Source organism: Aquabacterium sp. A7-Y, assembly GCF_026153205.1.
Taxonomy (GTDB): Bacteria; Pseudomonadota; Gammaproteobacteria; order Burkholderiales; family Burkholderiaceae_C; genus Caldimonas.
In genome coordinates this window covers 1-57,550 of sequence record NZ_JAPFBW010000032.1, presented here as the reverse complement: position 1 = coordinate 57,550, position 57,550 = coordinate 1, and the positions used below count along the sequence as shown (strand labels likewise).

Here is a 57,550-nt window from a genome sequence, read left to right as displayed (position 1 = left end):
CCGAGTCGATCGATCCGACTTTCATCAGCGCCAACAAGGCAATATCAATAGGAGCAACGCTATGAGCATTCAACGTCAACGAATCCGGCTGGTGGCTGCCGCCGTCGGCCTGGCGCTGGCGGCAGGTTTCGCGGGCACCGCATCGGCGGCTGAAGCTGGCAAGCTGCTGATCTGGATCAACGGCGACAAGGGCTACAACGGACTGGCGAAGGTCGGCGAGGAGTTCACCAAGGCGACCGGCGTGCAGGTGGTCGTCGAGCATCCCGAGGACGCGCCCAACAAGTTCCAGCAGGCCGCCGCCGCCGGCAAGGGCCCGGACATCTGGATCTGGCCGCACGACCGGGTGGGCGAGTGGATCGCCGGCGGCCTGCTGCAGCCGGTCACCCCGGGCAAGAAGGTGCAGGGCGACATCGACCCGCTGGCCTGGAAGGCCTTCACGGTGGGCGGCCGCACCTGGGGCTACCCGCTGGCGCTGGAAGCCGTCTCGCTGATCTACAACAAGGACCTGGTGCCCAACCCGCCCAAGAGCTTCGACGAGGTCATCGCGCTGGACAAGAAGCTGGCCGCGCAAGGCAAGAAGGCCATCCTGTGGGACTACAACAACGCCTACTTCAGCTGGCCGCTGCTGGCCGCCAACGGCGCCTATCCCTTCAAGGCCAAGGCCGACGGCAGCTATGACGCGGCCGACACCGGCGTCAACAACGCGGGCGCCGTCAAAGGCGCCGAGCTGCTGGCCAGGATGGTCAAGGACGGCGTGATGCCCAAGGGCGCGAGCTACTCGGACATGGAAGCCGGCGTGAACCAGGGCAAGGTCGCGATGATGATCAGCGGCCCCTGGGCCTGGGACAACCTGAAGAAGTCCAAGATCAACTTCGGCGTCACCAGGATCCCGAGCGTCGCCGGCAAGCCCGCCGCGCCCTTCGTCGGGGTGCTGGGCGCGATGATCTCCAAGGCTTCGCCGAACCGCGACATTGCGGTGGAGTTCATCGAGAACCACATGCTGACGGTCAAGGGCCTCAAGACCATCGACGCGGACGTGGCGCTGGGCACGCCGGCGAGCAAGACCTTCTATGCCGAGCTCAAGAGCAACCCGCACATCCAGGCAACCATGGCCAGCGCGCAAGCGGGCGCGCCGATGCCCAACAACACCGAGATGGGCCGCTTCTGGGCGTCGATGAATTCGGCGCTGCAGAACATCACCGAAGGCCGCCAGTCGCCCAAGGAAGCCCTGGACGCGGCCGCCAAGCGCATCAGCGCGAAGTGATCGTTCGGTAGCAAGCAAACACGCAGCCCGGTGCTGGTGCCGGGCTGCGCCCTTGGCGAGGCGCAGGGCGGATCCCAGGCCAGCGTCGTGATCTTCATCGAGATGAATCCCTCTTCAGGCTTCAAGCAGTGGGCCGGGCCGGCCGTCGGCGCCGCCCTGGCCCTGGCGGCGCTCTATGTCGTCACCATCGTCTATGCCGCAGGCGAGTTCCTGCTGGCCGGCGCCATCCTGCTGGTGGTCGCCCTGGCCGCCTGGATCTACAGCTCGCAGCGCCTGTACGCCTACCGCTACCTCTTCCCCGGGATCGCCGCGGTCGCGATCTTCGTCGTGCTGCCCATCCTCTACACGGTGACGATCGGCTTCACGAACTACAGCACCAACAACCTGCTCAAGTTCGAGCGCGCCACCGCCTATTTCCTCGACGAGACCTACGAGGCCGAAGGCAAGACCTACACCTTCACCTTGCTGCAGCAGGGCAAGGGCTACCGCGCGCGCCTGACCGAGAACGACGGCGAACAGGTGTTCCTGAGCGAAGCCCTCGACCTGGAAGCGCCGGCCACACCCGGCAACGGCGCGAAGGCCGACTCCAAACACGTCGAGGCCGGCCCCGTCGCCGCCGACGCCACAGCCCCGGCGGGCGAGCCGGTCCAGCTCAAGGAGCTGATCCGCCTGCAGCCCGCCCTCAAGAAGCTCACCGTGGACCTGCCCGACGGCAGCCAGGTGCGCATGACCGGCCTGCGCCAGTTCGGCCCGGTGACCCAGCTCTACAAGCCCCAGCCCGACGGCTCGCTGGTGAACCAGCAGACCGGCGAGGTGATCCGCCCCAACCACGAGGTCGGCTTCTACCAGACCGACAGCGGCCAGAACCTGTCGCCCGGCTTCCAGGTCAACATCGGCCTGGCGCACTTCAGGCAGATCTTCACCGACCAGGCCTTCCGCCAGCCCTTCCTGCGCATCTTCGGCTGGACCGTCGCCTTCGCCGGCCTCACCGTCGTGTTCGCCACCGGGCTGGGCGTGCTGCTGGCGGTGCTGTTGAGCTGGGAGGCCTTGCGCTTCAAGGGCGTCTACCAGACCCTGCTGTTCCTGCCCTATGCGGTGCCGGGTTTCATCTCCATCCTGGTCTTCAAGGGGCTGTTCAACAACAACTTCGGCGAGATCAACCTGATCCTGGACGCCCTGTTCGGCATCAAGCCGGCCTGGTTCTCGGATCCCTTCCTCGCCAAGGTGATGATCCTGACCGTCAACACCTGGCTGGGCTACCCGTACATGATGGTCGTCACCATGGGCCTGATCAAGGCCATCCCGGCCGACCTCTACGAGGCCTCCGCGGTGGCCGGCGCCGGTCCCTTGACCAACTTCTTCCGCATCACGATGCCGCTGGTGCTCAAGCCGCTCACGCCGCTCCTGATCGCCGCCTTCGCCTTCAACTTCAACAACTTCGTGTTGATCAGCCTGCTGACCAACGGGCGCCCGGACTTCCTGGACACCCAGGTGCCGGCCGGCACCACCGACATCCTGGTGTCCTACACCTACCGCATCGCCTTCGAGGACTCGGGCCAGAACTTCGGCCTGGCCGCCGCGATCTCGACCGTGGTGTTCGCCATGGTGGCCCTGCTGTCCTGGGTCAACCTGCGCGCCACCCGCATCACCAAGGAAGAGGCGCGCTGAGCAGCGCGTCGGGGAGTCAACAAGATGGCCATCGTTCTCGACAAGTCGCACCGCTGGCGGGTGGTCGCCGCCCACGCCTTCATGATCACCCTGGTGTGCCTCGTGATCTTTCCCTTCCTGATGATCCTGTCGATCTCGCTGCGGCCCGGCAACTTCGCCGCCGGCAGCCTGATCCCCGACCAGATCAGCCTGGAGCACTGGAAGCTCGCGCTCGGCATCTCCTACGTCGGCGAGGACGGCAGGCTGGTGCAGCCGCCCTTCCCGGTGCTGCTGTGGCTGTGGAACTCGGTCAAGGTGGCGACGCTCTCGGCCATCCTGATGGTGCTGCTGTCGACCACCGCCGCCTACGCTTTCGCCCGCATGAAGTTCCGTGGCAAGCCGCAGGCGCTGTCGGCGCTGATGCTGATCCAGATGTTCCCGGCGGTGCTGGCGCTGGTCGCCATCTATGCGATCTTCGACCGCATCGGCAACGTCTTCCCGATATTCGGCATCGACAGCCATGCCTCGCTGCTGCTCGCCTATGCCGGCGGCATCGGGCTGCATGTCTGGACCATCAAGGGCTACTTCGACACCATCCCGGCCGAGATCGAGGAAGCCGCCAAGGTCGACGGTGCCTCGCCCTTCCAGGCTTTCCGGCTGGTGCTGCTGCCGATGGCGCTGCCCATCCTGATGGTGGTTTTCCTGCTCGCCTTCATCGGCGCCATCATCGAGTACCCGGTGGCCTCGGTGCTGCTCAGCGAGGAGCGCAACCTGACCCTGGCGGTCGGCTCGCGGCTGTTCCTCTACGAGCAGCGTTTCCTCTGGGGCGACTTCGCGGCAGCGGCCATCCTCTCCGGGCTGCCGATCACCGCCGTTTTCATCCTGGCCCAGAAATGGATGGTCTCCGGGCTGACGGCTGGGGGCATCAAGGGCTGAGCCCCTGCTGCCCGCCTGCTGCACACCCCTTCCGTGACCCCTCCCCCGGGTGCCCTGCGGCGCCCGGCCGCCGCCCGGACCCTCGTATGCCCCAGCTCCTGCCTCGCCTGATCCGACGCCTGGCCCTGTCCCTCGCCTGCGGCGCACTGCTCGCCGGCTGCGCGGCCACGCCAGGCGCGCCGGCGACCCCCGCGCCGCTGCCCTCGCCTGCCGCCGCGGCCGGCCCGGTGCCCGGCAGCTTCGCGGACAACCCCATCGTCTACTTCGTCGTCACCGACCGGTTTTTCAACGGCAATCCGTCCAACGACCACGCCTACGGGCGCCAGAAGGACGGCGAGCAGGAGATCGGCACCTTCCACGGCGGCGACCTCAAGGGCCTGACCCTCAAGCTGCGCGAAGGCTACTTCCGCCAGCTGGGTGTCAACGCCCTGTGGATCACCGCGCCCTACGAGCAGATCCGTGGCTGGGTGGTGGGCGGCGACAAGGCCTTCAAGCACTACGGCTACCACGGCTACTACGCCCTCGACTACAGCGTGCTCGACCGCAACATGGGCACGCCCGAGGAATTGCGCGAGATGGTGGACGAGGCGCACACGCAGGGCATCCGGGTGCTCTTCGACGTGGTGATGAACCACCCCGGCTACCTGGACCTGCAGACCGCCCGCGAGCTGGTTCCGAAGGTGGTCTGGCCGGGCTCGGAGAAGGCCACGCTGCGCGACTACCACAGCTACATCGACTACAACAGCGAGGCCTTCTCCGGCTGGTGGGGGGGCGACTGGGTGCGCGCCGGCCTGTCCGGCTACCAGGACGGCGGGCGCGACGATCTGACGATGCAGGTCGCATTCCTGCCCGACTTCCGGACCGAAAGCCCCGCGCCGGTCCGGCTGCCGGCCTTTTTGCGCCACAAGCCGGACACCCGGGCGGTGGACTTGCCCGGCACCTCGGTGCGAGGCTATCTGGTCCACTGGTTGACGCAGTGGGTGCGCGACTACGGCATCGACGGTTTCCGGGCCGACACGGTCAAGCACGTCGAGCCGCAGGCATGGGCCGAGCTGAAGCAGGCCGCCACCCGCGCGCTGGCCGACTGGAAACGCCAGCACCCGACACGCAAGATCGACGACGCGCCCTTCTGGATGGTGGGCGAAGACTGGGGCCACGGGCCGCGCCGCAGCGCGCTGCACGACGCCGGCTTCGATGCGCTGATCGACTTCGATTTCCAGCACCGCGGCGCCAGCTACGGCCGGCCGGAAGCGCTGTTCGCCGAGTACGCGCGGGTCTACGCCGGCCGGCCGGGCTTCAGCAACCTGGCCTATGTGTCCTCGCACGACACCGCGCTGTTGGACCGCCGCCGGCTCCTGGAAGCCGGCACCGCCCTGCTGCTCGCGCCGGGCGGCGTGCAGATCTACTACGGCGACGAAAGCGCCCGGCCGCCCGGCCCGGCGCCGCGCAGCGACCTGCAGCAGGCCACCCGCTCGGACATGAACTGGGCCAACCCGGACCGCGCGGTGCTCGATCACTGGCGCCGCCTGGGCAGCTTCCGGGCCCGCCACGTGGCGCTTGCCCGGGGCGCCCACCAGATGTTGCAAAGCGAGCCTTATGTGTTCAGTCGTATCGACGACGTGAGCGGCGACCGGGTGGTGGCGGCGTTGACGGTCCCCGGTCGGGCCGATCTGCCGGTCGGCAAGAGCTTCGCCGAGGGCGAGGTGCTGCACGACGCCTACAGCGGGCAAACCGTGACGGTGCAAGGCGGGCGGGTGAAACTCCAGGCGGGCCGGGTGGTCCTGCTGGAGCGTTCGCCGGCATCCCTGCCTCGCCGCTGAGCAGGAGGCGGCGCAGCATGGGGGCCCCCCGAAACTTCGCTACAGTGCGGATGGAGAGCGATTTCCATGCCTGCACTGCACCTATCTTCCAACGTGGTTTCCAACTCGCCGGACGGGCTGCCCAGCGTCCTGCCGGAGCGTGAAATGGCGAGCTACCACACGCCCTACCCCGAGCCGCGCCTGCTGGCGGACATCGGCGCCACCTATGCCCGCTTCTGCCTGGAGCAGGTGAGCGGCCGCTTCGACTACGTCACGGTGCTGCCTTGCGCGGACTATGCCGGCTTCATCGCCGTGATGCAGGCCTATCTCGACTCCCTGCCCGGCACCACCCGGCCGCGCCACGCGGCGGTGGCGATCGCCAACCCGATCGAAGGCGACTGGGTGCGCATGACCAACCGGGACTGGGCCTTCTCGATCGAGGAGGCGCAACGCGCGCTGGGGCTGGCGACGCTGCTGGTGGTCAACAACTTCACCGCGCTGGCGATGTCGCTGCCCAAGGTGGGTGCCGAGGGCCGCGAGCAGGTTGGCGGCGGCGAGCCGCAGGCCAACGGCGTGATCGGGCTGCTGGGACCGGGCACCGGCCTGGGCGTCTCGGGCCTGGTGCCCACCGGGGACCGCTGGACCACGCTGGCCACCGAGGGTGGCCACGTCAGCTTCTCGCCGGCCGACGAGCGCGAGCTGAAGGTGCTGAGCTACGCCTGGCGCAAGATGCCGCACGTCTCGGCGGAGCGGCTGGTCTCGGGCCCGGGGCTGGAGATCATCTACCAGGCCCTGACCGAGGGTGAAGCGGGCGTCACCGGCGAGCTCGGCACCGCCGACATCGTGCAGCGCGCGATCCAGAAGCTCTGCCCCTGGTGCATGCAGGCGGTGGACTGCTTCTGCAACATGCTGGGCACGATGGCATCCAACCTGGCCTTGACCCTGGGGGCCACCGGCGGCATCTACATCGGCGGCGGCATCGTGCCGCGGCTGGGCGGCACCTTCCTCGGCTCGGGCTTCCGCGAGCGTTTCGAAGCCAAGGGGCGTTTCTCGGGCTATGTCGCGCGCATTCCGACTTATGTGCTGACCGCCGAGAACTCGGTCTTCCACGGCGTCTCCTCGCTGCTGGCCGACCACGTGCCGGCCCACGAGGGCGGCAACCCGCTGATGGAGCGGGTGCGCCAGGCGCGCAACACCCTGTCGCCGGCGGAGCGGCGCGTGGCCGACTTCGTGCTGGAGAACCCGCGCACCGTGCTCAACGATGCCATTGCAGTGATCGCCCAGATGGCCGAGGTGAGCCAGCCCACCGTGATCCGCTTCTGCCGTTCGCTGGGTTTCCAGGGCCTGGCCGACTTCAAGCTCAAGCTGGCCTCGGGCCTGACCGGCCACATCCCGGTGCAGCGCACCCAGGTGCGTCGCCAGGACGCCACACCCGACCTGTGCGCCAAGGTGCTGGACAACACCATCTCGGCCATCGTGCAGTTCCGCGAGTCGCTCAACGTCGACGCGGTGGACCGCGCCATCGGGGTGCTGCGCGACGCCAAGCGCGTCGAGTTCTACGCGATGGGCAACTCGAGCGTGGTGGCGATCGACGCGCAGCACAAGCTGTTCCGCTTCCGCATCCCTTCGGTGGCACACACCGACGCGTCGATGCAGACCCTGTCGGCCGAGCTGCTGGGGCCGCAGGACGTGGCCGTGTTCATCTCCAGCTCGGGCCAGCCGCCGGAGCTGGTGCGCGCCGCCGGCATCGCGCAGGAGCGCGGCGCGGCGGTAATCTGCATCACCTCCAGCAAGTCACCGCTGGCGCGCAAGGCGAGCATCTGCATCCCGGTGGACCACGGCGAGGACAGCTCGACCTTCATCTCGATGATCTCGCGCATCCTGCACCTGCTGGTGGTGGACATGGTGTCGGTCGGGGTCGCGGTGCGGCGCGAGCCGGGCGCCAGCATGCCGCGACTGGGGACGGGGGGCGCGGCCGAGGCCGGCGGCCGGGCAGCGCCGGGCGTGCTGATCTCGCACGTGGAGTAGCCCGAAAAAAAACCGCCGGCAACGAGCACGTGCCGGCGGCCAGGCGCAGCCTCGCGGCTGCGCGGTTCATTGGCGCTATCAGCGCAGCTTGTCGTTCTTGCGCACTTCCTGCGCCAGCTTGGTCGCCATGTCGGCCGCGGCACGGCGGGCCGACAACGAGAAGTCGCTCTTGAACTCGTCGAACTCGGCGGCCCCCCCCCGGCGACCTTCACGCTGGTGATGGGCGCGCCGGCCGCGTCGGTCACGCTGCACGACACCTCGGCGGTGAACTTGGTCGGCGGCCAGGTGAACGGCGAGGGCGAGCTGGAGTTGGTGACGATTTCCGGCTTGAAGATGTAGGCGGCACCGCTGGCGCGAATGGCCTCCGCATCGGTGGCCGACGCCAGCACCGTCACGTCCTGGTAGACCGAGCGCAGTGCCGCACGAATGGCCTTCTCAAGGTCGCGATAGGGAAAGTACCTGACCTTGTCGCCGCCGCCGCCGGGCGTCGTGACCTCCTTGGCGCGGTCGGCATCGGTCATCACATAGGCCACCTTCTTCGCCACCAGGGACGAGTCCTTGCGCTCCGGCAGCTGGGTAGGTTCGAGGTTGATCGGGTGCGCGCAAGCGGTCAGCAGTGCGACGACACCGGCAGCGAGGCCGAGGCGGATGGAGTTGAACAGCATGGTGCAGCCTTACTTCTTGATGGCGTTGATGAATTCGGGGTCGGCGTAGACGGTGCCGAGCAGGGTGCGGACCAGATAGCCGTACTCGGACTGGCCCTTGGGAATCGCGACAGCGCCCGCGAACGACGACTCGAAGCGCGTCTCGGTGCGGTACACCTTCTTCAGCCGCGTCTGCCCGGCGCGTGTCACGCGCAACTCGACTTCCATCAGCCCGGTTCCGGTGCTGAAGTCAGCCACATTGATTTCGTTCTGGAGGATGGTGCCGTCGATGCGGGTCTGGGCCGCCGGGTCATAGACCGAGATCTCGCGCAGATCCTGGATCAGCGCCGCTTCCAGATACTGAGCGAAGCTGCCTTGGCCCGCCACGAGGTTGGCGCCGCGCAAGCTGAGCCGGTTCACCGGTGCGGCGGGATCGCGGGGCTGTAGTGGGCCGACGCTGAGCCGCTCGATCGGCGCCTGCTTCAGGGCGTCCAAGGCGCTGTAATTGGCGGAATACGGCGGAGCGATGTAGGTCGCGCAGCCGGACAGAACGGCCAGCGCGACACAGGGCGCCCACAAGCGCGGAAAAAACATGGAAGACCCTCGAAAACTGCGTTGTTGTCTGGCGGGCCGGTGGCGCCGCGCCCGGAGGCCGATGACCTCGCGCCCGCATTTGTAACACAATGCGTCGCACACCCAAGCACCCCTCTTTCGGGGGGTGTCCGGCAGGGGCGAGTTGGGGTAGCCCGAGGCGGCGCGCCGGGACGCTGCAGCACACCTCGGCGGCGCCTCGGCGTGGCTGCAGAGTCAGGCCTCACCCACCTCGTTGAGCGGGTCGGGACAAGCTCGCAAGAGGCCGGGGGCTGGCCCCGGAACACCGCGGCAGACGTTGTATCCGGGCCACCTGCCTGTCAGGCCTGCTTGATCAGTCCTGCCTCACGCAGTCGACGTAGTAGACGCCTTCGCCGTTCTCGTCGACCTGCTCCACCAGTCCGTGCACGTCGGTGTCGAAGCCGGGGAATTTGCGGTTGAACTCGCGCGCGAAACGCAGATAGTCGACGATCTTCTTGTTGAAACGCTCGCCCGGGATCAGCAGCGGGATGCCCGGCGGGTAAGGCGTCAGCAGCGAGGTGGTGATGCGGCCTTCCAGCAGGTCGATCTCGACCCGCTCGGTCTCGCGATGGGCGATGCGCGCGTAGGCGTCGCTCGGCTTCATCGCCGGGTGCAGGTCCGACAGGTACATCTCGGTGGTCAGCCGCGCGATGTCGCCCTTGGCGTACATCTCGTGGATGCTCTGGCAGAGGTCGCGCAGGCCGACGCGCTCGTAGCGCGGGTGGTGCGAGCAGAACTCCGGCAGGATGCGCCACATCGGCTGGTTCTTGTCGTAGTCGTCCTTGAACTGCTGCAGCGCGGTCAGCAAGGTGTTCCAGCGGCCCTTGGTGATGCCGATGGTGAACATGATGAAGAAGGAGTAGAGCCCGGTCTTCTCGACGATCACGCCGTGCTCGGCCAGGTACTTGGTGACGATGCTGGCCGGGATGCCGGTGGCCGCGAAGCTGCCGTTGAGGTCCAGGCCCGGCGTCACCACGGTGGACTTGATCGGGTCCAGCATGTTGAAGCCCTCGGCCAGGCGGCCGAAGCCGTGCCAGTCCTCGTCGCCCTTGATGATCCAGTCCTCACGCTCGCCGATGCCCGAGGCGGCCAGCTTGTCCGGCCCCCAGACCTTGAACCACCAGTCGGCGCCGAACTCCTGCTCCACCTTGCGCATCGCGCGGCGGAAGTCGAGCGCCTCGCGGATGCTCTCCTCCACCAGCGCGGTGCCGCCCGGAGGCTCCATCATCGCCGCCGCCACGTCGCAGGACGCGATGATCGCGTACTGCGGCGAGGTCGAGGTGTGCATCAGGTAGGCCTCGTTGAAGAGGTGGCGGTCCAGCTTGCGCTTGACCGAATCCTGCACCAGGATCTGCGAGGCCTGGCTCAGGCCGGCCAGCATCTTGTGGGTGGACTGGGTCGAGAACACCAGCGAATGCTGGGTGCGCGCGCGGTCCTTGCCCATCGCGTGCATGCCGCTGTAGAAGTCGTGGAAGGCCGCGTGCGGCAGCCAGGCTTCATCGAAATGCAGGGTGTCGATGTAGCCGTCTGTCATCGACTTGATGGTCTCGGTGTTGTAGAGCACGCCGTCATAGGTGCTCTGCGTCAAGGTCAGGATGCGCGGCTTGACCGACTTCGGGTCCACCCCCGCCAGCAGCGGGTTGGCGGCGATCTTGCGCTCGATCGATTCGCGGCTGAACTCGCTCTGCGGGATCGGGCCGATGATGCCGTAGTGGTTGCGCGTCGGCGTCAGGAACACCGGCACGGCGCCCGCCATGATGATCGCGTGCAGGTTGGACTTGTGGCAGTTGCGGTCCACCACCACCACGTCGCCCGGCGCCACCGTGTGGTGCCAGACCATCTTGTTGGAGGTCGAGGTGCCGTTGGTGACGAAAAAGCAGTGGTCGGCGTTGAAGATGCGCGCCGCATTGCGCTCCGACGCCGCCACCGGGCCGGTGTGGTCGAGCAGCTGGCCGAGCTCCTCCACCGCGTTGCAGACGTCGGCGCGCAGCATGTTCTCGCCGAAAAACTGGTGGAACATCTGGCCGATCGGGCTCTTCAGGAAAGCCACGCCGCCTGAGTGCCCCGGGCAGTGCCAGGAGTAGGAGCCGTCCTGCGCGTAGTCCACCAGCGCCTGGAAAAACGGCGGTGCCAGCGAGGAGAGGTAGCTGCGTGCCTCGCGGATGATGTGGCGGGCCACGAACTCCGGCGTGTCCTCGAACATGTGAATGAAGCCGTGCAGCTCTTTCAGCACGTCGTTGGGGATGTGCTGGGAGGTCCGGGTCTCGCCGTAGAGGTAGATCGGGATCTCGGCGTTCTTGAAGCGGATCTCGCCGACGAAAGCCCGCAGGTTCTTCAGTGCGACGTCGGTTTCCTCCAGCGAGCCGGCGCCGAACTCCTCGTCGTCGATGGACAGGATGAAGGCGCTGGCGCGGCTCTGCTGCTGGGCGAACTGCGACAGGTCGCCGTAGCTCGTCACGCCCAGCACCTCGAAGCCTTCCTTCTCGATCGCCCCGGCCAGGGCCCGTATGCCGAGGCCCGACGCGTTTTCCGAGCGGAAATCTTCGTCGATGATCACGATGGGGAAGCGAAAACGCATCATGGGGCGGCCTCCTGGCGGCGGGGGTCAAAAAACGAAGCGCGAAGTGTAGAGCTTCCATCGCCCCCGCGTGATGCCTGTTCGCAGCAAACAACATGCGCACCGCGGGAAACCACTATCCGCGCCGGCTCTGGCGCGGCGGGGCGCGTCGTACACTGCAGCGCAAACGAGGAGCGGAGAAATGGAACTGGGTGCTTCGACCTGGTGGTGGGTCGCCGCGGGAGTCGCCGTGGCGCTGGAACTCGCCACCGGCACGTTTTATCTGCTGATGCTGGCGCTGGGCCTCGCAGCCGGGGCCCTCGCGGCGCATGCCGGGTTCGCCGTCGCGCCCCAGTTGGTGGTGGCCGCGCTGGTCGGCGCCGGTGCGGTGGCCGCCTGCCGGTGGCTGCGCCCGGGGCCGGTCGCAGCCGCTGCGCCGCAAGCCAATCCCGACCTCAACATCGACATCGGGCAGCGCCTCGCCGTGCCGGCCTGGAACGGCCGCAGCGCGCGCGTGACTTACCGGGGCGCCGCCTGGTCGGTGCACTACACCGGCGCCGGCGATCCGCTGCCCGGCGAGTTCGTGATCCGTGCCATCGAGGCCAACGCGCTGGTGGTCGAGCGCGCCGACGATATTGCTCCAATCTGAACGGGACATCTGCCATGGAATACATCGCCGTCGTGCTGGTCGTCATCGCGGCCATCTTCGTGGTTCGCTCGCTGAAGGTGGTGCCCCAGCAGCACGCCTGGGTGGTCGAGCGGCTCGGCCGCTATCACGGCACGCTGACGCCGGGCCTGAACATCCTGGTGCCCTTCGTCGACCGGGTGGCCTACAAGCACTCGCTGAAGGAGATCCCGCTGGACGTTCCCAGCCAGGTCTGCATCACGCGAGACAACACCCAGCTGACGGTGGACGGCATCCTGTACTTCCAGGTGACCGACGCGATGCGCGCCAGCTACGGCTCGTCCAACTACATCGTCGCCATCACCCAGCTGGCGCAGACCACGCTGCGCTCCGTGATCGGCAAGATGGAGCTCGACAAGACCTTCGAGGAGCGCGACGCGATCAATGCGGCGGTCGTCAACGCTCTCGACGAGGCAGCGCTCAACTGGGGCGTGAAGGTGCTGCGCTACGAGATCAAGGACCTGACCCCGCCCACCGAGATCCTGCGTTCGATGCAGCAGCAGATCACCGCGGAGCGCGAGAAGCGGGCCCTGATCGCCGCCTCCGAGGGCCGCAAGCAGGAGCAGATCAACATCGCGACCGGCGAGCGCGAGGCCTTCATCGCCAAGTCCGAAGGCGAGAAGCAGGCCGCGATCAATCGGGCCCAGGGCGAGGCCGCGGCAATCACGGCGGTGGCTGCCGCCTCGGCCGAAGCCATCAGCCGCATCGCCGCCGCCATCCGGGAACCGGGCGGCGCGGAGGCCGTCAATCTGAAGGTCGCAGAAAAGGCGGTCGAGGCCTATGCCGAGCTGGCGCAGAAGACCAACACGATGATCGTGCCGGGCAACATGAGCGAGGTCTCGGCGCTGATCGGCACCGCGATGACCTTGCTGAAGAAGACGCCGCCGCCGACAGGGGTGCGCTGAGGGCGCCGCAGCCGCCGTGCGCCGCGCCTTCTTTTGCACGCCTGGCGCAAGAGCCCTTCAAAAACCGCGGAAACTCTTGCTACAATAGCCGGCTTCGCGGTACACCTCCTTGGGTGGCCGCAACCGGCGCCAGAGCCGGCCCAGGCAACTGGAAGGATTCTGGAGAGATGGATGAGTGGTTTAAGTCGCACGCCTGGAAAGCGTGTGTGGGTTAATAGCCCACCGCGGGTTCGAATCCCGCTCTCTCCGCCAGAATGCTAGTGTTGATGCGGGTTTCAGACGGGTTTCCCGTTGCACCCATCAAAACGAAAACGCTTGATCAACGGCCCCCCGAGGGCCGTTTCCCGTTGTGGCTCGGCTTCCTCACTACCCCCGACGCGGCGCAGTCGGCCACACCGTGCTGATGCGTCATATGCACCACAAGCGATAGCTTTCGAGTGCATGTCACGATTTGGCGTGACCAGGCGGCACCTGCTCTGCCGCAGGGTGCATCTCCGGCCGACGGGCGGTTGTGCAGCGTCCCCAATCGCCCGCGCAGGCTCGCGCGCAGCAGCAAGCCGGCCCATGCCGATCGCTGTCGGGCAGGCCAAGACGTCGCGTCGGGCTTTCATACGCCCCTCCGAAATTCGGGGGTCCGTTTCACGCCCTACTGTTGAAACAGCTTTTATGTTCAGGGCGCAGCATGGATAGTCTGCGACACCAAGGTCGTTAGGAAAGCTCGGCTATTCGAGCCTACTCGCAAAGTTCGATTAGATCCTCTTGCCAAAGATCTGCAGTAATAACACAGACCGCCAAGTCGTGGCCCACGAAATAGAATTTTCTCCAACCTGCTTCTGAAGGTGCTGCCTCATAAACGGCAGGAGGCAGGGAGGCGTCTCCCGAGCTGTCCTTCAGCACTAGGTTGTGTAGATCCTCTTTCGGGAAGAACGACATCTCCCTGAATCTGCGAAACGTCAGCTTAGCAATTCGGTATCCTGCCGCATTGTAAATATCGTCAGGTAGTGCCGACTCGTCTAGGCATCCCCGCTTTTGCAACTGTGCTTGGATATCGGCATTTCTCGCGTCGTCGCCCAGATCGACAATAAACCGAATTTGCAAACCACCTTCACTATTCTCATAAGAGAATGCGGGGTCTGCAGCAGTTTCGATAGACCACGCCGTCGCGACGGGATGTAGCGTTTGAGTAGTGCTCATGGAAGCGAAATAATTCTGACGATCTCTAGGTTGTTGGGGCCTACCGTGACCGGGATCGAGGTACCGGGCATGCTCAAGACCTGGCCTCTGTGCCGGAGGGACTTCTCAGCTAAACGGTTGAGGAGTTCCTGTGTTACAGGCACTTCGCGTAGGACTGTGGGTTTCATTCCTGCTTCGGCCAACGCCGCTAACGTTCTATTGCTCTCGGCGATCCATTGACCAGTCTTGGGATGTACGAAGTAGCTTACGGGCAGCTGATCTGGATGCAGCACCCCGCTTTTCAAGTCGCTAGCGACATCTGCAAGGGTCCGCCCTTCAATATAGCTCGGCGCCCCGGAGTTTTGCCTAAAAGAGCCGGCAATTCGGCGTTGGCCGAACAAAACCTGCGGGCACCAACCCATCGGGTCGCCCCACCGTGAAGGATTGGGCGCGTATGCATACAGGTTCGAGCCACCGACAATTCCGATGGGATCTTGAGAAAGGAACCGCCCCGTGTCCGGGTCGTAATAGCGAAAGGTGTTGTAGTGAAGCCCGCTCTCGCTGTCCTCGTACTGTCCGGCGTAGCGCAACTGCTGGTCAGTGCGTTCCAGTCCATCGCGTAGCAGTTGCTCATCGATCTTGCCCCAGGCCTGGTAGCGTCCCGCCCACACCAGCTCGCCAGCGGCGTCGGTCAGCTCCTGGGGCGTGCCAATTGGGTCGGCATGGAAGTAGTACACCCGTCCAACGTCAGCACCCACGCCGCCCCGTGCATCGAGCAGCTGGTCCACTCGGGCCACAGGCGCATACCCTGAGCCCCCGTTCTCCTCGTACACGTAGCTTCGCACGCTCGTCGGCTTGATTTCCTGCAGCAGCCGCAGGCCTTGCCACACGAAGGTCGTGCGGTCGGCACAGTGCCCAGGCAGGCCGGTGCCGTCATCGCGCAGCTCCTCCTTGGCAGTGCGCCGCCCCAGCGCGTCGTACCCGAAGCGGACCACGCTGCGCCTGTCATGGTTGCGCTGATGGATCGCGATCAGCCGGTCTTCGCCGTCGTACTCGAAGCGCTGTTCGCGCCACGTGCTCTTGCGCTTGTGGCTCAGGTTGCCGAAGGCGTCGTAGTCAAAACGCAAGTCCTGCCAGACGCGCAGCCGGTTGTCCTGCACCAGGCCGGCGCTTTTGGCTGCGTTGGCCTCCAGCAAGTTGCCCGCGGCATCCCACGCGAACGACTGCTCGGCCCCGATGTCCGAGCGCCGATTGAGCAGGCGCCCCGAGGGGTCGTAGCGGTATCTCGTGCTGCCGCGCAGCGGGTCTTGCTGCTCGACCAGCTCGCCAGCGGCGTCATAGCGGTAGTTGCGCCACAGCGTCGCCGACTGCGGCGCTGGCACGGCCTGCCGCCGGTGAACAGGGCCGCCCAGGGGCGCGGGCGGCGCATCCGCCTTCTGCCACAGCAGCCGCCCCCGCGGGTCGTAGCCAAATCGACTGGTCAGCCGACCCTGCGTGCGCAGCACCTCGCGGTGCAGGTCGTCACGCTCAAAGTCGCTGATGACCTGCTCGCCCATGCGGATCTGGTGCACGTGGCCGCTGCCATAGCGCAGCAGGTCGATGTGCTGGCCCTGCGGCAGCTGGATCTGCAACGGGTTGCCCAGCTCGTCCAGTTCATACCGGACGCTGCCGTTGGCGCCGTGCTCGGCCAGCAACTGCCCGGCGGCGTCGTACTCGAAGCGGATGGTGTCGGGGGCGATCCCGAGTTGGACCCCGGCCGTTGTCGGATCGCGCCTGACCTCGATCAGCCGGTCCCCTTCGTCATAGGCATAGCGCGTCACGGCGGTCGTGCTGATGGCTTGCAGCACCCGACCCACGGCATCGTGCTGGTAGTGCAGCTCGCGGTGCTGCGGGCGCCCCTCGGCGTCACGCCCGACCGTGAGCACTTCGCACACCTCGCCAGCAGCGGTGTAGCGGTAGTGCGTTTCGATGCCGTCCACGCTGACCTGCTTGCTCAGCCGGTCTGCCGTGTCGTACTCGAAGTGGTAGCTCGCGCCGTTGCCGTTGGTCAGCTGGCACAGCCGACCGAGCGCGTCGTAGCGGTAGCTCAGGCTGCGCTGGGCTGCGTCGGTGTAGAGCGTGACCTGGCCGCGGGCGTTGCGCTGCCACGCCGTGCGGTGCTCGGCAGCATCGAGGTGCTGTCGCAGCAGGCCCGCGGCGTCGTACTCGAAGCGCTCGCTGTGACCGTCCGGGTGATGGATGGCGACCACTTCGCCCCGCTCGCCGTGTTCCACGCGGGTTGTCTCGCCCAGCGCGTTGACCGCGCTGTGCAGCCGGCCCTCGTCGTCGTACTCGTAGCGGGTCGTCTTGCCCGAGCAGTCGGTGTAGGCGAGCAGCTGGCCGCGCTCGTTCCACGCCATCTTCTGCTGCCCGCCACGGGCGTCGATGTGGGTGTGCGGCAGGCCGTTGTCCTGGTACTCGTAGCGCTCGCTGCGCCCCAGCGGGTCAGTCGAGGCCTGCAGCAGGCCCAGGATGTCGAACTCCGCTTTCCACTGGCTGCCGTCCGGCAGCACCACCAGGCTGCGCCGCAGGCTGTTGCGGTGGTAGTGGTAGGTCGTCCCTCGGTCCAGCGGGTCGATCGCTTCGATGACGCGGCCCAGCTCGTCGTAGCGGAAGCCCAGGGTGCGCCCGCCGGGCAGGTGCACCTTCGTCGGCTGGCCCGCCTCGTTGTACTCCGTGCGGTACTGGCTGCCGTCGAAGTCCGTGCACTCGGTGATTTGGCGGTGCTCGTCGTAGCGCCAGTGGGCTTTCCGGCCCAGGTGGTCCTCGGCCCAGCTCTCCCGGTTCGCCGGGTCGTAGCGAAAGCGGTAGCGCTCGCCCTCGCTGGTCTCGTGCTCCACCACCCGCGGCTGCCCGGCTATCGTCTCCCAGCGGTAGCTGCAGGCGAAGCCGAGCGCGTTGACGTGGCGCACCATCAGCCCGCCTTGGTACTCGAAGCGGCGCACCTCGTGGCCGGCGCGGTCGGTCACGCTGTTCAGCTGCCCCTGCTCGTCGTAGCCGTAGCGAACCAGGGTCACCGCCGGCCCGCCGGCCACCCGCTCCACCGACGTGAGCCGCCCGAGCGGATGCTCGTAGTGCAAGGCCACCCGCTGCCCGGTGGAGCTGGCGACCGCCAGGAGCCGACCCGCTTCGTCCCGCTCGAACCCGATGTGCTGGCCCAGTTGGTCCTCGATACGCAGCAGCGGCGCCCGGCCTTGCTCGGGCAGCGACGCGAACTGGTAGTAGGTCTCGGTGAGGTCATAAACGAAGTAGCGTCCGTCCGCGCTGCACGCGAGGTACTTCTGCTCAGCTTCTGAGTAGGTCTGCTGGCCCGGCTCGACCTTTTGAAAAGGCACGTCGCGGCCTTGCGCGTCGGTGTAGAGAATCAGCTCGCCCTCGGCGCGCAGGGTCACCTCCCAAGGGGTCACCCAGCCTCGGCCCAGCATGCCCTCGTGCGTCAGGTCGCTCGCATAGAAGCGGCTGACCGAGATGGGCAGCCGGTCGATCAGCTCGAAGTCCACCTCTTCGTGCCCGAGCAGCAGCTTGCGCCCGGTGACGACATCCACCGGATTGCCGACCAGGGCGCCCCAGGCGCGGCCGATCGCAGGCGCCGCCACGTAGCGTCCGAACAGCTCGCCGGCGACGAAGCCCGCCGTGAACTTGGCGGCGCAAGGCGCGAAGGCACGCAGGCAGGTGCTGCCGGCCTTCCTTGCCAACCCTGCCAAGCCGCCGACCAGACCGGCCAGCGCAAAGGCCCAGTCCACCGTCGTGCGCAGCCACTTGGGCACCTCGTCGGCCACTTCCAGGTAGCGCTGCTGGCCGCCGCCGATGAACACGTCGCGCGAGCCGGCTTCGACCTTGCCGCCGCAGGTCGTGCTGTCGCCCTTGCGCGCGGCGGGCAAGCTGTTGATGAAGACGTTGGTGGAGCCCTCGGCAACCAGGGGCAGCGGCGAGTGCTTGCTGCACACCACCGTGCTGCGCTGGACGTGGGCGGCATTGCGGCTGTTGATGAACACGTCTTCCGAGCCGCGCGTGATCTTGCCGGTGGTGGAGCGGAACATGGCGCCTATCGCCTCGCCGAGTGACAGGATGCCGGTCGCCGCCACCCCGGCGACCAGACCCGCCAGCAAGGCGGCACCGAAACCGCAGGTGAAGGTGGCGAAGGCCACCGCGGCGATCAAGGCGATGCCGATGACGGCGCCGACCAAGAAGCCCGCCAGTGCGCTGCTGTGGCTGATCGGATCGCCGAGCCTCGCTGCCTCGAACATCTGTGCCTCCCTGGAATTCGTGTTTTCTCGTGGTACAGCGGGGTCTAAGTCGATGGGCCTGGGTTATCCCCGCCGGGCTCCGCCGCTTCGATCACCCGCGGCACGAAGCTGGCAAGCAGCGTTGCCCATTCGGCATCGAAGGCCGCACCCAGCGGTTTGGGGCTGCTGGCCGAGAAGACGAGCACCTTGGTGCCCGCAGGCAGCAGAAACGCCGCTTGACGCATGAACACCGGTCGCCCGCCGTTCTTGTACTGGGCTTCAACCTGCTCGCCCGGTACGGCGCTGTCGCCTTGCCCGAGCTGCACAGCGTTGCGCTGGCGCATCTGATACCCCGGCAGCTTCTGCTTCATGATGGCGAGCTGGCGGTTGACGTAGGCCGCGACGTCCTCGTCGGCCTCGGCGTTGTCGCGGCTGACGTTCAGGTTCGGCTGCACCTCGGTGTTCGCCGGCACAAAGATGTTCGTGGTGCGGTCGATCAAGCCGCTGGGCAACGCGAAGCTGCCTTCGTTGATCCAGTAGGTGACGTCGTCCATAAGCAAAGGGGGGCGGAAAGGGGCAAGAGAAGGCCAGGCCCGTGAGTGCAGCGGCCGGCCTCCGGGGTGTTACTTGTTCAGGTGGATTGGCGCGCCCTGGATGTCGTGCATGCCGGTGGCGGTGGACGTGATGGTGTCGCCTTCGACCGTGATGGCGGTGCCCTTGATGTGGATGTTGCCGTTCTTGTCCATCGTGATCGTGCTCTTGCCGACCTCCAGCGTGATGTAGGTGCTGGCCTTGACGTGGATGTGCTCGGTCTCGGACTCGACCTGGATCGCCTTGTGGACCTTCGTGACCTTCAGGCCCTTGGTGACGGTAGTGGTCTGCTGCGGCCCATTGACGACGGTGGCCTGGTTGTTTTGCACCGTCGTCACCATGTCCTTCTGCGAATGGATGTTGATCAGTTCCTTGCCGGCCTGATCGTGGATGACCATCTCGCAGAACCCGCCGCCGCCCGGCGTGGAGTTGCTCTTGAACCCCATCATGTGCGCACCGGCCGGCAGCTGGTAGGGCAGCGGCATGTCGGAGTTGTACAGGCTCCCGAGGACCAAGGGCCTATCCGCATCGCCCTCCATGAAGCCGACCACCACCTCTTGCCCGATGCGGGGGATCGCCACTGTGCCCCAACCTTGCCCAGCCCAGGGCTGCGCCACGCGAATCCAGCACGAGCTGCTGTCATCGAAACGAGCCCGGCGGTCCCAGTGGAAGCGGACCTTGATGCAGCCGTGCTCATTCGTCCAGATTTCCTGCCCCGGCGGCCCGGTGACCACTGCGCTTTGCAGTCCGGGGATGACGGGCTTGCTATGCCGCGCCTCTGGCCGAAAGGCGACCTTGTGGCGCTGGCAGGTGAACTGGTTGCTGTAGATGGCGCCGTCCTCTGCGACGATGTTGTTGCGCCCCTGGTGTTCGACCCGCACCAACAGCAGCCGGTCTTCCTCGGGCTTGAGCGGGTCGAACCAGAAGTGCCCGGTCAGCGCGAAGGTGAAGCCCGGTGTGAAGTCCGGGCAATCGCTGCTGCCGGCGAAATACTTGGCGCGGGCCTCGAAGCCTTCCATGCGCAGCCGCGCGTAGCGCTCGCCGTCGCTCCGGTCCTTGTAGGCATAGCCGGGCGTGCCGTCGTACACCTCCAAGCGCGGCGCCTCGCCTTGGTTGGCAACGGTCGGCACTTCGGCGACCCGCATGCCGCGCGGCGACTGGTAGTCATAGGTGTCCAGCGTCACCTTGCCGGGCTGCAGCTCGCGCACGGCCTGGAGCTGGCTCACGCAGTCGGCGGCCGCCACCCGATCGCCACCGTTGAACTCGATGCTCGGGTAGGTGGGCAAGGGGGCGCAGTGCGCCGCCATCAAGGTGTCGTCCGTCAGGATCAGCTTGTGGCCGTCCAGCCGGTGCTCGAAGTAGAACGTGATGCCCTCGCGCTCCATCAGCCGGCAGACCAGATTGAAGTCGCTTTCCTGGTACTGCACGATGAAGTCGATCGGCTCATAACTGCGCGACAGACGCAGCTCGAAGTCGGCGGCGGAACCATACTCCTTGAACACCTCTTCGAGGATGTCCGGGACGCGCTTCTTCTGGAATATGCGGCTGTCCTGTCGCAGGGTCAGGAAGTGGGTCCACGGCACCACGGTGGCGCGGTAGTACGCCCAGCCGGCGTCGCTCATCTCGAAGGCGAAGCTCTTGGCGTAGCCGTGGATGTAGCGCTGTGTCCCATCGCTCTGTCGCACGCCCACGGCGATGGGCTTGCTGATCAGTTCCTTCAACTCGATCGAAGCATTGAGGGAGGCGAGGCGCAGGTCGAACTCAAAAGGGGCGCTCAGTTCCTCGTAGCCCCTCAAGCTGTCGAGGAACAGCCGTTTGTCGGCCGGTAGCAGCGTAAACAGCTGGAACAGGCGCCGGTTGTCCTGGAAGTCCGGTGGCGTGAAGGCCGAAGGCAGGTCGAACACGGGGATCTGCTGCGCGAACGTCGTCACCGGCGCCGGGTCGGGCGCGCGCAGCACCGTCTCGGTGTTGCCAGCCGGGGTAAAGGTGGGCGGTGCAGCGGCGGCAGCGTCGAAAGCCGGCGTGGGTGCAGCTGTGTTGAAGGGCGGTGTCACGGCGGCGCTCTGCGCACTGGGCGCATCGAATGCCGTCAGGCCGGCCCCCGCCTGCTGCAGCAGCTGCGCCGCTTGTGCAGCCTGTGCAAGGTGGGGTGAGGAGGACAACCCGGCCAGATCGGCGGCTGTGGCGGCCGTGCCCAGCAGGTCGGCGGCGCTGGCGGTCGGCAGCGCCGCATCGCCAGCTTCTGCGACCAAAGATTCCCGTTCGGACGGTGTAAACCCGGTCATGGCAACTCCCTGTCACCTGTACTTGGTTTGTCGGCCCGGATCTTACGGGCGGCCTGGGGCCGTCTCCCGCCGGCCAGTGCACCTGTTTCCTGCTGTTGCGATTCTTCGCGGGAACCTGGCCTGTCCGGGCCGGCTTGGCTGGTTACAGTGGCGCTGCAACCGGACGTGGCGACAGGGAGGCAAGACGATGACAACTGGCGCGCAGCGGGCGGCCCAGCAGGAAGCCGCACAGTTCAAGTTCAAGGTGCAGGAGCACCGACGCGACGTCGCGGCGCGGCCGGTTCCACCTGGCACGGTTGGTGTCTGCCGGGCGGACGGCTGGGACGTGAGCACCGAGCACCTCAACGGTGATTTCGACCTGGATACGCCGGTCGGCCAGGAACTGTTGCGCCGGCTGATCGCCCAGCAGCCGAGTGTCCTGGACTCCCTGCGCACCTGGGACTCGGTGGCCGCGGTGCCGAGCATGACCGCCCCGTCCCGGCCTGCCCCGGCCCGACCCGGCCCGCGGCCGGAGAATGACCTGCCGCCGTGGCTGCACGACTACCTGTTCGGCCAGTGGGGCGGCAACGGCCTGGGGTCCGAGACGCGAGCGGCGACGGTCGGCCCCGGCAACGTGGTGGGCAACGCCCTGGGCGCAGCGCAGACCGCAGCCTATCTCGGCATGCAGGGACAGACCGCCTCGCGCTTGGCGGCCGGCGCGCAGCAGATCGCGTCCGGTGCCGCCCGAACCATACGCATCAACAGCTTCATCGAGTTGTACAACGCCAACCAGGGCAAAGGCCGTCCGCGGCTCAGGTTGCGCATTCGCGGGCTGCCCGTCACCGTCGCCACGCCGATCGCGGGCTTCGCGTCCTGGCGCTCCAACGCGAAGGGCACGGTGCATTCGACGCGCTGGGCCAACCCCACGGGACAGCAAATGCGCAGTGCGGGTGTCGTGGCCGCAGAAACCCGGTGGACCCGCAGCATGGGCTGGGCAACGGGCAAGGTCGGCACGGGCCTGGTCACGTTCGCTCCCACCGCGGCACTGGACGCCTGGAACAGTGTGGAGTTCGACATTGACGCGGCCGGTCAGCGCCGCTTCCGCTCGTTCGACACGCATAAGTTCCTCATCAGCTCGGCCCGCAACCAAAGCGGCAACGCGGCCGGCTTGGCCGCGAGCGTCGCCAGTGTGCCGCTCGCAGTGGCGATTGCCGGGTGGGCCGGGCTGTCGATCGTCGGTGCCCCCCTGGTCCTGATCGGGCTGGCCGCAGGCATTGCCGTCCAGGTGTTATGGAACCAGCACGGCGGCGCCGATTTTGCCGAGCGCGAAGCACGAAATGTCCTGGGGGCTAAGCCGTGAGACCGCCTGACGATCTGAATACGCTCAAAAGCCTGCCGCTAGCGATGGTGGTGGGCGGCACACTGGTGGTGCCGCTCATGTGGGCCATCGTGCTCGACTCGGGGACTCTGACCGCACTGGCGCCCGCCAGTGGTCTGCTGTTTTTGGCAGCGGGGCTGTACCTCAAGTACCGTGCAACCTACTCGCCCACCGAGGCGTTCTGGTCGATACCGCTGGCGCTGATTTTTTTCGGCAGCTTCCTGGTCGGATGTGCGACCGGCGTCACCTGGCGCCTCCATCGTCCGGACTTGCATGGTCTCGCCATCGGATCCAGCCTTGCCCTGACGATCGGGTCCATTGCGATCGGGTTTGCCCGAGAGCGCCGCCGACTGAGGGTACAACGCGACGGGGTGCCCATAGCGTTGGCCGAACTGGTGGACCTGCAGCGCCACCATATCCGTCCCGCTCCCGCTGCAGGCGCATCGCCTCGAATGGGAACGGTGGCGTTCCTGTCCGCTGTCGGCCTCAACCTGCCGCTGCTGCTGCAGCTTGGCGGCTGGGACCGCGGTGCGGTGGTGTGGCTGGTGCTGCCGCTGCTCGGGGGGGCGGTCTCCTATGTCCTCGCGACAGCAATCGGTCCCGGTTTGGCGCGCGCTGTGGCGCTTCGCGCCCTGGAAGTGCGCACCGGCCAGCGCTTCACCACTTCTCGCATTGACGAATTGCAGGCGCTGCGGCGCACGTTCCGGCTGTCGCCTTGGCTGTGCCGGCCAAGCGCATCGACCGCTTCAGCGCCTGGGCGGTCGGCGCCACCCCAGGCCGCTGCGCCGTCTGGCTCTGCGCGCAAGCGGGGATTGTGATGAACAAGGCAATGATCGGGACACAGCCCGCACCGCTCAGCCACGGCGACCCGGTGATGTGCTACCTGGGGCGACGCGGGCTGCGTGGCGCCTCGTTGCCTGAGTGCCTGCGACTGCACCCGTGGTTGAGCGACTGGCACGAAGGAGAGCGCCTTGCCGAGTGGCCCGCGATGCTCGCACCGCAGCTTGATGCCCACGGCCATGACGGCGGCCCTACCGGGCAGCGGCATCGCCGACCTGCGGCTACACCTGGGTCAGGTGCGGATGCACTGCGTCGACGACCGGGGCAACGAGGTCCTCGCGGCTTAGCACACGCGCCGTACTGCGGCTCCCGGCGCGGCGCCAGACGAGCAAGGAATCGCCGAACTCATGCGTCCTGAAGCCGCGCCGCTCCAGCAGTTCGTCCGCGCGTTGCAACGTCGCGGGATCCGTGAAAGCCTGCAGCAGCTGGTAATGGCTGGTGCCGGGCTCGTGGGTGCCGGACAGCAAGGCATCGACGACACGCAGGAGGCTGTGCGGCCCCACGCGCTGGGTGGCGGTGCCGGCCCCGGGCCGCACGCGGCCATCCTCCCCGGCGGCATGTTCCAGCGCCCGCACGACCGTCGTGCCGATCGCGACCACCCTCCCGAGGCGGCGACGAGTCGCCTCGATGGCGAGCACCGTCTCCGTCGGAATGTGGTAGGCCTCGTCCAGGGGCAGACGGGCATCGAGCACGGGATCGCCGGTGGACGACAGCCCTGCGGCGTGCGTCAGCGTGGCGAAGCCCACGCCCCGCCTGCGCAGCCCCGCGATCGTGGCCCAGTCCAGCGCGAAGCCGGCCGAGGGCGCCTCGAACGCCACCGGGGGCGCAGCGAAGGCGGTCCATACGTCCCACAGTCGCAGCGGCGCCGGCACATGAGCGTATTGCACCGGCCTGCCATGCCGGGCGAGCCCGGCCCACACCTGCGCCGGCGTGCCGTCGAACTGCAAGTCGATCAGCCGCGGATGCGCCAGCAGGCGCGCGACGCGCGCAGACAGCGGCCCCAGCTGCAGGCGGTCGCCCGGCCTCAAGGCGGGTGGCGGGGGACGGTCCTCGGTGCGCAGTCGGTGGTCGCCGGCGCCGAAGACGACCGCCGTGAACCGGCGCACCTCGTCAGGAGCCAGGCTGTCGCGCCCTGCCAGCCGCACTTCGATGGCGCGACCGCTGGCCACATGCCGTCCCTGCAAGCTGGCCGGCAAGGTGGCCGCATCGTTGGCCACCAGCAGGTCGCCCCGCCGCAGCAACTCGCTCAGCCGGCGCCGTGGCAGTTCCCACACGGCTCCGCGCGATCCAATGACCAGCAGGCGGGCGTCAGCGGGGCGCTGGATGGGCAGATGTGCGGCGATCATGCAGCGACTCCCTGCGCATGCTCCCAACGTCCCCACAGCAGGTCGGCCACCTCCCGCGCCGCGACCCCGGGCGGCTTGAGCAGCGAGCGGTCTGCCCCGGGCAGGGCCGCCGCATGCAGCGGAGTGTCCATGTCGCCCGGGTCGTGCGAGACGAGCGACACCCCCTCCTCCTTGAGCTCCTCCTGCCAGATGGCGCTCAAGTGCCGCAGCGCCGCCTTGCTGGCGCCATAGGCGCCCCAGCCCGGGTAGGGCGTGACGGCGGCGTCGCTCGAGACGTTGAGCACCAGCGGCCCCCGGCCGGCCCGGGCGGCGGCCGTCAGGGCACCGAGGCAGGCCTTGGTCAGCCGGAAGGGCCCCAGCACATTGGTGGCCAGGGCGAGCTCCAGCGCTTCGCAGTCCGTGTCGGCCAGAGGTGCCAGCGGCACGGGCCCCAGGCTGGAGGCGTTGTTCACCAGCATGTCCAGCCCCCCCAGCCGGCCGAGGATCTGCAGCGCGATCGGGTGGATGGCCTGCTTGTCCGCCACATCCCCCACGATGCCCGCCACACCGGGCAGCTCGGCCTCCACCGCGGCCACCCGCGCCGCCGTGCGGGCCACGAAGGCGAGCCGTGCGCCGCGACCGTGGAGCTCGCGCAGCAGGGCGAGGCCCAGGCCGGACGTGCCGCCCGTGATCGCGATCCGGGGGAGTTGCGGGCCGGCTGCGGCCGACGGCGCTCTGCGACTCTTGTATCCTGCGTCCATCTTGTGCTCCTGTTCCATGAGAAGTTCGAACAGGCTTCAGCGTAGGCAGGCCGGTGCCGCCCACCGAGCGCCGTGTCCAGGCCATTGGCAAAAGTTCGAGACGATGGACAAGCCCCCGGCGCATCGCGCCCCGCCCGACACGCCGAGTGCCCACCTCGCACGCAACCTGGCCAGCCTGCGCCAGGTCAGGCAGCTCACGCAAGAAAGCCTGGCCGGCCTGTCCGGGCTGCCGCGCTCCACCATCGCCAACCTCGAATCGGGCGAGTCCAACCCTTCGCTGGCGGTACTCGTGAAGGTGGCCTCCGCCCTGCAGGTGCCGATCGATGAACTGCTGGCCGCGCCGCGCGCCAAGGTGAGGCACTGGCTCGCGCGGGACGTCGGCTCACGGCAACGCGGACGCGGTGTGGTCGAGCGCGACCTGCTGCCCGAGCCGGTGCCCGAAGAGATGATGAGCGTGATGGACTTCCAGCCCGGCGCCGTGATGGCCGGCACGCCCCACCTGCCCGGAACCCGCGAGTTCTTCACCTGCCTGGAGGGCCGCATCACGCTGCATGTGGCAGGTGACGCCTTCCAGCTGGCAGCCGGCGACGTGTTGGCCTTTCCAGGCAACGTACGGCACTCCTACCAGAACCCGGACGCCGAACGCCCTGCGCGCGGGGTGTCGGTGGTGGTGTTCGCCAAGGCCGGCGTCTAAATCGCGCAGCAGCCCTCGCGGCCGCGATGTCCCGGGGCGCGGCGACGCGCATGCGCCAACTCGGTGCGCTGCGCGCGTCTGACGCTCCATCGCAGTGCTCATTTCCTCAAATGGACGCGCCAACGCGCCCGGGGATGCCCCGCGGTGCCCCGCCGCGTCTGGCACAGGCCTTGCAGTAAGGGATCCACCCGAGCCGGGCGCGCCCCCGCGTGCCGCCTCGTGATCAGCATCACGCCGCACGCCGAAGTGCGGCCCCGACACAACGAGGTGCTCCGATGCTGGTCCCGCCGGGTCCCTTTGCCTCAGGCTCAGCGCAGCCGTTGCACGTCCTCACCGCAGGGCGCCGTCTCGACCTGTGCCCCGGCCTTGGCGAATCCGCCCGTCCCCCCGCATTAGGACAAGTCATTCCATGAAGATCGTCGTCATCGGCCACGGTATGGTGGGCCACAAGTTTCTCGAGAGCCTGCAGGAAGCGATGCCTCAAGGCGCGCACGTCAGCGTGCTCTGCGAGGAGCCGCGCCCGGCCTACGACCGCGTCCACCTGTCGGAATTTTTCTCCGGCAAGTCGGCTGACGAACTGTCGCTGGTGGAGCCCGGCTTCTTCGACCGCGGCAACGTGGTGCTCCAGCTCAATGCCCGCGCCACCGCGATCGACCGCGCGGCCAAGACCGTCACCGTCGGCAGCGGCGAAACCCTGAGCTACGACAAGCTGGTGATCGCCACCGGCTCCTACCCCTTCGTGCCGCCGGTGCCGGGCAAGGACCGCCCGGACTGCTTCGTCTACCGCACCATCGAAGACCTCGAAGCCATGCTCGAATGCGGCGCGCGCTCCAAGAGCGGCGTGGTCATCGGCGGCGGCCTGCTGGGCCTGGAATGCGCGAAGGCGCTGCGCGACATGAAGCTGCAGACCCACGTGGTCGAGTTCTCGCCCCGCCTCATGGCCCTGCAGGTCGACGCCGCCGGCGGCGCCATGCTGCGCCGGAAGATCGAGGACCTGGGCGTGCAGGTGCACACGCAGAAGAACACCGTGCAGATCGTCGACGGGGAGCAGGCGCGCCACCGTCTCGTCTTCGCCGACGGTACGCACCTCGAAACCGACATGCTGGTGTTCTCCGCCGGCATCCGCCCGCGCGATGAGCTGGCACGCCAGGCCGGCCTCACCCTCGGCCCGCGCGGCGGCATCGAGATCGACGACCACTGCCTCACCAGCGACCCCGACATCTACGCCGTCGGCGAATGTGCGCTGTGGAACGGCCAGATCTTCGGCCTCGTCGCGCCCGGCTACGACATGGCCCGTGTGGCAGCGCGCCATCTGGCCGGCGAGTCCGCGCAGTTCAAGGGTGCCGACATGAGCACCAAGCTCAAGCTCATGGGCGTGGACGTCGCTAGCGTCGGCGACGCCATGGGCGCCACCGCCGGCAGCCGCTCCTTCCAGTTCAGCGACGAGCGCAAGCAGGTCTACAAGAAGATCGTCGTCTCTGAGTGCGGCAAGAAGCTGCTGGGCGCCGTGCTGGTGGGTGACGCCAACGAATACGGCACGCTGCAGCAGATGATGCTCAACGGCATCGACCTGCCCGAGTCGCCCGAATTCCTCATCCTTCCGCAAAGCGACGGCAAGGCCAAGCCCGGGCTCGGCCCCGATGCACTGCCGGCCTCGGCGCAGATCTGCTCCTGCAACAACGTCTCCAAGGGCCAGATCTGCGAGGCGGTGGGCAACGGCGTCACGGCCATCGGCGAGCTCAAGAGCTGCACCAAGGCGGGCACGTCCTGCGGTGGCTGCGTTCCGCTGGTGACGCAGATCATGAAGGTCGAGATGAAAAAGCGCGGCCTGGCGGTGAACAACCACCTGTGCGAGCACTTCGCCTACTCGCGCCAGGAGCTGTTCCACATGATCAAGGTGGAGGGCATCCGCAGCTTCGACGACCTGCTGTCCCGCCATGGCAAGGGCCTGGGCTGCCACATCTGCAAGCCGGTGGCGGCCAGCATCTTCGCGTCGTGCTGGAACGACTTCATCCTCAACCAGGACCATGCCCGGCTGCAGGACTCCAACGACTACTTCCTGGGCAACATCCAGAAGGACGGCACCTACTCGGTCGTGCCCCGCATGCCCGGCGGCGAGGTGACGCCCGACGGCCTGATGGCCGTGGCGCAGGTCGCCAAGAAGTACGGCCTGTACACGAAGATCACCGGCGGCCAGCGCGTGGACCTCTTCGGTGCGCGTGTCGAGCAGCTGCCGTCGATCTGGGAAGAGCTGATCGCCGCCGGCTTCGAGTCGGGCCACGCCTACGGCAAGTCGCTGCGCACCGTGAAGTCCTGCGTGGGTTCCACCTGGTGCCGCTATGGCGTGGGGGACAGCGTGGGCCTCGCGGTCGAGTTGGAGAACCGCTACAAGGGCCTGCGCGCGCCCCACAAGATCAAGTTCGGCGTGTCGGGCTGCACCCGCGAATGCGCCGAAGCCCAGGGCAAGGACGTGGGCGTGATCGCCACCGACAAGGGCTGGAACCTTTATGTCTGCGGCAACGGCGGCATGAAACCGCGCCACGCCGAACTGCTCGCCTCCGACCTCAGCAAGGAGCAGCTGATCGCCTACATCGACCGCTTCCTCATGTTTTATGTGCGCACCGCCGACCGGCTGCAACGCACCAGCGTGTGGCGCGAGAACCTGGAAGGCGGGCTGGACTACCTCAAGGAGGTGATCGTCGAAGACAAGCTGGGCCTGGCCGCCGAGCTGGAGGCCGAGATGCAGCACGTGGTGGACACCTATGCCTGCGAGTGGAAAACCGCGGTCACCAACCCGGAGGTGCGCAAGCGCTTCCGCCAGTTCGTCAACAGCGACCAGCCCGACCATCACGTGATCTTCGTGGAAGAGCGCGGGCAGATCCGCCCGGCCGCGCCCGAAGAGCGCGCTGCGGCGGCCCGCGACCTCGCCGATCAACCTGCCTGAACGTCCCGACCGAGAAGGAGCCACACCATGAACCGCAACGACGCCCCCCAGTGGAGCCCCGTCTGCTCCATCGACGACATCCTTCCCGACACCGGCGTGTGCGCGCTGGTCAACAAGCGCCACGTGGCGGTGTTCCATGTGAAGGGCCGCGGCGAGATCTACGCGATCGACAACTTCGACCCGAACGCCAAGGCCAGCGTGCTGTCGCGCGGCCTGGTGGGCAACGTGGGCGAGCGCATCGTCGTCGCATCGCCCCTCTACAAGCACCACTTCGACCTGCAAAGCGGCGAATGCCTCGAAGCACCGGAGAACTCGGTCACCGCCTACCCGGTGCGCATCGAGAACGACACCGTCCTCGTGGCGGTCTGACCCCTGGTGCCCGCGGCAAACCCGAACTAGATCCCTACTGAGAGAGAGACAACAAAGTGGCCTACCTCGTTCCTTCCGAATTCGTCACCAAGATGGTCGACGCCGGCGAGTCCAAGATCTACATGGCGGCGCGCGACACCTTGATCCGCGCGTACATGGCCGGGGCCATCCTGGCGCTGGCAGCCGTGTTCGCGGTCACGATCAATGTGCAGACGGGGCAGCCGCTGCTGGGCGCGGTCCTGTTCCCGGTAGGCTTTTGCATGCTGTACCTGCTGGGCTTCGACCTGCTCACCGGCGTTTTCGTGCTGACACCGCTGGCGCTCATCGACCGGCGGCCCGGCGTCACGGTAGGCGGAGTGCTCAAGAACTGGGGGCTGGTCTTCATCGGCAACTTCGCGGGCGCGTTCACGGTCGCGCTGCTCATGGCCATCGTCTTCACCTTCGGCTTCAGCACCGACCCGGGCAAGGTCGGCGCGGCCATCTCGGTCATCGGCGAGTCGCGCACGCTGGGCTACGCGGAGTACGGTGCGGCCGGCATGCTGACGCTTTTCATCCGCGGCATGCTGTGCAACTGGATGGTGTCGACGGGCGTCGTCGGTGCGATGATCTCCACCACCGTGGGTGGCAAGGTGATCGCCATGTGGATGCCTATCATGCTGTTCTTCTACATGACCTTCGAGCACTCGGTGGTGAACATGTTCCTGTTCCCGTTCGGGCTGCTGACGGGCGCCAAGTTCTCGATGATGGACTACATCATCTGGAACGAGATCCCGACGGTGCTGGGCAACCTGGTCGGCGGCCTCTCGTTCACCGGGCTGACGCTCTATGCGACCCACGTCCGCACCGCACCGAAGCGCGTGATTGCCTGATCGACGACGACAAGCAGCAGGGGAACGGTCGGGGGTCTTTCCTCAACGCCCCTGCCGGGAGATCAAGCCCCGCCTCGCGGGGCTTTTTTGTGGGTTGACCTGGCGTCGCGGCCGGTCGGGGATCGTGCCCGGCACGTGGCCGGGCACCCTGAATCTTCAGTGCGCCGTCTGTGAATGCGCGCCGCCCGGCGTGGAGATGCCGGCCACTGCCTTGCCGATGCCCCTCGCGTCCTGGCCCTGCACGAGATCGCTGACGGCCACGATGCCCACCAGTCGCTTCTCGCGACTCAGCACCGGCAGGCGCCGAACCTGGATCTTGCCCATGTTCGACGCCACATCGTCGAGGTCGTCATCCTCGAAGCAGTACTTCACTTCGCGGGACATCACCTCCGCGATCTTCGTGTCCGGGCCGAACCCTTCGGCGACGGCCCGCACGGCAATGTCCCGGTCAGTGATCATTCCCACCAGCCTGTCGTTTTCGCCGACAGGCAAGGCGCCGATGTCGCGGTCCGCCATCATCCGGGCGGCCTCGCTGATGGGCTGCTGGGGGCTGACGAGGAGGACATCGCTCGTCATCGCTTCATGGACCTTCATGGAGATCTCCTTTCTGCGCTGGCAAGCCAATGACGTGCTCCTGCTGCCGGCGCCGAGAATATGCGGAGCACACCCGGGAGTGCGAGCAGAACTCATTCCCAGTGAGGCAAAACCTGAAGGTCGGCGGCGCCGGATTTGCGGAAGAAAACCTTGTCCAAATGTGATCGAGATCGAAGGCCGGGTCCTCGGCTTGAACACCGGCCAGCAGCACACCGGCCAGCCCCCCTAGGGCTGCGCCGGTGCAATGGCCACCGGCGTTCCGGTGTCGTCCCACACATTGCCGGACTTGGTCCAGTCGCCGTACAACACCATCGGCCCATGGACTGGGTACCTTTGGCCCGAGGGCAAGACGCCACGCCCAAACCGGTTGTTGATGATGCGGTCGTTCGTCCCCGGGCCCGAATTCACATTGATCACCCAGCCGCCGCCATAGAGCCAGTTGCCCGAGATGGTCCAGTTGGAGTTGCCCCCTTGCTCGGTCCCTACCTGGAAGCAACTGTTGGGGTTGCCGCCGTGCCCTCTGCCGTGGTCCAGGATATCGATGAAATTGTTCCGCACCGTGACGTTGGTGCTGTTGCCCGTCGACTGCACCCCGTCGGCGTGATCGCCGGGAGCGAGGTAGAGATCGTGGATCCACGAGAGTTCCAGCAGCACATTGCCCTGCGCCTTGACCCCGTCCGCCGTGCCGTGGATGTTGACGCGCCGGGCCACATAGTTGCCAAAGGCGATGCCCGAGGTCGCCTTGCCAGCGGCCGAACTGCCGTCGATTTCGCTGTCTTCGATCGTCAGGCTCGCGCCGTCGAACACCCGCACCGGGTAGTACGAACCGCATCGTATGCGCGTGCGGCGGATCTTCACCCGGGGCGCCATCACGTTGACGCACCCTGCGACGTCGAGCCGGTCGATCACCTGGTCCGGCGTGGTGATCCTGAGCGGGCCGCTGGGCACCAGCTGCGTGCCGGCGGGCACGCCGGTGTTGGACGGTCCCGGGCGGACGATCGCGACACGCTCCAGGGTGCCGCCAGGCATCGCCGACGAGGGCCCCCGCGCACCGCCTCCGTTCATGTCGTCACCGCCACCACCGCAGGCGCCGAGGAACACGGCAAGCGAGGACAAGCACCGTGTGGCACAGAGCCGGCGCTTGGCCGTTTTGTCCTGGCGCCTGTCCCGGGCAGCCACTTGAGTCTGGAGTGCCATTGCCTTGTCCTTCCCGAAGCGGCGCTGCAGCGCGTCTGCCGGCCCAGGCGGCGGCATGTCATCGCCCCGGGCGCCCGCAGACGCGTTCCCTGATCGCGCCGAATGAAAGGGTAAGCTGGGTGATGGTGCAGGGCGACGCCCAACGGGTCATGAGGGCATCCAGCCGGCCGCCCAGTGGATGGGCAGCGACGCCCCGCTACACGGCTTGCCGAGCCGCCGGCCGACGGCGGGCGACCACGGTGGCGATGGCGGCGAGACCCAGTCCCACCATGAGGTCGCTCTGCGGTTCAGGCACCACGGTGGTCACGAACTCGGTGGCCAGCCCGTAGCCGGCGTCCACCCAGCTGTTGCCGGGCTCACCGTACACGCGGCCCAGCAGCGGCGTGAACCCGGCGCGGAAAGGGGACGTGATGACGTCGTTGTTGTTCTGAATGTCGAGCAGCAGGTCGCCGGCCGCTGCATCGTAGACAAAACTGCGCTTGAACGGGATGACAACATCGAACACCGGAGGAGCGTTCCCGGGGCCTCGGCTGCTCAGGCGAATCGGCCCTTCGAAGACGACAGCGGCGTCCGGTCCGAGGTTCTCCGCGAAGCTGGTCGACAGAGAAGACGGCGTTTTGTCGGAGGTCGAAAGGCTGATGACCAGGCTGTCCAGCACGGCATCAAAGGGTCTGCCGAAACCGTCTTCCGCCACCGCGAAGCGCAGCCCGGTGATCGTCAGGGGAGAGGACGAGCGGAAAGCCTCGGCGGCATACAGCTGTTGGTAGCGCATCCGCGACCACTCGTTCTCGCCGAGATCAAAGGGGTAGGTGTTGTTCACCCCTGATGCGTCCACACGCACGTCCGCGTGCGCCGCGAAGGCCCCGAGTACCGTGAAGACGGCAAGCAGTTTGCGAACGAAAGTCATACCCACGCTCCCAACGGCCAGCGGAAAGCAGCCGCTCCGTGAATCTAGGGGAGAGCCACCGGTTGCCGCAATCCCCATGGCCTCGGTCCGCTTCAAGATGTTGTAGCGGTTTGCAGTTTTTTCGAAGGACCGCCGGCACCTCGCGATGGACCGCCCATCCCGGCCCCCGTCCGTGCCCTCCTCTTCCGATGTTCACATCGGATCCAACTGACCCATGTTGTGCTCGGCTTGCCATGAGCTGCCAGCCCTCGGCCCTTTCCAGCCCCGACCTTCCGCCATGAAACGCCTCCCTGTCGCCGCTGCGCTCGTCAGCGCCCTCCTTCTCGCCGGCTGTGGCGCCCGCTCGGCCGAGGACCAGGTGAATGCCGAGGAATTGGCGCGCATGGAGCAGGCCTGCATGGCCGCCATGCTGAAGAGCGCCTGCAGCGTGATGTCCGGCCCTTCCGTGAGCGCCAGCGCGGAAATCGTGTTCGTGGCCGGCGTCGGCGCCATCGATGCGAAGACCTACCGTGAGCTGCGTGCGAGCGGCGAGGCCATGTGCGGGCTGATCCGCGAGTCCTGCCAGAAGGACTGGAACGGCCAGCAGTGCCGTACCGCTCGCGGCCTTTGGGCCGTCGCGGAGGCGGCGCCCGCAGGACCCTGAAGGTTCCGCAGCGCATGCAGACGCAAGGGCAATCTTTACATCAGGTTGCTCGCGGTCCCATTGACGCTGTTTCGCCGGGCCGATGCAATCGCATCGCACACGGCAGGCCGCCATCGCCCGAGCCTCTCGGGCGAAAGAAACAGGCCGGGGCGCCGCGGTTGTGCGGCGCCACCCAACAGCACTACCACGGAGTGAGGGCATGATGATTTCAGCGGCACCCGCGCCACAGCGGTCCCGGATTCCGGGCACCTTGACGGCCCTGTTCCTGGCGACAGTCCTGAGCGCCTGCGGTGGAGGCGGTGACGGCCAGTCGGCAGATCCACCGGCGACCACAGCCGGCCCCTCACCGGCACCCGCAACACCCGCCCCTGCCGGCCCTGCACCGACGACCCCCTCACCCGCCACACCCGCCCCCACACCGACACCCGCTCAGCCCGTCGTCGACGGGTCCCTCCCCTGGTCCAGCCCCAGCACCTGGGGCGGCACGCTGCCGCCGGCCGGCGCCCCGGTGGTGATCCCCGCGGGCAAGGTCATCACGCTGGACATCGACACACCCCGGCTTGCCAGCCTGCATGTCGAAGGCACGCTGCGCTTCGCACGCAAGAACGTCGCGCTGACGGCGGGATACATCGACGTCACCGGTGCGCTGGAGATCGGCACGGCCGCAGCGCCGTACACCCACCAGGCCACCATCACCTTGACGGGCGCGCCCACGACACCCAACGACGGCGTCTCGCGCGGGATCAACGTGCGCGGCGGCCGGCTGGAAATCCATGGCGCAGCGCCCCGGCCCGCCTGGACCCGGCTGGGCGACCATGCCGACGCCGGTGCCACCGCGCTGAGGCTCCAGGACACCCTGTCGGGCTGGCGACCGGGCGACACCATCGCGGTCGCACCGACCGACTACTACGGCCAAACCGCCACCGAGCGCCTCACGGTGTCGGCCGCCAACGGCCAGCAGCTGACGCTGGGCACGCCACTGGCGAAGTTCCGCTGGGGCAAGCTGCAGTACGTCACCGCCACCGGCATCAGCCTCTCGGAAGACCCGGCCTACACACCGCCGGCGAGCCCGGCCCCCACCGAGTTGGACGAGCGCGCGGCCGTCGGCAATCTCAGCCGCAACATCGTCATTCAGGCACCGGACGATGAGGCCTGGCGCAACAGCGGCTTCGGCGTGCACGTGATGATCATGAACCTCGCGTCCAAGGTGGTGGTCGACGGCGTCGAGATTCGCCGCGCCGGCCAGGCCGGCACGGTCGGCCGCTACCCCTTCCACTGGCACATGCTCAGCTACAACGAGCAGGGCCAGGCGCTGGGCGACGCCAGCGGCCACGTGATCCGCAACAGCAGCGTGTGGAACTCCGCGCAGCGCTGCATCGTGGTCCACGGGACCAACGGCGTGCAGGTGCTCAATAACATCTGCCAGGACATCGCCGGCCACGCCTTTTTCCTGGAAGACGCGGTGGAACGCCGCAATGTGTTCGACGGCAATCTCGCACTGACGATGCGCGCCCCGCCGGCCGCGCGCCGGCTGCAAGTGCACGAAGGCGAGATCCACGAGGCCGGGCCGTCCGGCTTCTGGCTGACCAACCCCGACAACACCGTGCGCAACAACCTCGCCGGCGACGCCGCGGGCAACGGCTTCTGGATGGCCTTTCCGCCCCGGCCGCTGGGGCTGTCGGCCCGCGTGCCGCTGCGGCCCGACCGCCTGGCGCACGGCCAGTTCGAGAACAACACCGGGCACAGCGCGCGGGCCTCGGGCATCCTGCTCGAGCACGTGCCCATCGATGCCGCCGGCAATGTGACCGGGAACTACTACATCCCCACCGCCGACGGCACCGACGGCGGCCCGCGCCTGCCCTTCACGCTCAAGCGCATCACCTCCTACAAGAACCTGGGCGGCGCCTACCGCAACCGTGCGGTCAACCCGCAGTATGTCGAATGGGTCACGGCCGACAACGTCGGCACGCACTTCGCCGGCGCCGTGCAGTCCGGCGACCTGATGCGCGCCCTGGTCATCGGCACCAGCCTCAACGACAGGACGCCGTATCCGTCCAACGAGCCGCCCGCCGCCTTCGCGAGCTACCACTCGGCCTTGAACATGCACGACAACACCGCCGTCAACTTCCCCTTTGTCGAGGGCAAGTCCAGCGGTGTGTTCAAGACAGACGACTACTACCTGATGGGCGTCGACAAGGGGCCGGCGCGCAACGCCAACAACCGCCTGATCAACAGCTCGCCGGGCTACCGCACGCTGCCGCCCCACATGGACGGCCAGCCGCTCAACCGGCGCCACTGGACCTACGCCGGTGCGCTGTGGGATCCGCACGGCTACTGGGGTCCCCGGGGCAACTACTGGGTCTATGACCTGCCCTTCCTGACCGCGGGCGCCAACTGCCGATGGGTCGAGCCGGCCGGCAAAAACGGCAGGAGCTGCGACGGCGAGTACTACGGCGTCCAGAGCTACAAGACCGACTTCGATCCGAGCGACTACAGCTTCAGCTCACCCATCGAAGCGACACGGCTGGACAGCGCGGGCAACACGCTCGGGACTTGGAGCGTGGCTGACGGCACCACATCGACCATGCTGGGCCACATGCGTCACTTCGCGGCGCGCAACGGCGGTCGCTACGTGCTGCGTTTCCCGGGTCGGCCGCTGCCGCGCTCGATCGAGCTCAGCATCACCAATGTCTTCCGCAGCACCGACGCCTTCGTCCTGGCCGTGAGCTTCGACGGCTCGGTCGACGCGACCGGCTACCTCACGTCCTGGGGCAACCGTGCGGAGCCGAAGTCGTGGGGCCCGGACACACGGCCCGACTACGTGCGGCGCTTCACCCCGGCCAACAGCCATGCCGAAATGCTCGCCTCCTCCGGTGACCGGGTCTGGCAGGACCGGGCGAACCACCTGGTGTGGGTCAAGGTGCAGGGAGGCCTGACCGCGCAGACGGGGCCGCCGAACTCCGACCAGGACCTGTACCGCACCTACGGCCTGCTGCTCTACCCGAGATAAGGCCCCGGCCCGGTGAGCCCGGGCCGGCGCACGACCGTGTGCCGGCTTCCTCGGCGCTCAGCGGCGCTTGAAGAAGTCCCACATCACGTCGTTGGCCGAGATGGCCTGCGACGCCGGCTCGTGGCGGGTTTTCTGGGCACCGGGCCAGGAATGACCGCCGGTCTCGGTGACGCACAGCTGGACCTGCGCCCGCCCCTGGCACGGCGCATACAGCTCGCAGTAGGCGCCCGGCTTCTGGAGGACACGACGCGGCGCGGTGTGGCAGCCGTTCAATCCCACCCATTTGGCGACCGTGTCGGGCACCGACGTGAAGTGGGTCACCTGGGATTCGTCGTACGGACCGCCCGGTCCGGCGCCGCCGTTGAACAGCACATTGGGGTCGTTCAAGGCATGGATGTGCAGGACGGCGACCGGATGTTGCGGCGCGCAGCGGCGCGTGTTGTCGGTGCCGGCCACCGCGGCGATCGCCTTGAACACGTCCGACATCTCGCAGGCCAGCCGGTAGGACATCAGCCCGCCGTTGGACATGCCCGTGGCATAGATGCGCTCGCGGTCGATGTTCATCTGGCGGGTGAGCCTGGCGACCATCTTGCGGATGAAACCGACGTCGTCGGCCCCGTCGTCGCGTGCCGCACCACAGCACTCCCCGGCGTTCCAGGTCGCCAGGCCGCCGTTCCTCCGCTTGCTGTAGCCGTTGGGAAAGACCGCGACGAAACCTTCCTGCTCCGACTTGGTGATGAGGCCGTAGCGCTCGTCGTCGGCCTGGTAGTCCATGTTGCCGCCGCCGCCGTGCAAGGCGACCAACATCGGGGCCGGCACCGCCGGGTTGTAGCTAGCCGGGACGTGCACACGGTACTTCCGCTCCAGGCCGTCGTGCCGGAGCGTGAAGCTGTGGTCGCCCGGCGTCGTGATCGCGAGCTGGGCCTCGGCCTCTGCCTCGGCCCCGAGATCGCGGCCGGCCGCCTGGAGTTGTCGCTGGGCCGAGCGCTCCTTCAGCCGCTGTCGCAGCGGCCCGTCCTGGGCGGCGCCGAGAGACGACACGAAGGCCAGGCTGCAGGTGAACAGGACGAGGGCGAAGTGGGTGAGCCGTTTCATGGGTTTCCTTGTCTGCGAGAGGTCGGCACCGGCGGGCGCCAAGCCGCCGACCGCTGGCAGCGACTGTAGACAAGCTTCCTGGAAATTGTGTGGAAGGCAGCCGCGGCCCCCGCGCCGCAGACCCACCGGCGCCCTGCGTTCAGCGAGCGCCCACCCCGCCCCGAGCGCTTGCGCCAGATCAAGGCGCGAAGCGGCGACACGCCGAGAATCGCGGCAGCCCCCGCAGCCCCAAGGACACCTTCATGAAGGATCGCAGCCCGGCGTTTCCCCGCACACCGGCCCCGCCGTCGAGGCGGTGGATCGGCCGGCGCGCGTTCGCAGCTCGCGGCCTGCTGTTCGTCGCCCTGGTCACGGCCCTCGTGCCGGCATCGGGGCATCCCTCTGCCGCGACCGCAGGCTCGGCGCCGGCCACGACGGCCTGGGCCGAGGGCCCCGGCGAGGCGCTGCGGCAGCGGCTGCAGTCGAGCCCGCCACCCCTGGATGCAACACCCGGCGAACACGAGGAACTGCAGCGGCTCTACCGGCCCGACGGCTATCGCCTGCGCTGGCTCGACGCGTCCGGCCGCCCCAGCCTCGAGGCCAGCGAGGCCCTCGCGCTGCTCGGTGCCGCCCGATCCGAAGGCCTAGCCCCCGAGGACTACCACGCCGAAGCCCTGGGCCGGGGCACCGAGAACCTGATGACCGCACCCGCACCCGACCGACTGGCCACCTGGGATCTCGAGCTGAGCCTCGGCATGCTGCGTTACCTGCGCCACCTGCACTTTGGCCGGGTGGCCGCGAAGTCGCTCGGATTCCGCCTGCCCTCACGCGATCACGAACACGACTTCGCGGCTTTGCTCGACACCGCCTTGCGGGAGCGGCGCCTCGGCGCCGCCGTGGCCGGCATGGCGCCGCCCTTGTGGCAGTACCGCCAGCTGCGAAGCGTGCTGGCGCACTACCGCACGATCGTCGCCGAGGCTGCCGACGAAAGCTTGCCGTCCTCGCCACCGGTGCGGCCGGGCGATCGCTATGCCGACGCGGCGGTGCTGCAGCGGCGCCTGCGCCTGCTCGGCGACCTCGCGCCCACACCGTCCGAAGGCCCGCCGACGCAGGTCTACGAGCCGACACTCGTCGAGGCGGTGAAGCGCTTCCAGGCCCGTCACGGCCTGGCGACCGACGGCGTGCTGGGTCGGACGACGCAGGCCGCCCTCAACGTGCCGCTCGCCACGCGGGTGCGCCAGATCGAGCTCGCGCTGGAACGGCTGCGCTGGCTGCCGCACCTCGGCGCTCGTCCCTTCATCGCGGTGAACATCCCGATGTTCCGGCTCTGGGCCTCGCCATCCCCGGCGACGAGCGAACCGCCGCCGCTGGAAATGGGCGTCATCGTCGGGCGCGCGCTGAAGACGCAGACCCCGATCTTCACCGAGGAGATGCGCTATCTGATCTTCCGGCCCTACTGGAACGTGCCCGCTTCGATCCTGCGCCAGGAGATCCTGCCCGCCCTGCAGCGCGACCCGGCCTATCTGGCGCGCCATCAGATGGAACTGGTCGCCGGCAGCGGCGACACCGCGCCGGCGGTGGAGACGACGCCCGAGCATCTGGCCCTGCTCCGCCAGGGCCGCTTGCGGGTGCGCCAGCGCCCGGGGCCGGCCAACTCGCTGGGCCTGGTCAAGTTCATCTTTCCGAACGACCACAACGTTTACCTGCACGGCACCCCGGCGCAGGGACTGTTTGCCCGCGACCGGCGCGACTTCAGCCATGGCTGCATCCGGCTGGAAGACCCGGTGCGCCTGGCCGAGTGGGTGTTGCGCGACGAAACCGGCGCCTGGACGCGCGAGCGCATCCGGGCCGCCATGACGGGATCGGCCTCGCTGCGGGTGGACCTGAAGCAGCCGGTGCCGGTGATCGTCTACTACGTCACCGCCATCATCGACCCCAAGGACGGCAGGCCGCATTTCGCCGACGACCTCTACGGCCACGACCGCCGGCTCGAGCGTCTGATGTCGCGGTCGCTTGGCGTCCCTGTGCCTCGAGCTCGCTAGCGGGAGCAGCCCTTCGGCCTGGCAATCCGCCTGCTGCGCGAGCTGACCGCAACGGTTTGACAGATCGAGCAGACCCCGGCGGCCCGCGAAGCAGCCGGACGGACGGCAAGATGTACCATTCGCGCCGGCAACTGTTTGCTGAAACCATGTCTGCACAAAATGGCTAAAAAAATTGATCGCGCTCGTATCGAGGCTGGCCGCGTGGAGCTGCCGAAGAAACTCGGCTTCCTCATCGCCGACAAGGTGGAGTTCAACACCGTCACCGACAAAGACGGTGAGTGGACGGTCGAGATGTCGGCCGGAGCGCTCCAGAAACTGGTGAAGTCCCGGAGCGAATTGAAGGCCTTGAAAGCCGAGAGCAAGAAGGCAGCGGCCCTGCAGGCACGCGAAGTCGACGCCGAGAAGCTCGCCCACGAGGAAACGCGCCAGGCCCTGGCCAAGGCCGAGCGCCGCATCGCCACGCTGGAGAAAAAGCTGGCGACCCCAGGTGAAGGTGCTGCAGCCCCGAAGGTCGCCGCTACGCCGAAAGCCAAGAAAAACGCCGCCAAGACGAAGTCCCAGGCTGGGCCAGAAGCCGCAGCTTGACCGGACTTTTTTCGACCGCTTGCTGCGGCCCTGCCTGGCCGGGCCGCAGCAAGCGGTGAGAGGGACGATCGCGGTGGAAACGCCGTGAGCGGTTCTCACCCTCTTGCCGGGCTTGCCGCAGCTTCCATCTTTCGCCAGTCTCTCGGCCCCATCCCGGTCTGCGCGCGGAAAGCCCTCGACAAGGCCGCCTCACTGCCATAGCCAACCTCTGCGGCGATCAGCTTCAGCGACTGGCCTTGGCGCAACCGTTTCTGGGCCAATCCGATACGCCAGCACTGCAGGTAGTTGCCTGGGGTACATCCCAGGGTATCGCGGAAGGCGTTGGCGAAGACGGTGCGCGACATGCCGGCCTCCCCGGCCAACTCCGCCAGTGACCAGTCGCGCTGAGGCGATTCGTGCATCGCGACCAGTGCACGGCGCAATCGCTCATGCGCCAAGCCGGCCAGCATGCCCGCCTGGACCTGCCCCTGCTGCATCAGCTCACGCAGGATCTGGATGAGCACAACCTCGAACAGCCGGTTGAGCATGGCCTGGCGGCCGCAGTGTTTCGCCTCGGCCTCGGCAAACAGCAGCTGAAGCACCAGCTCGCAGCTCTGCAGTTGCTCAAGGGGCAGGCAGACAAAAGGCGGCAAGGCCGCGGCGATCGGATGGGCCGTTCCTCCTTCCCACTGCACATGGGCGCAAACGAAGTCGGCGCCGCGCTGCCTGTCGGTGATGAAGCGATGGGCCATCGGTCGCGGGTACAGCAGCAGGCTGGGTCGTGTGATGTGCACGGCCTTGCGCGCACCGTGACGCACCTCGACCTGACCGTGCCGGACCAGGTGCAACTGTCCGAAGGGCTCGCTCGCGTCCAGCGTGTTGATGCCACAAAGCGCGCCAGCATGGAAGGTACGGGCACTGACAGCGAAGTGGTCCAGCAGTGCGGCCAATCGATCCACCATATGACGAACTCCTGATCAAGTATTCGGTACGGAAGGAGTCATATCGTACGGGATCCCCAGGCAAAGTTCGTTCTGCCGACCGGCACCTCGCACTACACCGTAACCCTCAGATCGAACCGGAGCATCCACATGCACACCCTCTCCAAGCTTCTCGTCGCTTCGACCCTCGCCCTGGCCGCCTTGGCCTCCCAGGCGCAGGCTGCCGCGGGTAGCACCACCGCCATCGCCTCGAGCTACATCGCGGCCAACGACGGCACACCGCTGTACTACAAGGACTGGGGTCCGAAGGACGGCCGGGTGGTCGTCTTCAGCCACGGCTGGCCGCTCAACGCGGACAGTTGGGAAGCCCAGATGATGTTCCTGGCCGATCAGGGCTACCGCGTGATCGCCCACGACCGCCGTGGTCACGGGCGCTCGGGGCAGCCCTGGACCGGCAACACCATGGACCAGTACGCCGACGATCTGGCGGCCGTCATCGAAGCACTGAAGCTGAAGAACGCGACCCTGGTGGGCTTCTCCACCGGCGGCGGCGAAGTGGCCCGCTACATCGGCCGCCACGGGACCCGGCGGGTGGCCAAGGTGGTGTTGGTGGGCGCGGTGACGCCGATCATGGTCAAGACGTCAGCCAACCCCGACGGCGTGCCGATGGACGTCTTCGATGGTTTGCGCACGGACTCGCTGAACAACCGGGCCCAGCTTTACAAGAACATCGCCAGTGGTCCCTTCTTCGGCTACAACCGGCCCGGGACAAAGCCGTCCGAGGGCCTGATCGATTCGTTCTGGCGCCAAGGCATGCTCGCCGGCCACAAGGCTACCTATGACTCCATCAAGGCGTTCTCGGAGACCAATTTCGTCGAGGACCTGAAAAAGTTCGACGTGCCGACGCTGGTCATCCACGGTGACGACGACCAGATCGTGCCGATCCAGACGACGGCCCGCGCGACTGTCAAGCTGGTCAAGAACGCCCGGCTGATCGAGTACGCCGGGGGGCCGCACGGCATCACCGACACTCACAAGGATCGTTTGAACAAGGATCTGCTGGAGTTCATCAAGAAATAAGCGGCAACGCCCCGGACCGGGGCGTTGCCGCTGTGCCGGACGGCCGCTACTTCGTGCAGTTGTCCTGGCCCTTGGCGATGCAGAAGCGATCGAAGCGCAGCGATTCGTCGCGCAGCGCCTCGCGATCGTCCAGGCTGCGGTAGAGGCCCCATTTCGGCCGCACGAAAGTCGCGCCATCGCGCCACATGTCGAGCCTGGCGCTGTGGCGCCAGAGCACCTTGCCGTCGGCGAGATTGCGAAGCGACAACGAGTAGCTGCCCTGGCTCCCGTAGGTGATGCGTTCGTAGGCGTCGATCCAGCGGCCCTTGAACTGCTCAAGCGGCACATGGGCGAGCACCTTTCTTTCACCCTTTGAATCAACGTGGATCAGCTGCAGTTGCTCGGGGCGGCCGGCGCGTGGCGTCAGCGTGATGATGGGCGAACCATCGTCGCCATCGACCGCCTTGATCTGGTGAATGTGAGTGAAGCTCCTCGAAGGCTGAAAGTGCTTGTCGAGCTTGAAGCGCCAGCGGTAGGTGAGCGTGTCACCGTTGAAGCCCTTCAGATAGTCGTCCGAGGGGCTGTAGACCTTGATCTCGTTGCGCTGCCGGTCGGCGTTGGTGCAGCGGTCGTCGTCGGGATCGACGTGCAAGGTGAAGACAAACGCGGCCTTGCCGAGTTCATGGTCGAAGGCCTGGGTGATGTGGGGCCCGAAGCCGGGGTGGGCGCAATCGGGCGTCTCCGACGCATGGCCGCCCAGCGCACGGTCGATCAAGGTATAGGTATCGGTCCTGCCATCGGCGATCAGGCGACGCACGCGGGCGTTGGCGGCCGCAAGCTCCTCACGGCTCCCGCCATCGGCCGCCGTTGCCGTGTCCTCGTCGTCGCCATGGACCTCGGTATCGGCCGTTCGGGCGGCGTCATCGATCTCGGGGTTGCTGCCGGCCTCGTCACTGTCACGACTGGCTTCGGCACTGGAGCTGCCCTGCGCCGCGTGAGCCGCGGTCGAGCCGTCGTCGGCGCCGCCTCCGCAGGCTGCCAGCGCCACGGCGCAGGCCACCTCGAGCAGGTACAAGGGGATGCGGCTCCTCGTCATCGTGTCAGCCCTCGCTAGCGTTCATGGTGTGGCGGCACTTTAGCGACCCCCTTGCCTCGCTCCGGTGACGGCGTGTGATCACGGTAAGAGCCTGGTACGCATGCGCCGGCCGGGAGCCGGACGTCTTCGCGGTGGTGGCTCGGCAACCGCCGGAGCGTGAGCCTCGGCTTTCGGACACATGCCTTACGGCGCCTTTCTCACCCTGAACCGTCATGAAGCTGCTCTTCGACGGCCTGTTCCACACCAGCTACAGCCAAGGCTACCTATGCCTGGGCGAAACTTACGACATCACCGAAGACTGGCGCAAAGACCAGGTCAACGGATTGCTGGGCGCGGCCTTTCCGACTTTCCTCTATTTGGTCTTCGGCCTTCACACCGGGGATGTCCGGCTGACGATCCGGCTGTGCGACTCCGAGCCCAAGCGCGAAGCTTTCTGGGAAGAGGCTGTGGAGGTTTCATTCCCATTCGCTGCTGCACTTGACTGCGGCTCACCGATTTCAATCGACCATCGACCAGAGAGTTCACTGTGAAGCCCCAAGGCCACATCACCGATCGCTCGCTGCCCCTGCTGGGCCGGTGCACGTTCGTGCGTGCGGGCTTCCAAGGGTCGGTTTTTTGCGAGTCCCAGTCCTCGAACGGGATGAATGGACAGTACCTGGTCATGAGCCAGACTATTCAGCAGCTCAGCGGCACACGAGCTGCAGCCCATAGCCCGCTGAGCTGTTATTCCACCCAGGTGTCGAATGACACAAACAGAGGCACCATATTGGTTCACATTCTAAGTATTGCGACTTGAAGTCCAGGCGGCACCGCCGCCCAAAAATCAATCAATTCCGAGGGAGGGATATCGAGAATGAAGCGGTCTTCTGCTGCCGTTCGACGCTTGCTTCGCGGCACCCCATTGCAGGATTCGCTGGTGCGCCTGCGCTGGCTTTCGGCATGGGAGGAGCCGGCCTATCTGATCAAGGTCCGTGTCGAGCATGCCGACGCCTATTGGCGCATGCTCCGGGAGCGAGCCGAGGCCGTCGGCTGGTACGCCCTCATGATGCCCGACGACAATGTGGACTACCTCTTCGACCCGGGCCGTCCGCCCCACCGGCGCGAAAAGGCCGACCGGAACGATCCGGACCCCCTGCCCGACCCCGAGCTCCACCAAGGGCCCATGGCGCCCCGAGCCTCGCACGACGGTCTTCTCGGCTGGCTGGACCTCCCGCTGGAGCGGGATGGACATGTGCTGGGCAAGACACTGCGCCGCTTCGGAGCCTGCCCTTCGGTGGACGAAGTGCGGGCATTGCGGGACAACGGTGTGCTGCGCAATGACGCCGACCTGGAGCGCTGGCTGCTCCATTGGGAATGCCGCCGCTTCGGCGCGGCCGCGACCGAGCCCGGCCCGGTCTGGCACATGGACTGGGGGATGTTCGACAGGGACAAGACCTGTACCGCCGCCCTGCTGCCGTTCCCCGCCTCGTGGCACACCTTCGCCCACATGGGGTGGTACGGTCTCACCGAGGACCGCGAGGAAAAGATCTGCGCGATGCGGCGGTGGGAAGCACGATACGGGGCCCGCATCAAGTATGCGGGCAATACGACGCTCCAGGTGGACGTTCAGCGTCGACCTGAGACGCTCGACGAGGCCTTCGATCTGGCCCTCGAGCATTCCGCCTTTGCATGGTGCACCCTGGTGCTGCCCGGCATATCGCTGCGCGATCACGCACGCGCATTGTTCGCCCTCGATCACTGGCACTTTCACGACCGGCCCTGAAGGGCGCAGCGCTGCTGCAGCCCGGGTCCGTTCACGTCTGGTGCACATAACTGCCCGGCGCGTCGCCCAGCAGCCCGCCCCCGGCATCGCCGCGCGCGAGATCTTCCAGCGGCACTCGCGGTGCGGACTGCCCGGCCAGCCACTGCCGCTCGGCTGTGTCGATGAGGGCCGATGGTCGCGCAGCGCTGCCTGCGGCGGCTTGATCTGCCTCATGCAGTCAGGGGCAGGCCACCGTGCGGGCTGCCTGTCGCCGAGCGATCACGCGCCGTAGACGAAGTCCGTCGCCACCAGCGTCGAGGCGGCCGGTGCCCCGAAGTCGGCCAGCTGGATGGCGTCGCCGCCGACTCCCGAGGTCGGGTTGTACCAGACCAGTCCGTCTGCCGTGTTGACGTAAATGCCGCTCGCGTCCGCCGCCGCGTTGCCATTGAAGCCGGCGCCCTTGAAGAAGGAGGCGCCCGCCAGCGGGTTGCTGTCGAGGGCGCCGCCGACGAAACTCAGCCCGAGGATCCCGGGGCTGACGGCCTCGCCCAGGGTGGCGTCGAGCGAGTCGGCCAGCACCACAGTGTCGTCCGCGGTGTTGAAGTCGACGACGGACTCGGCATTGGCGCCGCCTCCCTCGGTGAAGACGAAGCGGTCCAGACCACTGCCGCCGGTGAGGAAGTCGTTGCCCGTGCCGCCGCTCAGCACATCGGCGCCGTTGCCGCCGTCGAGCCGGTCATTGCCGCCATTGCCCTGGAGCTGGTCAGCCCCGTTGTTGCCGATGAGGATGTCGGCATCCGCCCCGCCCGAGAGGATGTCGGCCCCCGCGCCACCGTCGAGCATGTCGTTGCCGGCGTTGCCGTCCAGCGTGTCCGCGCCGTCCCCGCCGCCGAGCGCGTCGTCGCCGGCGCCACCGTTGAGCGTGTCGGCTTCCATGCCGCCCATCAGCAGGTCGTTGCCGGCACCGCCGTTGAGGTCGTCGGGGCCGTTGCCGCCGTCCAGGCGGTCGTTGCCGGCGCCGCCGCTGAGGGTGTCCACGCCCATGCCGCCGTTCAGGTTGTCATCACCGGCGCCGCCGTCCAGCGTGTCGTCGCCGTTGCCGCCGTTCAGGATGTCGTTGCCGGCGCCACCCGACAGCGAGTTGTCGTTGTCGTTGCCGGTGATCAGGTTGTCGAGCGCGTTGCCGATGCCCGTGACGGCCTCCAGCGGCGCGCTGTTGTCCAGCGTCAGGTTCTCGACGTTGGCGCCCAGTGTGTAGCTGGCCAGGCGCGACACCACCGTGTCCACGCCCTCGCCGGCGTTCTCGATCACGGTGTCGCCGGCCGAGTTGACGTTGTAGGTGTCGTTGTTGATGCCGCCCTGCATCGTGTCCTCGCCAGCGGACCAGTTGGCATTGAGCGTGGAGGTAGCGTCCGCCGTGTTGTCGACGAGATTGTCGTTGCCCGGGGTCCCGTTGATGATCGCCATGCGTTTATCTCCTGTTGAGTTGCCGTCAGGGCCCACCGGCGGCGCAGGCCGCGAGTGGGGCGGCGCCGCGCCGGTCCTCGGCCTCGCGTTTCGGTTCAGGGTCGGCCGCTGCGCGCATGCACATCGGAAGGCCGAGGGCAATCGGCACATGCCACGAGCGCAGCCTAGGTGCGCCGCGGAGATGCGTCCGGCCATTGTGTAAGGGACGACAACACCGTTCACGCCGGCCGGGGCGCGAGGCAGACAGGAAGCGGTCTCGCCTTGATCCGGCACAAGGCCATGCCGCCAGCGGCTGGAAAGACTGGCATTCCCGAGCGCACCGGACCAGACTGAACGGTGCCCCTCATCACCCCCATCACCCTCCGCGCCTGACGCGGCCGTCACGCCGGCAGCCCCGCGTGGACTCGTTCGAACCAGGAGAACGCCATGAGCTACAAGACCCTCCTCGTGCACCTCGACGACACGCCCCGATGCGCGACCCGCGTCCGCATCGCAGCGGCCCTGGCGGCGCTGCACGGCAGCCACCTGGTCGGGCTGGCGCCCACCGGCCTGGTCAACCTGCCGGCCGAAGTGGGCTGGGCCGTGCTGGGCGACCTGCAGGAGGAGTTGCGGCGATCCGCCACGCAGCTGGCCGACGGGTTCGCACACCAGGCGGGCAGCAGCGGCCTCGTCTCCTTCGAGGCCTCGGTCCTGGAGGACGAGCCGCTGCCCGCGGTGGTGATGAGGGCCCGCTGCAGCGACCTGGTCGTGCTCGGGCAGACCGACCCCGACGCGGACCGGCCACTGGTCGCCCGCGACTTTCCGCAGCAAGTGCTGCTGCAGGCCGGTCGACCGGTACTTCTTGTGCCGAGGAGGGGCGATTTCGAGACCCCGGGCCAGCGCGTGCTGCTCGCCTGGAGCCCGGGCCGCGAGACGGCACGTGCGGTCTCGGACGCCCTGCCTTTCCTGCAACGGGCCCGCCAGGTCCATCTCGTGCTGATCGATACCAGCCGCGCGCCCGACGGCGCGCCGCGACACCAGCTGGGGTGGGTCCGAGCCTGGCTGCGAGGCCACGGCGTGGCGACCGAGGCCGAAGTGATCCCCAGCCAGACCGACCCGGGCCTGGTGCTGCTGGCCGAAGCGGCCAAGCGCAGGGCCGACCTGCTGGTGATGGGTGGCTATGGGCACAGCCGCGCGGCGGAGTTTGTTTTCGGCGGTACCACCCGCACGGTCTTGTCCCAGATGGATCTGCCGGTACTGATGTCCCACTGAGTCGGCCGGCCCGGCCGCCGCCCCTTCCCCGAACTCCCTCACCGGAAGCGATCATGGACTACAGAAGCATCCTCGTGCACCTGGACGGCTCGGCGCGATGCGACGAGCGCGTGGCCGTGGCGACCAGCCTGGCACGCACCTATGGCAGCCACCTGCTCGGACTGGCCCCGACCGGATGGATGGACGTGCCGGGATCGATCGGCGCCTCGCTCGGCGGCCCGGACCACCTCCAGCTGTCGATCGAATGCCTGGAAAGGAATGCTCAGGCGCTGGCTGACAGCTTTTTGCTTCGTCTGCGAGGCGCGGGTTTGCCCTCCTATGCCGCCCGCGTGTACCATGGCGACCCCTTGCCCGGCATGGTGCAACAGGCGCGCTCCTGCGACCTCACCGTCATCGGGCAGACCGACCGCGAAGCCCGCGACACTGCCGTGCAGCCGGACTTTCCCGAGCGCCTGATCCTGCAGGCGGGGCGGCCGGTGCTGGTGCTGCCCCGCCGGGGCAGCTTCGCGGGCCTGGGCCAGAAGGTGCTGGTGGCCTGGAACGGCAGCCGCGAGGCCGCCCGTGCCCTGTGCGACGCCCTGCCCCTGCTGCGCCGCGCCGGCGAGGTCCACCTGCAGTACTTCGACTCGCCCAGCGGCACCGAACTGCTCGGGTCGCGACTGGACGACAGCTGCGCCTGGCTCGCCCGCCAGGGCGTGGCGGCACAGGGCCACATCGACGTGACCAACATCGACGCCGGAGAAGCCCTGCTGTCCAAGGCGGCACACCAGGGCGCCGACCTGATCGTGATGGGCGCCTACGGCCATACGCGACTCTCGGAGTTCCTGCTGGGCGGCGTCACCCGAACGCTGCTGGCGCAGATGACGGTGCCGGTGCTGATGTCTCATTGAACCGGTGCGAGGCGGGCGGCCCGCCCGCGCGCCCGCCTCCAGGCTTTCTCGGCTTCGACCGCGAGGAACACGACAGCCGCACAAGCCAGGCAGACGCCGAGTTCGGCGAGGCTCAGTGCCTCGGTGTGGAATATCCCCTGCAGGGGCGGCACGTAGACCGTGGCCAGCTGCATGACCAAGCTCAGCAGCACCGCCCCCGCCAGGGGCCTGTTGCTCAGCAGGCCGAGCGACAGCAGCGACTGCGTTTCGGAGCGGATCGCCAGCACGTGCGCCAGCTGCGACAACGTCAGCACCATGAACACCAGGGTCTGCCCCTGCGTTCCACCCTCGCGCACTGCCCAGGCCTGGACCGCCAGACACAGGCCGGCGATCAACAGCCCGATCCACACGGCGTGCTGCCACAGGCCATGGGCGAACAGGCTTTCGTCCGGGGGCCGCGGCGGCCGCTGCATGACCCCGGGCTCGGGCGGCTCGGCGGCGAGCGCAAGTCCCGGCAGCCCGTCGGTGACCAGGTTCACCCACAGGATATGGATGGGCAGCAGCGGCATCGGCAGCCCGAGCAGCGGCGCCAGGAACAGCGTCCAGATCTCGCCCGAGTTGCCGCTCAGCGCGTAGCGGATGAACTTGCGGATGTTGTCGAAGATGCGACGGCCTTCCCGCACCGCGGCGACGATGCTCGCAAAGTTGTCGTCCAGCAGCACCAGGCTGGCCGCCTCGCGTGCCACGTCCGTCCCGCCCTGCCCCATGGCCACGCCAATGTCTGCGCGCTTGAGCGCCGGTGCGTCGTTGACACCGTCTCCGGTCATGGCGACATAGTGGCCGCGCCGCTGCAGGGCCTCCACGATGCGGATCTTCTGCAGCGGGTCGACACGCGCGTAAACCGGCACCGATCCGACAACGCCTTCGAGCTGCGTTTCGTCGAGCTGGGCGAGCTCCGCGCCTGTCATCACGCGGTCCTCGCCGGGGCCGGCAATGCCCAGCTCGCGCGCGATCGCGAGCGCCGTGGCCGGATGGTCGCCGGTGATCATCACCGGTCGTATCCCCGCGCTCTTGCACTCGGCCACCGCGGCAAACGCCTGCGGACGCGGCGGATCGACGAGGGCAACCAGCCCGAGCAGCTGCAGCCCCACCTCGACCTGGTCGGCCGTCAGGTCGTCCGGCCGCCGCTCCCAAGACCGGCAGGCGACCGCGAGCACGCGCATGCCACGCGCTGCGAACGCCTGGGCCTGCGCCAGCACCGCAGCACGCTCGAGTGGCCGCCCGGCCGGCGCCGCCTCCACGTCGCACAGCGGCAGCACCGACTCGGGCGCTCCCTTGGTCACGACCGTCCAGCCCTCGCCCGCCGGGTGCAGCGTGCTCATGCGCTTGCGCTCCGAATCGAACGGCCACTCGTGGCGCCGCGGGTGCGTGTGCAGCAGCGCGGCGCCATCGACGCCGGCGCCCAGCGCACCTTCTGCCAGCGCGATTTCGGTGGGATCTCCGGCCCAGGCGCCGGCTGCGTCGCGCTGCGCATCGTTGCACAGCAGGCAGGCTTGCCACAGGCGCTGCTCGGCGGCCCGCCCCGGGACGCCGGCGACGTGGTGAGCGGCCACCTGCATCCGGTTCTGTGTCAGCGTGCCGGTCTTGTCGGAACAGATGGTGGTGACCGAGCCCAAGGTCTCCACCGAGGGCAGCCGGCGCACCAGTGCCTGCACCCGCACCATGCGGCGGGCGCCGAGCGCCAGCAGCACGGTCACGACCGCGGGCAGCGCTTCCGGGATGGCGGCGACCGCCAGGCTGATGGCCGTCAGCCCCATCAGCATCCAGGGCTCGCCGCGCAGCAGGCCGAGGGCGAAGATGAGGCCGCAGACGGCCAGCACGACCAGCGACAGACGGCGGCCGAAGGCGGCCAGCCGCCGTTGCAGCGGGGTGCTGCGCTCGGTCTGCGTGTCCAGCAGGCCCGCCACCTTCCCCAGTTCGGTCCGGGGGCCCGTCGCGACCACCAGGCCGCTGGCACGCCCGTGCGCGACCAGCGTGCCCTTGTAGGCCATGTTGAGCCGGTCGCCGAGCGCCTGCGCCTCCTCGCCGAGCGGCGCAGCCTGCTTCTCGACCGGCATCGATTCCCCGGTCAGCGTCGACTCGTCGACGCGCAGTTGGGCGACCTGGTGCAGCCGCAGGTCGGCCGGCACCACACGGCCCGCTTCGAGCAGCACCACATCGCCCGGGACCAGCTGGTCGGCCGGGATCTCCGCATGGCGGCCCTCACGCCGCACCATCGCCATCGGCGCTGCCAGCCGCTGGAGCGCCTGCAGCGCGCGGTCGGCGCGCCACTCCTGGCTCAAGCCCATCAGGGCGTTGAGGATCACGATCACCAGGATGGCCACCGTGTCGGACCAGTCACCGATCCACCCCGACACACCGGCCGCGACGAGCAGGACCAGCGTCATGAAATCGCCGAACTGGTCCAGCAGCCGGCGCAGCAGGCCCCGTGGAGGCGCCTCGGGCAGCCTGTTGTCCCCGTGCCGGGCGCGGCGGCACTGCACCTCGTCGGCGGAGAGACCCGTCTCGGGGTCGACGCCCAGCGCGTGGGCCACCACTGCAGCCGTTTGCAGATGGGAGCGCTCGGGCCGTGCCGCCCGGTCGGTCGCTGGGTTTTCTGGGAAGGGGGCGAGCATCGGGGTGAACTCCCTGGCAGTGGCATGGCGGTTGGAAAGTGCGTCGCTGCGCAGGACCGCGCAAGCCGCTCGTGAGGTGCCGTTCGATCACGACGGCCTCGGAATTGAGCCGGATCAAGCCCGCGGCCTCCTTGACCCAGAACAATGAATCGACCAAACCTTCTCTTTTGTACCCGCTGCCCCCGGGTCACCGGCCATCGGGGATTGCCGGCTTCACCGCCGACGCGGGCAAGGCCGAACAGGCCGCTCCAACAGGCCGCTCCGCCAGCCAAGGAAATCGCCATGAGCTATCGAACCATACTCGTCTATCTCGACGACGATGCCCGCACCCGCACCCGGATCGGGGTGGCCGCCGCACTGGCGCGTGCCCACCAGAGCCACCTGATCGGTTTGGCGCCCAGTGGACGTTCCGAGATTCCCGGCAGCCCCTGGCCGCCAGTCGCGGGCCCCGAGTTCCAGCACTTCAGCCTCGAGGCCCTGATCGAACGCGCTCGGCGGGTCGCAGGGGACTGCGCGCAACAGGCCAAAGAGCTCGAGGTCCCATCCTTCGACACCCACGTCGATGCCCAGGATCCCACCCCCTCGATGATCCAGCACGCGGCCTGCGCCGACCTGCTGGTCATCGGCCAGGCGGACCACCGGGCACCGACGCCAGCCGTGCCCTGGGCGTTTCCTCAACATGTCATCCTCTGCAGCGGACGCCCCGTGCTGCTCGTTCCGATCAAGGGCGAGTTCCCGGTGGTCGGCTCACGTGTGCTGGTGGCGTGGAACGGCAGCCGGGAAGCGACCCGCGCGATCTTCGACGCCCTGCCGCTGCTGCGCGCCGCGTCGGCCGTGCAGGTGGTGGTGTTCGACGAAGAGGACCTCGACCACGGCCCGTCCTGCCCTCGACCTCAGCCGGAGCACCTGCTGGGCTGGCTCGCCCGGCACAGCGTCATTGCCGGACTGTCCCGCGAGCCGCACCGCGGCAGGCTAGGCCGTCAGCTGCTGCATAAGGTGTCGGAACAAGGCGCGGACCTGCTGGTGATGGGCTGCTACGGGCACTCGCGTCTTACCGAGCTGGTGTTGGGTGGCGCCACCCGTGCAGTCCTGGCGGACATGCAGGTGCCGGTGCTGATGTCACATTGACAGGAGAAGCGCGTGACCCTCCGACATCTCGACCGACTGCTGGACCCTGCCTCGGTGGCCGTGTTCGGCGCCTCCGACCGTCCCGGCAGCGTCGGCGCCACGGTGTGGCGCAATCTGCGCAGCGGCGGCTTCGCCGGGCCGCTGTTCGCCGTCAACCTGCGCCATGCGACGCTTGACGGACAACCGGTCTACCGGCATGCCACCGACCTCCCGCGGGTCCCCGACCTGGCCGTCGTCTGCACGCCACCGCAGACCGTGCCGAAGCTCGTCGCCGAGCTTGGCACCCTCGGCACCCGGGCGGTCATCATCGTCACCGCCGGGCTGGACGCCGCCCAGAAACAGGCCGCGCTTGCCGCCGCCCGGCCGCACCTGGTGCGGCTGCTGGGACCCAACTGCATCGGCCTGCTCACCCCGCGAGCCGGTCTGAACGCCAGCTTCGCGCACACCGGCGCGCTGCCGGGCGGGCTCGCCTTCGTGACGCAGTCGGGCGCCCTGCTGACCGCGGTGCTCGACTGGGCCGGCAGCCGCCGCATCGGCTTCTCGCACCTGGTATCGCTCGGCGAGCACTGCGACGTCGACTTCGGGGACCTGCTCGACCACCTCGCCAGCGACCCGCACACGCGCTCCATCCTCCTTTACATCGAATCGATCGAGTCGCCGCGCAAGTTCATGTCGGCCGCCCGCGCGGCGGCCCGCAACAAGCCCGTCATCGTCGTCAAGGCTGGCCGTGCCGGCCACGGCGTGCGCGCGGCCGCCTCCCATACCGGCGCGCTGGCCGGCTCGGACCTGGTCTTCGACGCGGCGATCCGCCGCGCCGGCATGCTGCGCGTGGACACCCTGCAGGAACTCTTCAGCGCCGCCGAGACGCTGGCCCGCTTCCGCGACAACCGCGCCGAGACGCTCACCATCATGAGCAACGGCGGAGGCGCCGGGGTGATGGCGGCCGATGCGGCGGCGCTGGCCGGCGTGCCGCTGCAGGATCCCGGTCCGGACCTGCTGCGGCGCCTCGACGAGGTGCTGCCGTCGAACTGGTCACGCGGCAACCCGGTCGACATCATCGGCGACGCACCCGTCGAGCGTTATGTCGCCACGCTGTCCGCCCTGCTCGACGATCCCCAGGCCGGCGCTGTGCTGTTCCTGCATGCGCCGACGGCCATCGTGCCGAGCAGCGCGATTGCGCAAGCCTGCCTGCCGCTCATCGAGGCGACGCCGTCGCGCGTGATGAGCTGCTGGCTCGGCGACACGGCGGTCGCGACGGCCCGGCACAATTTCGTGTCCGCCGGTGTTCCGGACTACCCGACCCCCGAGGACGCGGTGCGCGCCTTTGGCCTGCTGCGCACCTACCGGCACAACCAGGACACGCTGCTGCAGGCGCCGGCCGCCAGCGAGAGCCCGCCGCCGGACGTGGCGGCCGCGCGCGCCATCTTCGCGTCGGCCGAGGCGCGCGGCCGCGAATGGCTCACCGCGCAGGAGGCCAAGCAGGTGCTCTCGGCCTACGGCGTGCCGGTGGTCCCGACGCTGGCCGTGGCCGCTTCGGCCGAGGCAGCGGTGCAGGCGGCGCGCTCGGTCGGTTTTCCGGTGGCGCTCAAGATCCTCTCGCCCGAGATCACCCACAAGTCCGACGTCGGCGGCGTGCGCCTGGACCTGCGCGACGAGCCCAGCCTGGCGCATGCGGCCGACGAGATGCTGACCAGGGTGCAGGCACTGCGCCACGGCGCTCGCATCGAGGGCTTCACGGTGCAGCCCATGGTTCAGCGCCCGCATGCCGTCGAGCTGATCGTCGGCGCCAGCATCGATCCGGTCTTCGGCCCCGTCATCCTGTGCGGCCAGGGCGGCACCGCCGTCGAGGTCAACGCGGACCGCGCCATCGCCCTGCCGCCCTTGAATCGCAACCTCGCGGCCGAAGTGCTGTCTCGCACCCGCGTGGCGCGTCTGCTGGCCGGCTACCGCGACCATCCTCCCGCCCGGCTTGACGCCCTCTACGACGTGCTGATCGCGGTGTCCCAGATGCTCGCGGACTTGCCTCGGCTCGCCGAACTCGACATCAACCCGCTGTGCGTGGACGAGACCGGCGTGCTGGGTCTCGACGCGCGCATCCGGATCGCGCCCCAGGCGGTGGCCGGCGCCGACCGCTTTGCCATCCGACCCTACCCCGGCGAATGGGCGCAGGAGACGACCTGGCAGGGACAGCCGCTGCTGCTGCGGCCGGTGCGTCCCGAGGACGGGGCACAGCACCGTCGCTTCCTGGAGCGTCTGGAGCCGGAGGACATCCGTCTGCGCATCTTCCAGACCCGCAGCGAATTGCCGCCCAGCGAACTGGCGCGCCTGACGCAGATCGACTACGAACGCGAAATGGCCTTCATCGCGGTGCGCCAGGACGCCTCGGGGCAGCCGGAAACCCTCGGGGTCGCGCGCAGTGTGCGCGACCCCGACAACAGCGAGGCCGAGTTCGCCCTCATCGTCCGCTCCGATCTCAAGGGCCAGGGCCTGGGCCGCCTGCTGCTGGAGCACCTGCTGCGCTATACCCGGGCGCAAGGCACCCCCCGGCTGGTCGGCGACGTGCTGAGCGAGAACACCGCGATGCTGGGGTTGGCGCGACGTGCCGGCTTCGAGATCGTCACCTCGCAGCCGCCCTCCGGGGTCGTGAGGCTCGAACTGCAGCTCGCGCAGGCCGCCGCGGCCGCAGAGCGCCCGTGACTGCCCAACCTCCCTGCCCGGGCGTGGCCTGCTACTCGCGGTCCTGACCCAGCAAGGCGCGCGCTTGCGCGATCCCTCGACGGGCCACCGAGGCCGCTTCGGAGTCGGCCGGCTGGCTCGCCAGCAGGCGCTCCCAATGGACCGTGGCCTGCGCGAAACGCTGCTGCCGGAACTCGGCGATGGCCAGCAGCGCGAGGCTCTTGGCATGGTGGGGGTCGGCACGCAGCGCGCGTTCGACCAGCTCGCGCGGCTCCCCTTCAAGGCTGCCGCCCTGGGCGGTCGCCAGCACATCGGCCAGGTCGGCGAGCAGCTGCGGCTCCTCGGGCGCGAGCCCGAGGGCCCGGCGGTAGGCTGCGGCCGCATCGCTCCAGCGCTCCATGGCCTGATAGGAGCGTGCCAGCATGAACCAGCCCTCGAGATTCTGTGGCTGCACCTCCAGGCGACGGGCCAGTGTTTCGACGGCGCCGGCCATGTCGGTCTCGCCAAGGCGGTGCACCGGTGGCTGGGCGGCGGCTTCCAGCGTGCGGGGCGCGCCCAGCTGCAGGTAGAGCCAGGACACCGCCACCGGAACCCCGGCCGCGAGCGCCCAGCCGGCCCGCCGGAGGCGACCGGCCGACGCCTCAGTCGCGCCTCGCGAGGCGAGCGGCCACCACAAGGCCAGCACCACCAGCAGCGTCAAGCCGCCCGCCAGGCTCCAAAACATGGCCAGGGCAGCGCTCACGGCTGGTCTTCCGACGCCGGGGTCGAAGCCCCGGTCGAGGCCTGCGCGAGCTGGCACCGCCCCCGCGCCCGCCATGCAAGCACACCCGCCGCACCGACCAGCATCGCGAAAGGTGCCGCCCACAGGACGACGGTATGGGTTTGCAGCGGCGGGTCGTAGAGCACGAACTCGCCATACCGGCTCACCATGAAGTCCCGCACCTGCTGGTCGGTGCGCCCTGCGGCCAGCTGGCGGCGGATCTCCTCGCGCAGGTCCGCCGCCAGCTCGGCATTGGAGTCGGCCAGGCTCTGGTTCTGGCATACCGGGCAACGCAGTTCGGCGGCCAGGGTCTGCAGCCGGGTTTCGTGCTGCGCTGCCGCGGCGCAGGCCCAGGTGAGGAGCAAAAGACAAAGCCGCCGTTTCATGATTTCAGCCGCTCCAGCAGCGGCAGCAGCTCGCGCTCCACCCGCTCCCGCGTCAGGGGCCCGGCGTGCCGGTAGCGCACCACCCCGCTGCGATCGATGACGAAGGTCTCGGGCACCCCGTAGACGCCGAAATCCATGCCGATGCGCCCGTCGGCATCCACCACCGAACGCCGGTAGGGATCGCCCGAGCCGGCGACCCAGGCCCGGGCCGCCGCCGGCGCGTCCTTGTAGTTCAGCCCGTAGAGCGGGACCTGGCGGCGCGCCAGATCGAGCAGCGTGGCGTGCTCCTCGCGGCAGGCAACGCACCAGGACGCCCAGACGTTCAGCACCCAGGGCCCGCCGCGCAAAGCCTCGCTCGACAGCGTTTCGCCCGGGGCGGCGAGCACCGGCGCGACGAAAGACGGCGCCGGGCGTCCCAGCAACGCCGAAGGCAGGCTGCGCGGGTCCTGGCGCAGGCCCTGCGCGAACAGCAGCAGCAGCGCGGCCAGCACCAGCAAGGGCAAGGCGTAGCGCCACCTCATGACGGGTCTCCCGGAGCAGCCAGCAGCACCGGCGCGGCGCGGCGATTGGGCTCCCGCGCGCGGTAGCGGCGGTCGCAGGCGGCCAGCACGGCGCCGACACTCATCAGCACGAAGCCGCCCCAGACCCACAGGATCATGGGCTTGTACTGCAGCCGCAGCCCCCAGGCACGCGGCCCCACCGGCTCGCCCATCGCGACATAGATGTCGCGCCAGGCGAGCTGGCGATCGCCGGCACCGACACCGTCATGTCCTGCGCCCGGTAGCGCCGGCTCTCGGGCTTCAGGACGCGAGCACCTCGCCGCCGTGCATCAGCGTCAGGTCGCGCCCGTGCTCCCCGTGTGTGAGCCTGGAGGACTCGACGGCATCGAGCCTGACGCGTAGGCGCGACCGTGCGCCACT

Annotated in this window: 44 protein-coding genes, 1 tRNA gene and 1 pseudogene; 25 read left to right on the top strand and 21 right to left on the bottom strand. The window is 68.1% G+C overall.

Going from position 1 to position 57,550, the window contains the following annotated elements; translation table 11 throughout:
* Window positions 1-61: 61 nt before the first annotated feature.
* From malE to OOT46_RS24220, 5 genes are all read left to right on the top strand, one after another.
* A complete protein-coding gene (malE, locus tag OOT46_RS24240) occupies window positions 62-1,264 on the top strand; it encodes a maltose/maltodextrin ABC transporter substrate-binding protein MalE (protein ID WP_265406204.1) in 1,203 nt (400 codons plus the stop codon).
* Between the two features lie 36 nt (window positions 1,265-1,300).
* Window positions 1,301-2,932, top strand: a complete 1,632-nt coding sequence (gene malF / locus OOT46_RS24235; protein WP_265406203.1) for a maltose ABC transporter permease MalF — start codon at window positions 1,301-1,303, stop codon at window positions 2,930-2,932.
* Between the two features lie 24 nt (window positions 2,933-2,956).
* Entirely contained in the window at window positions 2,957-3,847 is an 891-nt protein-coding gene (gene malG / locus OOT46_RS24230) for a maltose ABC transporter permease MalG (RefSeq protein ID WP_265406202.1), read from the top strand.
* Window positions 3,848-3,933: 86 nt separating this feature from the next.
* A complete protein-coding gene (locus OOT46_RS24225) occupies window positions 3,934-5,667 on the top strand; it encodes an alpha-amylase family glycosyl hydrolase (protein WP_265406201.1) in 1,734 nt (577 codons plus the stop codon).
* A 144-nt stretch (window positions 5,668-5,811) separates the two neighbouring features.
* Window positions 5,812-7,674 carry a glucokinase gene (locus OOT46_RS24220; protein ID WP_416136250.1) on the top strand — a complete coding sequence of 621 codons (1,863 nt, stop codon included), beginning with the start codon at window positions 5,812-5,814 and terminating at the stop codon, window positions 7,672-7,674.
* A 78-nt stretch (window positions 7,675-7,752) separates the two neighbouring features.
* On the opposite strand, the gene OOT46_RS24215 is transcribed toward OOT46_RS24220, so the two are convergent.
* The 3 genes from OOT46_RS24215 to OOT46_RS24205 all read right to left on the bottom strand — a co-directional run bounded on the left by OOT46_RS24215 (window position 7,753) and on the right by OOT46_RS24205 (window position 11,511).
* On the bottom strand, window positions 7,753-7,926 hold the full coding sequence (locus OOT46_RS24215) for a hypothetical protein (protein ID WP_265406199.1): 174 nt from the start codon (window positions 7,924-7,926) through the stop codon (window positions 7,753-7,755).
* A gap of 422 nt (window positions 7,927-8,348) precedes the next feature.
* Window positions 8,349-8,813 carry a hypothetical protein gene (locus tag OOT46_RS24210; protein ID WP_265406198.1) on the bottom strand — a complete coding sequence of 155 codons (465 nt, stop codon included), beginning with the start codon at window positions 8,811-8,813 and terminating at the stop codon, window positions 8,349-8,351.
* Window positions 8,814-9,243: 430 nt separating this feature from the next.
* Window positions 9,244-11,511: an arginine/lysine/ornithine decarboxylase gene (locus tag OOT46_RS24205; RefSeq protein ID WP_265406197.1), complete on the bottom strand. Its 2,268-nt coding sequence runs from the start codon at window positions 11,509-11,511 to the stop codon at window positions 9,244-9,246.
* 178 nt (window positions 11,512-11,689) lie between these two features.
* Between OOT46_RS24205 and OOT46_RS24200 the strand changes: the two genes are divergently transcribed.
* The 3 genes from OOT46_RS24200 to OOT46_RS24190 all read left to right on the top strand — a co-directional run bounded on the left by OOT46_RS24200 (window position 11,690) and on the right by OOT46_RS24190 (window position 13,329).
* Window positions 11,690-12,136: an NfeD family protein gene (locus tag OOT46_RS24200; RefSeq protein ID WP_265406196.1), complete on the top strand. Its 447-nt coding sequence runs from the start codon at window positions 11,690-11,692 to the stop codon at window positions 12,134-12,136.
* A 14-nt stretch (window positions 12,137-12,150) separates the two neighbouring features.
* The gene (locus OOT46_RS24195; RefSeq protein WP_265406195.1) at window positions 12,151-13,077 is read left to right on the top strand and encodes an SPFH domain-containing protein; all 927 of its coding nucleotides are present in this window, start codon (window positions 12,151-12,153) and stop codon (window positions 13,075-13,077) included.
* A gap of 161 nt (window positions 13,078-13,238) precedes the next feature.
* A tRNA-Ser gene (locus tag OOT46_RS24190) sits at window positions 13,239-13,329 on the top strand.
* A gap of 480 nt (window positions 13,330-13,809) precedes the next feature.
* Here the strand turns inward: OOT46_RS24190 and OOT46_RS24185 are convergent.
* The 4 genes from OOT46_RS24185 to OOT46_RS24170 form a co-directional block, all read right to left on the bottom strand.
* Window positions 13,810-14,271, bottom strand: a complete 462-nt coding sequence (locus OOT46_RS24185; RefSeq protein ID WP_265406194.1) for a hypothetical protein — start codon at window positions 14,269-14,271, stop codon at window positions 13,810-13,812.
* Complete coding sequence (locus OOT46_RS24180) at window positions 14,268-18,536, bottom strand: RHS repeat-associated core domain-containing protein (RefSeq protein ID WP_265406193.1); 4,269 nt, start codon at window positions 18,534-18,536, stop codon at window positions 14,268-14,270. Before OOT46_RS24180 ends, OOT46_RS24185 begins: the two co-directional genes overlap by 4 nt.
* Before the next feature lie 44 nt (window positions 18,537-18,580).
* Window positions 18,581-19,069 carry a DUF1795 domain-containing protein gene (locus OOT46_RS24175; RefSeq protein WP_265406192.1) on the bottom strand — a complete coding sequence of 163 codons (489 nt, stop codon included), beginning with the start codon at window positions 19,067-19,069 and terminating at the stop codon, window positions 18,581-18,583.
* 69 nt (window positions 19,070-19,138) lie between these two features.
* On the bottom strand, window positions 19,139-21,358 hold the full coding sequence (locus tag OOT46_RS24170) for a type VI secretion system Vgr family protein (RefSeq protein ID WP_265406191.1): 2,220 nt from the start codon (window positions 21,356-21,358) through the stop codon (window positions 19,139-19,141).
* 220 nt (window positions 21,359-21,578) lie between these two features.
* Here OOT46_RS24170 and OOT46_RS24165 point away from each other — a divergent pair, with 220 nt between their 5' ends.
* The gene (locus tag OOT46_RS24165) at window positions 21,579-22,730 is read left to right on the top strand and encodes a hypothetical protein (RefSeq protein WP_265406190.1); all 1,152 of its coding nucleotides are present in this window, start codon (window positions 21,579-21,581) and stop codon (window positions 22,728-22,730) included.
* Window positions 22,727-23,566 carry a hypothetical protein gene (locus tag OOT46_RS24160; protein ID WP_265406189.1) on the top strand — a complete coding sequence of 280 codons (840 nt, stop codon included), beginning with the start codon at window positions 22,727-22,729 and terminating at the stop codon, window positions 23,564-23,566. The genes OOT46_RS24165 and OOT46_RS24160 overlap by 4 nt, the downstream gene beginning before the upstream one ends.
* 243 nt (window positions 23,567-23,809) lie before the next feature.
* Here OOT46_RS24160 and OOT46_RS24155 read toward each other — a convergent pair whose 3' ends face one another.
* Together OOT46_RS24155 and OOT46_RS24150 are read right to left on the bottom strand one after the other, a co-directional pair.
* Window positions 23,810-24,934 (bottom strand): S-adenosylmethionine:tRNA ribosyltransferase-isomerase, encoded by a 1,125-nt coding sequence (locus OOT46_RS24155; RefSeq protein WP_265406188.1) that lies wholly within the window; start codon window positions 24,932-24,934, stop codon window positions 23,810-23,812.
* A complete protein-coding gene (locus OOT46_RS24150; RefSeq protein WP_265406187.1) occupies window positions 24,931-25,674 on the bottom strand; it encodes an SDR family NAD(P)-dependent oxidoreductase in 744 nt (247 codons plus the stop codon). Before OOT46_RS24150 ends, OOT46_RS24155 begins: the two co-directional genes overlap by 4 nt.
* Before the next feature lie 103 nt (window positions 25,675-25,777).
* Here OOT46_RS24150 and OOT46_RS24145 point away from each other — a divergent pair, with 103 nt between their 5' ends.
* The 4 genes from OOT46_RS24145 (at window position 25,778) to OOT46_RS24130 (ending at window position 30,550) form a co-directional block, all read left to right on the top strand.
* Window positions 25,778-26,368, top strand: a complete 591-nt coding sequence (locus OOT46_RS24145; RefSeq protein WP_265406186.1) for a helix-turn-helix domain-containing protein — start codon at window positions 25,778-25,780, stop codon at window positions 26,366-26,368.
* 409 nt (window positions 26,369-26,777) lie between these two features.
* Window positions 26,778-29,312, top strand: coding sequence for a nitrite reductase large subunit NirB (nirB, locus tag OOT46_RS24140; RefSeq protein WP_265406185.1), 2,535 nt, complete (start codon window positions 26,778-26,780; stop codon window positions 29,310-29,312).
* A gap of 27 nt (window positions 29,313-29,339) precedes the next feature.
* A complete protein-coding gene (gene nirD, locus OOT46_RS24135; RefSeq protein WP_265406184.1) occupies window positions 29,340-29,681 on the top strand; it encodes a nitrite reductase small subunit NirD in 342 nt (113 codons plus the stop codon).
* 56 nt (window positions 29,682-29,737) lie between these two features.
* Complete coding sequence (locus OOT46_RS24130; RefSeq protein ID WP_265406183.1) at window positions 29,738-30,550, top strand: formate/nitrite transporter family protein; 813 nt, start codon at window positions 29,738-29,740, stop codon at window positions 30,548-30,550.
* Between the two features lie 156 nt (window positions 30,551-30,706).
* Here OOT46_RS24130 and OOT46_RS24125 read toward each other — a convergent pair whose 3' ends face one another.
* The 3 genes from OOT46_RS24125 to OOT46_RS24115 all read right to left on the bottom strand — a co-directional run bounded on the left by OOT46_RS24125 (window position 30,707) and on the right by OOT46_RS24115 (window position 33,344).
* Window positions 30,707-31,144: a CBS domain-containing protein gene (locus tag OOT46_RS24125; protein ID WP_265406182.1), complete on the bottom strand. Its 438-nt coding sequence runs from the start codon at window positions 31,142-31,144 to the stop codon at window positions 30,707-30,709.
* 225 nt (window positions 31,145-31,369) lie between these two features.
* Window positions 31,370-32,260, bottom strand: a complete 891-nt coding sequence (locus OOT46_RS24120; protein ID WP_265406181.1) for a hypothetical protein — start codon at window positions 32,258-32,260, stop codon at window positions 31,370-31,372.
* Window positions 32,261-32,537: 277 nt separating this feature from the next.
* The gene (locus OOT46_RS24115) at window positions 32,538-33,344 is read right to left on the bottom strand and encodes a PEP-CTERM sorting domain-containing protein (protein ID WP_265406180.1); all 807 of its coding nucleotides are present in this window, start codon (window positions 33,342-33,344) and stop codon (window positions 32,538-32,540) included.
* 181 nt (window positions 33,345-33,525) lie between these two features.
* Here OOT46_RS24115 and OOT46_RS24110 point away from each other — a divergent pair, with 181 nt between their 5' ends.
* Both OOT46_RS24110 and OOT46_RS24105 read left to right on the top strand, forming a co-directional pair.
* Window positions 33,526-33,891, top strand: coding sequence for a hypothetical protein (locus tag OOT46_RS24110; protein WP_265406179.1), 366 nt, complete (start codon window positions 33,526-33,528; stop codon window positions 33,889-33,891).
* Window positions 33,892-34,090: 199 nt separating this feature from the next.
* On the top strand, window positions 34,091-36,901 hold the full coding sequence (locus tag OOT46_RS24105; RefSeq protein ID WP_265406178.1) for a G8 domain-containing protein: 2,811 nt from the start codon (window positions 34,091-34,093) through the stop codon (window positions 36,899-36,901).
* 57 nt (window positions 36,902-36,958) lie between these two features.
* Here the strand turns inward: OOT46_RS24105 and OOT46_RS24100 are convergent, their stop codons facing one another.
* Window positions 36,959-37,996, bottom strand: a complete 1,038-nt coding sequence (locus OOT46_RS24100; protein ID WP_265406177.1) for an alpha/beta hydrolase family esterase — start codon at window positions 37,994-37,996, stop codon at window positions 36,959-36,961.
* A 242-nt stretch (window positions 37,997-38,238) separates the two neighbouring features.
* Here OOT46_RS24100 and OOT46_RS24095 point away from each other — a divergent pair, with 242 nt between their 5' ends.
* Window positions 38,239-40,017 carry a L,D-transpeptidase family protein gene (locus tag OOT46_RS24095; RefSeq protein ID WP_265406176.1) on the top strand — a complete coding sequence of 593 codons (1,779 nt, stop codon included), beginning with the start codon at window positions 38,239-38,241 and terminating at the stop codon, window positions 40,015-40,017.
* A 159-nt stretch (window positions 40,018-40,176) separates the two neighbouring features.
* Window positions 40,177-40,602, top strand: coding sequence for a hypothetical protein (locus OOT46_RS24090; RefSeq protein WP_265406175.1), 426 nt, complete (start codon window positions 40,177-40,179; stop codon window positions 40,600-40,602).
* Between the two features lie 95 nt (window positions 40,603-40,697).
* Here the strand turns inward: OOT46_RS24090 and OOT46_RS24085 are convergent, their stop codons facing one another.
* Complete coding sequence (locus OOT46_RS24085) at window positions 40,698-41,543, bottom strand: AraC family transcriptional regulator (protein WP_265406174.1); 846 nt, start codon at window positions 41,541-41,543, stop codon at window positions 40,698-40,700.
* Between the two features lie 129 nt (window positions 41,544-41,672).
* Here OOT46_RS24085 and OOT46_RS24080 point away from each other — a divergent pair, with 129 nt between their 5' ends.
* The gene (locus OOT46_RS24080) at window positions 41,673-42,602 is read left to right on the top strand and encodes an alpha/beta fold hydrolase (RefSeq protein ID WP_265406173.1); all 930 of its coding nucleotides are present in this window, start codon (window positions 41,673-41,675) and stop codon (window positions 42,600-42,602) included.
* 46 nt (window positions 42,603-42,648) lie between these two features.
* On the opposite strand, the gene OOT46_RS24075 is transcribed toward OOT46_RS24080, so the two are convergent.
* On the bottom strand, window positions 42,649-43,677 hold the full coding sequence (locus OOT46_RS24075) for a heparin lyase I family protein (protein WP_265406172.1): 1,029 nt from the start codon (window positions 43,675-43,677) through the stop codon (window positions 42,649-42,651).
* Window positions 43,678-43,889: 212 nt separating this feature from the next.
* On the opposite strand from OOT46_RS24075, the gene OOT46_RS24070 reads away from it, so the two are divergent.
* Both OOT46_RS24070 and OOT46_RS24065 read left to right on the top strand, forming a co-directional pair.
* The gene (locus tag OOT46_RS24070; RefSeq protein WP_265406171.1) at window positions 43,890-44,207 is read left to right on the top strand and encodes a hypothetical protein; all 318 of its coding nucleotides are present in this window, start codon (window positions 43,890-43,892) and stop codon (window positions 44,205-44,207) included.
* A 323-nt stretch (window positions 44,208-44,530) separates the two neighbouring features.
* A complete protein-coding gene (locus OOT46_RS24065; protein WP_265406170.1) occupies window positions 44,531-45,439 on the top strand; it encodes a DUF4253 domain-containing protein in 909 nt (302 codons plus the stop codon).
* 258 nt (window positions 45,440-45,697) lie between these two features.
* On the opposite strand, the gene OOT46_RS24060 is transcribed toward OOT46_RS24065, so the two are convergent.
* A complete protein-coding gene (locus tag OOT46_RS24060) occupies window positions 45,698-46,885 on the bottom strand; it encodes a calcium-binding protein (RefSeq protein WP_265406169.1) in 1,188 nt (395 codons plus the stop codon).
* Window positions 46,886-47,311: 426 nt separating this feature from the next.
* Here OOT46_RS24060 and OOT46_RS24055 point away from each other — a divergent pair, with 426 nt between their 5' ends.
* Together OOT46_RS24055 and OOT46_RS24050 are read left to right on the top strand one after the other, a co-directional pair.
* The gene (locus OOT46_RS24055; RefSeq protein WP_265406168.1) at window positions 47,312-48,136 is read left to right on the top strand and encodes a universal stress protein; all 825 of its coding nucleotides are present in this window, start codon (window positions 47,312-47,314) and stop codon (window positions 48,134-48,136) included.
* A gap of 53 nt (window positions 48,137-48,189) precedes the next feature.
* The gene (locus OOT46_RS24050) at window positions 48,190-49,026 is read left to right on the top strand and encodes a universal stress protein (protein ID WP_265406167.1); all 837 of its coding nucleotides are present in this window, start codon (window positions 48,190-48,192) and stop codon (window positions 49,024-49,026) included.
* Here the strand turns inward: OOT46_RS24050 and OOT46_RS24045 are convergent.
* Window positions 49,020-51,680: a cation-translocating P-type ATPase gene (locus OOT46_RS24045; protein ID WP_265406166.1), complete on the bottom strand. Its 2,661-nt coding sequence runs from the start codon at window positions 51,678-51,680 to the stop codon at window positions 49,020-49,022. The two genes, OOT46_RS24050 and OOT46_RS24045, sit on opposite strands and share 7 nt — an antisense overlap.
* A 282-nt stretch (window positions 51,681-51,962) precedes the next feature.
* Here OOT46_RS24045 and OOT46_RS24040 point away from each other — a divergent pair, with 282 nt between their 5' ends.
* Both OOT46_RS24040 and OOT46_RS24035 read left to right on the top strand, forming a co-directional pair.
* Window positions 51,963-52,808, top strand: coding sequence for a universal stress protein (locus tag OOT46_RS24040; RefSeq protein WP_265406165.1), 846 nt, complete (start codon window positions 51,963-51,965; stop codon window positions 52,806-52,808).
* A 12-nt stretch (window positions 52,809-52,820) separates the two neighbouring features.
* Window positions 52,821-55,505, top strand: a complete 2,685-nt coding sequence (locus OOT46_RS24035; RefSeq protein WP_265406164.1) for a bifunctional acetate--CoA ligase family protein/GNAT family N-acetyltransferase — start codon at window positions 52,821-52,823, stop codon at window positions 55,503-55,505.
* A 31-nt stretch (window positions 55,506-55,536) separates the two neighbouring features.
* Here OOT46_RS24035 and OOT46_RS24030 read toward each other — a convergent pair whose 3' ends face one another.
* From OOT46_RS24030 to OOT46_RS24015, 4 genes and pseudogenes are all read right to left on the bottom strand, one after another.
* A complete protein-coding gene (locus OOT46_RS24030) occupies window positions 55,537-56,226 on the bottom strand; it encodes a tetratricopeptide repeat protein (RefSeq protein ID WP_265406163.1) in 690 nt (229 codons plus the stop codon).
* On the bottom strand, window positions 56,223-56,630 hold the full coding sequence (locus tag OOT46_RS24025; RefSeq protein ID WP_265406162.1) for a cytochrome c-type biogenesis protein CcmH: 408 nt from the start codon (window positions 56,628-56,630) through the stop codon (window positions 56,223-56,225). The genes OOT46_RS24030 and OOT46_RS24025 overlap by 4 nt, the downstream gene beginning before the upstream one ends.
* Window positions 56,627-57,151, bottom strand: coding sequence for a DsbE family thiol:disulfide interchange protein (locus OOT46_RS24020; protein ID WP_265406161.1), 525 nt, complete (start codon window positions 57,149-57,151; stop codon window positions 56,627-56,629). Before OOT46_RS24020 ends, OOT46_RS24025 begins: the two co-directional genes overlap by 4 nt.
* Window positions 57,148-57,363: pseudogene (locus OOT46_RS24015) on the bottom strand (cytochrome c-type biogenesis CcmF C-terminal domain-containing protein); the annotation flags it as partial. The pseudogene OOT46_RS24015 and the gene OOT46_RS24020, both read right to left, overlap by 4 nt.
* Between the last annotated feature and the right edge of the window lie 187 nt (window positions 57,364-57,550).

Excerpts from the sequence above, each read along its gene's own strand:
- OOT46_RS24220 (WP_416136250.1), top strand. The coding sequence starts at position 5,812 with ATGGCGAGCTACCACACGCCCTACCCCGAGCCGCGCCTGCTGGCGGAC.
- OOT46_RS24050 (WP_265406167.1), top strand. The coding sequence starts at position 48,190 with ATGGACTACAGAAGCATCCTCGTGCACCTGGACGGCTCGGCGCGATGC.
- OOT46_RS24125 (WP_265406182.1), bottom strand. The coding sequence starts at position 31,144 with ATGAAGGTCCATGAAGCGATGACGAGCGATGTCCTCCTCGTCAGCCCC.
- malE (WP_265406204.1), top strand. The coding sequence starts at position 62 with ATGAGCATTCAACGTCAACGAATCCGGCTGGTGGCTGCCGCCGTCGGC.
- OOT46_RS24225 (WP_265406201.1), top strand. The coding sequence starts at position 3,934 with ATGCCCCAGCTCCTGCCTCGCCTGATCCGACGCCTGGCCCTGTCCCTC.
- OOT46_RS24150 (WP_265406187.1), bottom strand. The coding sequence starts at position 25,674 with ATGGACGCAGGATACAAGAGTCGCAGAGCGCCGTCGGCCGCAGCCGGC.
- OOT46_RS24055 (WP_265406168.1), top strand. The coding sequence starts at position 47,312 with ATGAGCTACAAGACCCTCCTCGTGCACCTCGACGACACGCCCCGATGC.
- OOT46_RS24185 (WP_265406194.1), bottom strand. The coding sequence starts at position 14,271 with ATGAGCACTACTCAAACGCTACATCCCGTCGCGACGGCGTGGTCTATC.
- nirB (WP_265406185.1), top strand. The coding sequence starts at position 26,778 with ATGAAGATCGTCGTCATCGGCCACGGTATGGTGGGCCACAAGTTTCTC.
- OOT46_RS24105 (WP_265406178.1), top strand. The coding sequence starts at position 34,091 with ATGATGATTTCAGCGGCACCCGCGCCACAGCGGTCCCGGATTCCGGGC.
- OOT46_RS24040 (WP_265406165.1), top strand. The coding sequence starts at position 51,963 with ATGAGCTATCGAACCATACTCGTCTATCTCGACGACGATGCCCGCACC.
- malG (WP_265406202.1), top strand. The coding sequence starts at position 2,957 with ATGGCCATCGTTCTCGACAAGTCGCACCGCTGGCGGGTGGTCGCCGCC.
- OOT46_RS24175 (WP_265406192.1), bottom strand. The coding sequence starts at position 19,069 with ATGGACGACGTCACCTACTGGATCAACGAAGGCAGCTTCGCGTTGCCC.
- OOT46_RS24080 (WP_265406173.1), top strand. The coding sequence starts at position 41,673 with ATGCACACCCTCTCCAAGCTTCTCGTCGCTTCGACCCTCGCCCTGGCC.
- nirD (WP_265406184.1), top strand. The coding sequence starts at position 29,340 with ATGAACCGCAACGACGCCCCCCAGTGGAGCCCCGTCTGCTCCATCGAC.
- OOT46_RS24095 (WP_265406176.1), top strand. The coding sequence starts at position 38,239 with ATGAAGGATCGCAGCCCGGCGTTTCCCCGCACACCGGCCCCGCCGTCG.
- OOT46_RS24100 (WP_265406177.1), bottom strand. The coding sequence starts at position 37,996 with ATGAAACGGCTCACCCACTTCGCCCTCGTCCTGTTCACCTGCAGCCTG.
- OOT46_RS24155 (WP_265406188.1), bottom strand. The coding sequence starts at position 24,934 with ATGATCGCCGCACATCTGCCCATCCAGCGCCCCGCTGACGCCCGCCTG.
- OOT46_RS24045 (WP_265406166.1), bottom strand. The coding sequence starts at position 51,680 with ATGCTCGCCCCCTTCCCAGAAAACCCAGCGACCGACCGGGCGGCACGG.
- OOT46_RS24075 (WP_265406172.1), bottom strand. The coding sequence starts at position 43,677 with ATGACGAGGAGCCGCATCCCCTTGTACCTGCTCGAGGTGGCCTGCGCC.
- OOT46_RS24180 (WP_265406193.1), bottom strand. The coding sequence starts at position 18,536 with ATGTTCGAGGCAGCGAGGCTCGGCGATCCGATCAGCCACAGCAGCGCA.
- OOT46_RS24145 (WP_265406186.1), top strand. The coding sequence starts at position 25,778 with ATGGACAAGCCCCCGGCGCATCGCGCCCCGCCCGACACGCCGAGTGCC.
- OOT46_RS24090 (WP_265406175.1), top strand. The coding sequence starts at position 40,177 with ATGGCTAAAAAAATTGATCGCGCTCGTATCGAGGCTGGCCGCGTGGAG.
- OOT46_RS24020 (WP_265406161.1), bottom strand. The coding sequence starts at position 57,151 with ATGAGGTGGCGCTACGCCTTGCCCTTGCTGGTGCTGGCCGCGCTGCTG.
- OOT46_RS24205 (WP_265406197.1), bottom strand. The coding sequence starts at position 11,511 with ATGATGCGTTTTCGCTTCCCCATCGTGATCATCGACGAAGATTTCCGC.
- OOT46_RS24165 (WP_265406190.1), top strand. The coding sequence starts at position 21,579 with ATGACAACTGGCGCGCAGCGGGCGGCCCAGCAGGAAGCCGCACAGTTC.
- OOT46_RS24065 (WP_265406170.1), top strand. The coding sequence starts at position 44,531 with ATGAAGCGGTCTTCTGCTGCCGTTCGACGCTTGCTTCGCGGCACCCCA.
- OOT46_RS24200 (WP_265406196.1), top strand. The coding sequence starts at position 11,690 with ATGGAACTGGGTGCTTCGACCTGGTGGTGGGTCGCCGCGGGAGTCGCC.
- OOT46_RS24110 (WP_265406179.1), top strand. The coding sequence starts at position 33,526 with ATGAAACGCCTCCCTGTCGCCGCTGCGCTCGTCAGCGCCCTCCTTCTC.
- OOT46_RS24060 (WP_265406169.1), bottom strand. The coding sequence starts at position 46,885 with ATGGCGATCATCAACGGGACCCCGGGCAACGACAATCTCGTCGACAAC.
- OOT46_RS24085 (WP_265406174.1), bottom strand. The coding sequence starts at position 41,543 with ATGGTGGATCGATTGGCCGCACTGCTGGACCACTTCGCTGTCAGTGCC.
- OOT46_RS24025 (WP_265406162.1), bottom strand. The coding sequence starts at position 56,630 with ATGAAACGGCGGCTTTGTCTTTTGCTCCTCACCTGGGCCTGCGCCGCG.
- OOT46_RS24195 (WP_265406195.1), top strand. The coding sequence starts at position 12,151 with ATGGAATACATCGCCGTCGTGCTGGTCGTCATCGCGGCCATCTTCGTG.
- OOT46_RS24070 (WP_265406171.1), top strand. The coding sequence starts at position 43,890 with ATGAAGCTGCTCTTCGACGGCCTGTTCCACACCAGCTACAGCCAAGGC.